We start from the raw sequence: 56531 nt of genomic DNA, 5'->3' as shown, positions 1-56531 counted from the left end.
GACGACGGCGCTGGCCGCGGCCACCTGGCCGCCGACGCCGAGGCTCAGAATCAGCAGCCGCTCCAGCGGCCCCAGCAGCCGGCCGCCCCTGAGCCGATCCGACGGCTGCGGCTCACCGGGTGGACGCACCGCCCCCACTGAGCCGAGCACCAGGCGCACCAACTGATTGGCGGTGGCGAACTGAACCAGCATCACGCCGACGAGCATCAGCAACCGGGCGGGCGTGACATGGCTGAGTGGCAGGTGAACCCAGGCCGACCACCGCGCGACGACGCCGCCGCCCGGCGAGGACCAGCCGGATAACAGGGCCAGCACCGCCAGCGCGCCGCCGAACACCGCCAGCGGAGCGATTTGGTGTTCGCCGCTGAGTTCGCTTCGCGCGCAAAGCCATTCCCACGCCACCACCGCCGCGGCGGCCAGCACGAGCAGCGCGATGTCGCCGGCACGCCACAGGGCGCCCAGTCCCGCGCACGCCAGCACCACCACCGGCCCGGCCAGCAGCGGTGGCCATAGCGCACCGACCGCACGCCGACTGAGGTCGGCGACGCCGAGGGCGATGAGAAAGACCGCGACGGCGCTCACGGCAGGCTCCGAAGGTATTGACTGGCAAGCACAATCAGGTCCAGGCCATCGCGGCTCGCGCGCTGGGACACCGCCGACGGGCTGATGCCCTCTTCGGCGGCGAGCTCCTTTTTGGTCCGGCCCGTCATCAAGCCCCTCACTATCCGCAATGACCGTTCATCGAGCGATCCAAGCAGATGGTCCCGACAGATCAGGGCGGCGTTGACGGCGGCGACGTCGCCGCGGGTGCCGGCCTCGGCCCGAAACGTCGTGCGTACCAGCGTCAAGCCGGGCTGCCGCTGCGCCTCCGCGGTGTGCTGAATGGCCTCACGGGCGGTCCACCAGCCCGGGCCGTCCTGGATTCCCGCGGCGGCATCGAGGATGGTGACCGAGCCCCACCCGATGCCGAACCGGACGTCGATGTCGGGGGCGACGGCCAGCCGCAGTGTCAGGGCGGCATCGATCGCGGAGCCGACGGTCGGGTAGCTACCCTGGAACTCGTCGCCGACTGTGAACGCGGGCGGACCGATCGCTTCGGTGGCGACGTGTCGCAGGGCGGCCGCCAGGCTCCCATGTAGCTTCGAGCGGTCGGTGGCGCGCCGGGAACCGACGACGTCTCCGATGAGCGTCGCCCGCGATGAAGGATTTAGCTTCATCCGAGCCATTTGAAGAGTATAGCTTAATTATGCATGGATTTAGCTAGGCGCTTTATCGAAGTGCTATGGCCCTTCGATGAGGGCGGACGCCGCCTGCAGGTGCCGGACCGCATCGCGCACGATCGACTCGATCAGTTCGGCGCACGACGGCAGGTCCTCGAGGATGCCGGCCACCTGGCCGGAGGCCAGCACGCCGGCCTCGGTGTTGCCGTCAACCAGTCCGGCCTTCAACAGCATCGGGGTATTGGCCGCCATCACCACCTGAGACCAGGTCAGCTCCTTGCCGTGCCGCATCGCCAGGCCGTCGCTGATCATCGACCTCCAGGTCATCTGCGACATGTGCTTGAACTTGGCGGCATTGCGCACGGCCGCGGTCAGGCCCCGCACCGGCGAACCGCGTTCCAGCTTCTCCACCAGACCGGTGCGCAGCACCCGGTGCGGCATCCCGTCCACGCGGGTGGTGACCACCGTGCCGTCCAGCGCCGATTCGAGGTAACGACGTTTGACCGCGTCGGGCACCGTCGAATCCGAGGTGAGCAGGAACCGGGTGCCCATCGCGACGCCGGCGGCGCCGTAGCTCAATGCGGCCGCCAGGCCGCGTCCGTCGAAGAATCCGCCCGCCGCGATCACCGGAATCCCGCTGCCCTGCACGGCGTCGAGCACCGAGGGCAACAGCAGCGTGGTGGCGACCGGGCCGGTGTGCCCACCGCCCTCGCCGCCCTGCACGATCATCGCATCGGCGCCCCACCCGGCGACCTTGCGGGCGTGCTTGGCCGCGCCGATAGACGGAATCACCACGGCCCCGGCCTCTTTCAGCCGCACGATGAGCTCCTGCTTGGGCGCCAGCGCGAAGGAGGCCACCTTGACGCCCTCGCGGATCATCAGGTCCACGCGGTCGCCGGCGTCGGCGGCGTCGGCGCGGATGTTCACGCCGAACGGCTTATCCGTGGCGGCCTTGACCTTGGCGATGGCCGTCGCTAATTCGTCCAGCGTCATGGTGGCCGAGGCCAGGATGCCCAGCCCGCCGGCGTTGGCCGTGGCGGACACCAGGCGCGCACCGGCCACCCAGCCCATCCCGGTCTGGACCACCGGGTGCTCGACACCGACCAGCTCGGTCAGCGGCGTGCGCAGCTTCGTAACCACCGTCAGCGGATCTCTCTGTCGCGCAGCGATTTCGGGTCGATGGCCTCGCGGATCAGGCGCAGCTCGTCGTCGCTGGGCAGCCGGGTCTGCTCGGCGCCGTCCAGGCCGTGCACCTCGAACGAGGTGTTCTCGGCGACCTCGTCGGCCGAAACGCCGGGGTGCAGCGAGACCGCCCGCATGCTGCGCCCGGGCCCGCCGAAGTCGAAGACACCGAGGTTGGACACCACCCGGTAGGTGTTGGCGAAGCGGAACGCCGGATTGTCGTCGTCCACGTTGTCCCAGCCGATCCCGCAGACGACGTCCACCTTCTCGCAGAACACCCGCTTGGAATGGTTGCCCACCCAGTAGCTGGTCGCGTGGTTGATGGCGTTGCCGGGCGCGCCGCGCACGCCGAACATCTGGCGCTTGGGCTGCTGCAGCGGGCCGAACGCCGAGATGTTCTGATTGCCAAAGCGGTCAACCTGATTGGCGCCCATCACCACGTGGCGCCGGCCCCAGGCCAGCGTTTCGAAGACGCGGCCGAACGGCATCCAGCCCTCAATCTTGTTTGGGGCTCCGGAGCCGCCTAGCGCCGGGGTCTCGGCCAGCAGCTGCGCCTCGCCGTCGGTCAGCAGGATGTCCGGCGAAAAGGTCAGCCGGGCCAGCCGGGCACCGACCGAGGCCATGTTCGTCATCGGGCTGACCATGATTTCGCCTGCGTCCCGGAATAATTCGGCACAGGCGACCGCGCAGATCTCGGGTCGGGTGATCGCGTCGCCGCTCATGACGAGGCCTCCTCTTTGAAAGCGCGCACCGCCGCCTGATAGTCCTCTTCGCTGCCCGACAGGAAGGTCTGCACGAACTGCTGCCAACCCTCGTCGGTCGAGGCCGCCTCGGCGTAATGCCGCTGGAACTTTTCGTCACGCCCGTAATCGGGTGCGGCGGTGGTGAAGTGGGCCCCGCCGGGTGCCTCGACCACGCCGTCGACCATCATCCGGTTGACCAGCAGCGCCTGCGGGGGGACCGCCTTGACCAGCTCCTGGGTGGAAACGACGCGCTCCACCGACAGGAAGCGCTTCTCGGCGGCCATCAGGAAGAGGTCGTCGAAATACGGGTCTATGCCGGTGTAGGCCGCATTGCCTTGCACGTCACCAAGGTTGAGATGGGCGAACGCGGCGTCCAGGCGCAGCGCCGGCATCGCGATCAGGGTTTCGTGTCCGCCGCCGGGTGCCGGATATGGGCTGGTCACGGTCGCCAGCTCACCCTCCCAGAAGTCCGGGACCGAACTGCCCAGCCCGGCCCGAATCGGCAGGAACGGCAGGCGTTGCGCGGCCGCCTGCAGGCCGCACCGCAGCATGCCTTCGTCCATCTCCCGTGCCTCGATCGTGCCGCCGGTTCGGGCCTTGGCGAACCAGGGGTCGTAAAAGGGTGGGGAGTCCAACGAGACGAATCCGTAGTAGACCCGCTTGACCTTGCCGGCCGAGCACAGCAAGCCCACGTCCGGCCCGCCGTAGGTCACCACGGTCAGGTCGGTGATGTCGGTGCGCAGCAGGGCGCGGACGAACGCCATGGGTTTGCGCCGTGATCCCCAGCCGCCGATGCCGATCGTCATGCCGCTGCGCAACTGCGCAACGACGTCGTCGAGGGTGGTTCTCTTGTCGCTCACTATGCGCCGCTCCTCATCACTTCGTTCTGCATCGTCGCCGGCGGCTACGACTTCTCACCCTTCGTCGTACCGGCGAACGCGTCACGGTGCTCGTCGGACACCCCGGCGAGATTGAGCTCGAACGTAAAGCCTTGCTCCATGCGATAACTCGAGTTGACCCGTTGCACGTCGATGAGGTTCAGCGCCTCCTTGGCGGCGCGGATGACGCGGGTGTCCTTGGCGGCGATGTCGCGGGCGACCCGCAAGGCCGCCTCGTCGAGCTCGTCGCGCGGCACCACCTCGTGCACCGAACCGAAGTGGTGCAGGGTGGCGGCGTCGACGGTGGCCGCGGTGAAGAACAGCCGCCGCATCATGTGCTGGGGCACCAGCCGGGACAGGTGGGTGGCCGCGCCGAGCGCGCCGCGTTCCACCTCGGGCAGGCCGAAGGTGGCGTCGTCGGAGGCGACGATGACGTCGGCATTGCCGACCAGCCCGATGCCGCCGCCGACGCAGAACCCGTTGACGGCCGCGACGACGGGCACCGCGCACTCGTACACCGCGCGGAATGCGGCGAAGCAGCCGCGGTTGGCGTCGATGAGCGCGGTGAATCCCTCGGTGCGCTGCATCTCCTTGATGTCGACCCCGGCGTTGAAGCCGCGGCCCTCGGCGCGCAGGATCACCACGTGGGTCTCGGGTTTCTGGCCGGCCGCGGTGATGGTGTCGGCCAGTTCGAACCAACCGCGCGACGGGATGGCGTTGACGGGCGGAAAGTCGACGGTAACCGCGACGATGCCCGGTTCGGTGGTGGTGGATGTGATGGGCAAGGTGCCACTTCCTTGTGGGGGGTAACTACCTAAGCAAGCACTTGCTTGGTACGCTAGCACAGTGACTCGCGCCGAAGCATGCCCCCCTTTTGACGCCATCAACTTGGGGCTGGCCGGGCGGGTGGTTCTCGTCACCGGCGGCGTGCGCGGGGTGGGGGCCGGGATCAGTTCGGTGTTCGCCGGGCAGGGTGCCACCGTCGTCACCTGCGCGCGCCGCGCGGTCGAGGGGCTGCCCTATGAGTTCCACCCCTGCGATATCCGCGACGACGACGCCGTCAAGAAGTTGATCGATGCCATCGTGGACCGGCACGGGCGGCTCGACGTGGTCGTCAACAACGCCGGGGGATCGCCCTTCGTGTTGACCGCGGAGTCCAGCGCCAAGTTCAACCGCAAGATCATCGAACTCAATCTCATTGGTGGGCTGTCGGTTTCGCAGCACGCGAACGCGCACATGCAGGGCCAGCGCCACGGCGGGTCGATCATCAACATCTGCAGTCTGTCCGGGCGCCGGCCGTCCCCGGGGACCGGGGCCTACGGCGCGGCCAAGGCGGGACTGGAGAGCCTCACGCAGACGCTGGCCGTGGAGTGGGGCCCGAAGGTCCGGGTGAATGCCTGTGTGGTCGGCATGGTGGAGACCGAGCAGTCCGAATTGTTCTACGGCGACGCCGAGTCCATCGCCGCGATCTCGAAGAATGTGCCGCTCGGCCGGCTGGCCCAGCCCGCCGACATCGGTTGGGCCGCGGCGTTTCTGGCCTCCGATGCGGCGTCCTACATCAGCGGTGCCTCGTTGGAGGTGCACGGCGGCGGCGAGCCGCCGCACTATCTGGCCAGCACGAATGCCAGCGCGATCAAGTAAAGGAGAGACGGAAATATGGGAGTGGTTGACGGCCGCGTCGTCATCGTCACTGGTGCGGGCGGCGGCATCGGTCGCGCGCATGCGCTGGCGTTCGCCGAGGAAGGCGCGCGCGTGGTGGTCAACGACATCGGGGTGGGCCTGGACGGTTCGCCGGCCGGCGGCGGCAGCGCCGCCCAGAGCGTCGTGGACGAGATCACCGCGGCCGGCGGTGAAGCCGTCGCCGACGGATCCAACATCGCCGATTGGGACCAGGCGGCCGGCCTGATCCAGACCGCGGTCGAAACCTTCGGCGGCCTGGACGTTTTGGTGAACAACGCCGGCATCGTTCGCGACCGGATGCTGGCGAACACCAGCGAAGAGGAGTTCGACGCCGTCATCGCCGTGCACCTCAAGGGGCACTTCGCCACCATGCGGCACGCCGGGGCGTACTGGCGCGGGCTGTCCAAAGAGGGCAAAACCGTTGACGCCCGGATCATCAACACCAGTTCGGGTGCCGGCCTGCAGGGCAGCGTCGGGCAGGCCAACTACAGCGCCGCCAAGGCGGGCATCGCGGCGTTGACGTTGGTCGGCGCCGCCGAGATGGGGCGTTACGGCGTCACGGTCAACGCCATCGCGCCGTCGGCGCGCACCCGGATGACCGAGACCGTGTTCGCCGAGATGATGGCAACGCAGGACCAGGATTTCGACGCGATGGCGCCGGAAAACATCGCACCGCTGGTGGTCTGGTTGGGCAGCGCCGAAGCCCGCGACGTCAGCGGCAAGGTCTTCGAGGTCGAGGGCGGCAAGATCCGCGTCGCCGAGGGTTGGGCCCACGGACCGGAGATCGACAAAGGCGCGCGGTGGGATCCCGCGGAGCTGGGCCGCGTCGTGGCCGACCTGCTCGCCAAGGCGCGCCGTCCCGTCCCCGTCTACGGCGCCTAGCGGGGTTCGCACACCACGAGCGGGATGACCCGGCCGCCGTCGCGCAGGTAGAGCGTCGCGGTGGTCCGCGGCTGGTCGGACTTGCGTCCGGTCGTGGTCAGCAGCGCCGCCGGAAACCGCAACAGTTTCGCGCAGATCTTGCCGTCGGTGCGGCGGTACACCCGGATGTGGGCGCGCGCGAAATACTTGAGCAGCAGCGCAATCGGGCGCGAGTTGCGAATCCAGTGGCGGTCGGACATGTCGCCCGGGATGATTCCCCCGCCCGGGCCCACGGGAAACGTCAGGGGTCGCAGATCACCACCGGGATGACCCGATCGGTCCACGCCCGGTAGTCGTCGAACGACGGGTACATGGCGTCCAGCTTGGGCCAGTACTCGGCGCGTTCCGCCTCGGTGGCATCGCGGGCCTGCAACTGCAGCACCTCGTCCTTGATCTGCACGGAGACTTTGGGATTGGCCTTGAGGTTCAGATACCACTGCGGGTGTTTGTCGCTGCCTCCCTTGGAGGCGACCAATATCACCCGGTCACCCTCCCGCAGGTAGAGCAGCGGGCTCACCCGGGGTTGGCCGCTCTTGCGGCCCGTGGTGGTGAGCAGCGCGACCGGAGCCTTGCCGAAGGTGTTGCCGTATTTTCCGTTGCTGCGCTTGTAGATCCACGCGTTGCTCTTGGCCATCCACTTGATGATGAAGCTGACCCACGGCGAGTTCAGGGCGCGTGGCTTCGGTTTCGGCATGACGGTCCTTAACGGCTTTGGATAAAGGGGTGGAAGCGAACCTTGATGTGGTGGATTTCGGCTTTCCCGCTTGCGCTTTCGGCCGGAATCACAAAGGTCTCGTCGACGCGTGCGGCCAGGCGCCGGCCACCGATGCCCGCCTTGGTCAGCACCTGGTAGGACGCGTGCACCCGGTCGCCGTCGACGCGGTAATCCGAGGGCGTCGTCTGCGTGAGCAACCGGTACTGCAGGCCGCGATTGAGGCTGCGCCGCAAATGATTTCCGGAGAAACCGTTCTTGATGCCCTGCTCGACGCGGGTGCACCCGGGCGCAAACGGAACGGCGTCACCGTCATGGTTGACCAGCGCGTCGATGTAGGACTGCGCCGCGGCGATGCGGCGCTCGTCGGAGATGCTCACCAGGTGCGGGAAACTCACCGAGCGCTAGATGCGCTCGATGATGGTGCCGGTCGACAGGGCGCCACCAGCGCACATGGTGATCAGCGCGGTGGTCTGGTCGGTGCGCTCCAGCTCGTGCAGCGCGGTGGTGATCAACCGGCTGCCGGTGCTGCCGACCGGGTGGCCCAGCGCGATGGCGCCGCCGTTGACGTTGACCTTCGCCATGTCCGGGTCGTGCACCCGCGCCCACGACAGCACCACCGACGCGAAAGCCTCGTTGATTTCCGTGATGTCGATGTCGCCCATCTTCATCCCGGCCTTCTCCAGCACCTTCGCCGTCGACTGCACCGGCCCGTCCAGGTGGTAGTACGGCTCGGCGCCGACCAGGGCCTGGCTGACGATGCGGGCCCGCGGCCGCAGGCCCAGCGCCTTGGCCTTGTCCTCGTCCATCCACAGCACGGCCGCCGCGCCGTCGGAGATCTGCGACGACGTTCCCGCCGTGTGGATTCCGCCCTCGAGCACCGGCTTCAGCGCACTCAGGCCCGACAGCGTGGTGTCGCGCAGGCCCTGATCGCGGCTGATGGTGACGCGCTCGGATGTCGGTTGCTTGTTCTCGTCGAGCGCCGGGGCCTCGATCGGGGAGATCTCGCGGTCGAATCGGCCTTCCTCCCAGGCTTGCTTGGCCTTGGTCTGGGAGGCCAACCCGAACTCGTCGATGTCCTCACGGGTGATGCCGCGCCGCTTGGCGATCCGCTCGGCGGCAGTGAACTGGTCGGGCAGATCGATATCCCACGACGACGGACGCAGGATGGTCCGGTCCGGACCCGCGTTCGCGCCGAGCCCGACGCGGCTCATGGCCTCGATCCCACACGCGATGCCGATGTCGATGGCGCCCGCCGCGATGAGGCCGGCGACCACGCCGTTGGCCTGCTGACCGCTGCCGCACTGACAGTCCACGGTCATCGCGCCGACGTGTTCGGGCAACCCGGCGACGAGCCAGCTGACCCGGGTGATGTTGTTGGACTGCTCGCCGTACTGTGTGACGCAGCCGCCGACGATCTGTTCGACGTCGCCGGCGTCGATGCCGGCCTTCTCGACGAGAGCCTTCTGCACCGCACCCAGCAACTCGGTGGCGTGCAAACCGGACAGCCAGCCGTTCCGCTTGCCGATGGGGCTACGAGTGGCTTCAACGATGACAGGGTTACCCATTCCGTCAGGCTAGAACACGTTTCATTACTCTGACAAGCGAGGATGGTGACCTGCCTTTTATCTGCGCAGGAGGCGTGTTTTACTGGCACTAGAACACGTTGCAATTAGTGTTGTAAAAGGAGCGCACTCTACATGGCACCCCCCAACATTCCCGCCGACTTCGACTTTCTCGACCCCGACGTCAACCTCGCCGGGCTGCCCGTCGAGGAACTCGCCCAGCTTCGCAAGGCCGAGCCGATCCACTGGGTCGACATCCCGAATGGCGCGGGCGGGTTCGAGGACCACGGCTACTGGCTCGTGACCAAGCACGCCGACGTCAAGGAGGTGTCGAAGCGCAGCGACGTCTTCTCTAGCTGGATGAACGGCGCCATCCCGACCTGGCCGCCGGAGATGAAGCGCGAGCAGGTCGAGCTGCAGCGCAGCGTCATGCTCAACATGGACGCGCCGCACCACACCCGGCTGCGCAAGATCATCTCCCGCGGGTTCACCCCGCGGGCCATCGGGCGGCTGGAAGCCGAACTGGCCGAGCGCGCCCAGAATATCGCCGCGACCGCCGCCAAAGAGGGCAGCGGCGACTTCGTCGAACAGGTCTCGTGCGAGCTGCCCCTGCAGGCGATCGCGGGCCTGCTCGGCGTTCCCCAGGAGGATCGCGACAAGCTGTTCCGCTGGTCCAACGAGATGACCGGTGGCACCGACCCCGAGTACGCCCACGTCGACCCCGCGCAGTCATCGATGGAGCTGATCACCTACGCGATGGCGATGGCCGCGGAGCGCAATCAGAACCCCACCGACGACATCGTCACCACGCTGATCCAGGCCGACATCGACGGCGAGAAGCTCTCCGACGACGAGTTCGGCTTCTTCGTGGTCATGCTGGCGGTTGCGGGCAACGAGACGACGCGTAACTCGATCACCCACGGCATGATCGCGATGGCGGACAACCCCGATCAGTGGGAGCTGTTCAAGAAGGACCGCCCGTCGACCACGGCCGACGAGATCATCCGGTGGGCGACCCCGGTGTCGGCGTTCCAGCGCACCGCCAACGAGGACACCGAGCTGGCCGGTGTGCAGATCAAGAAGGGTCAGCGGGTGGTGATGTCCTACCGGTCCGCCAATTTCGACGAAGAGGTCTTCGAAGACCCGCACACCTTCAACATCCTGCGTGACCCGAACCCGCACGTCGGCTTCGGTGGCACCGGCGCCCACTACTGCATCGGGGCGAACCTGGCCCGCATGACGATCAATCTGATCTTCAACGCGGTCGCCGATCACATGCCGGACCTCAAGCCGATCGGCGAGCCCGAGCGCCTGCGGTCGGGCTGGCTCAACGGCATCAAGCACTGGCAGGTCGACTACGCCGGCAAGCCCGCGGTGACGTCCTGATGGACTTCGACCTCACCGCGACGCAACAGGCCGTCGCCGATGTCGTCACGTCGGTGTTCGAGCGCGAATTGAGCTGGGACGCTTTGGTCAACGGCGGTGTGACGGCCCTCGCGGTGCCCGAGCGTCTCGGCGGCGACGGGGTGGGTCTGCCCGAGGTCGCCACCGTGCTGACCGAGATCGGTCGCCACGGCGCCATCACGCCGGCCCTGGCCACACTGGGTTTCGGCGTGCTGCCGCTGCTCGATCTGGCCTCCGACGAACAACAGGACCGGTTTCTGGCCGGAGTCGCCAAGGGTGGGGTGCTGACCGCCGCGCTCAACGAGCCGGGTACCGCGCTGCCGGACCGGCCGTCGGCCACGTTCGCGGGCGGCCGCCTGTCGGGCACCAAGGTCGCCGTCGGCTATGCGGGACAAGCGGATTGGATCATCGTGACCGCCGACAGTGCGGTGGTCGTGGTGTCGCCGAAGGCCAACGGCGTCGAGGTGGTCCAGACCCCCACCTCCAACGGCTCCGAGGAGTACACCGTCACGTTCGCCGACGTCGCGGTCGAAGACTCCGACGTGTTGGCCGGCGCGACGGCTTCCCGGGTCAACCAGTTGGTGCTGGCCGCCATCGGCGCCTATGCCGATGGGCTGGTGGCCGGGGCGCTGCGGCTGACCGCCGACTATGTGGCCAACCGCAAGCAGTTCGGCAAGCCGCTCTCGACGTTCCAGACCGTGGCCGCCCAGCTCGCCGAGGTCTACATCGCCTCGCGCACCATCGATCTGGTGGCGAAGTCGGTCGCCTGGCGGCTGTCCGAGGGCCGCGATGCCGACAACGACTTGGACGTCCTGGGCTACTGGATCACCTCGCAGGCGCCGCCGGTGATGCAGCTCTGCCATCACCTGCACGGCGGGATGGGAATGGACATCACTTATCCCATGCACCGGTACTACTCCACGATCAAGGACCTGTCCCGGCTGCTGGGCGGTTCTTCTCATCGTCTCGATCTGGTGGGAGCGCAATGTTCATAGACCTGACTCCGGAGCAGCGTCAGCTGCAAGCGGAACTGCGGGAATACTTTTCCAACCTGATCTCTTCCGACGAGATGAAGGCGATGGAGCAGGACCGGCACAACGAGGCTTATCGCGCGGTGATCCGGCGGATGGGCCGCGACGGCAAGCTCGGTGTCGGCTGGCCAAAGGAGTTCGGCGGCTTGGGCTTCGGCCCGATCGAGCAGTCGATCTTCGTCAACGAGGCGCACCGCGCCGACGTGCCGCTGCCCGCGGTGACGCTGCAGACGGTCGGCCCGGTGCTGCAGCAGTTCGGCAGCGAGGAGCAGAAGAAGAAGTTCCTGCCTGCCATCCTGGCCGGCGAGGTTCACTTCGCGATCGGCTACACCGAGCCCGAGGCCGGCACCGACCTGGCCTCGCTGCGCACCACTGCGGTTCGCCAGGGCGACGAGTACATCGTCAACGGGCAGAAGATCTTCACCACCGGCGCGCACGACGCCGACTACATCTGGTTGGCCTGCCGCACCGACCCGGAAGCCGTGAAGCACAAGGGGATTTCAATCCTGATCGTCGACACCAAGGATCCCGGCTACTCCTGGACGCCGATCATCCTGTCCGACGGCGCCCACCACACCAACGCCACCTACTACAACGACGTGCGGGTGCCCGCTGACATGCTGGTCGGCGAGGAGAACGGCGGATGGCGGCTGATCACCACCCAGCTCAACAACGAGCGCGTCATGCTGGGCCCGGCGGGCCGCACCGCCGGCATCTACGACCGGGTGCACGCCTGGGCGTCCAAACCGGGCAGCGACGGCGTCACGCCGATCGATCACCAGGACGTCAGGCGGGCGCTGGGTGAGATCCATGCGATGTGGCGGATCAACGAGCTGCTGAACTGGCAGGTGGCCGCCGCCGGTGAGGACATCAACGTGGCCGACGCCGCGTCGACGAAAGTCTTTGGGACCGAGAAGATTCAATACATCGGCCGGCTCGCCGAGGAGATCGTCGGCAAGTACGGCAACCCCGCCGATTCGGACACCGCCGACCTGCTGAAGTGGCTGGACTCCCAGACCAAGCGCAACCTCGTCATCACCTTCGGCGGCGGCGTGAACGAAGTGATGCGCGAGATGATCGCCGCGGCCGGACTCAAGGTGCCGAGGGTGCCTCGATGACCGACATCAAGGAAGCGGTCGCAAAGATCACCGCCACCGTCGTCGCTGCCCCGCGCGAGGCCCGGGATCCGGTGAACCAGCCGACGATCAACAACTGGGTCGAGGCGCTCGGGGACCGCAACCCGATCTACGTCGACGAGGCCGCCGCCAAGGCCGCCGGTCATCCCGGAATTGTCGCCCCGCCGGCCATGATTCAGGTGTGGACGATGTTCGGCCTGGGCGGGGAACGCCCGACCGACGACCCCATGGGCCCGATCATGCGGCTGTTCGATGAGGCCGGCTACATCGGGGTGGTGGCCACCAACTGTGAGCAGACCTACCACCGGTACCTGCGTCCCGGCGAGCAGGTCACCGTCGTCTCCGAGATGCGCGACGTGGTGGGCCCCAAGCAGACCGGGCTCGGCGAGGGCTGGTTCATCAACCAACACATCACCTGGCGGGTCGGTGACGAGGACGTCGCCGAGATGGCTTGGCGGATACTGAAATTCAGGCCCCGCGAGGATTCCGGCGCGACCGCGTCGGTGCCTGAGGACCTGGACGCCGAAGCGATGATGCGTCCGGCGGTGTCACGCGACACCGCCTTTTTCTGGGAGGGCGTCAGGGCGCACGAGCTGCGTATCCAGCGCCTCCCCGATGGCACCCTGCAGCACCCACCGGTGCCGGCGGTGTGGCAGGACAAGGCCGAGCCGATCGACTTCGCGGTCGCCAGCGGTCGCGGCACGGTGTTCAGTTACGTGGTGCACCACGCCCCGAAGGTGCCCGGTCGCACGCTGCCGTTCGTGATCGCCCTGGTCGAACTGGAGGAGGGCGTTCGGATGCTCGGCGAGCTGCGCAACGTCGATCATGCCGAGATCAAGATCGGAATGCCGGTCCGCGCAACCTATATCGACTTCCCGGCCGGTGAATCCGGCCCGGAGTGGAGCCTCTACGCTTGGGAGCCGGTGGGAGACGAAGCATGAGCGCACCGGTTGTTGAAGTGGGCACCACCCTACCCGAACTCAAGCTGCATGGAACGCCGACCTTCATCATCTCGACGGCCCTGGCCACCAGGGACTTTCAGGACGTGCACCACGACCGGGACCTGGCGCAGGCCAAGGGGTCCAAGGACATCTTCGTCAACATCCTCACCGACACCGGGCTGGTGCAGCGCTACGTCACCGACTGGGCGGGCCCGACGGCGGTGATCAAGTCGATCGGCCTGCGGCTCGGTGTGCCGTGGTACGCCTACGACACCGTCACCTTCTCCGGCGAGGTGACCGCCGTCGACGACGGCCTGATCACGCTGAAGGTGTTCGGCCGCAACAGCCTTGGCGATCACGTCATCGCGAACGTGACGCTGACGATCGGGGGCGTCTAAATGTCAGCGGGCTTGTTGAACGGCCGAGCCGCGATCGTCGGCATCGGCGCCACGGACTTCTCCAAGGACTCCGGCCGCAGTGAGCTGCGGCTGGCCGCCGAGGCGGTGCTGGATGCGTTGGACGACGCCGGGCTGAGTCCGTCCGACGTCGACGGGCTGACCACCTTCACGATGGACACCAACAACGAGACGGCCGTCGCGCGCGCGGTCGGCATCGGTGACCTGAAGTTCTTCTCGCAGATCGGATATGGCGGCGGTGCCGCGTGCGCGACCGTTCAACAGGCGGCTCTCGCGGTGGCCACCGGCGTGGCGGACGTCGTCGTCGCGTACCGGGCGTTCAACGAGCGTTCGGGCATGCGATTCGGTCAGGTGCAGACCCGGCTGGTGGGAAACGCCGGGGTGCAGGCTGATTCGACGGCCGCGGACAATTCGTTCTCCTACCCGCACGGGCTGTCGACGCCGGCCGCGCAGGTCGCCATGATCGCCCAGCGCTACATGCATCTGTCCGGTGCCAGCAGCCGGGACTTCGGTGCGATCTCGGTGGCCGACCGCAAGCATGCGGCCAAGAACCCGAAGGCGTACTTCTACGAGAAGCCGATAACCATTGAGGAACACCAGAATTCGCGGTGGATCGCCGAGCCGCTGCGGCTGCTGGACTGCTGCCAGGAGACCGACGGGGCGGTGGCGATCGTGGTGACGTCGCCGGAGCGCGCGAAGGATCTCAAGCAACGGCCGGCGGTCATCGAGGCGGCGGCGCAGGGATCTAGCCCCGACCAGTACACGATGGTCAGCTACTACCGGCCCGAGCTCGGCCTGCCCGAGATGGGGGTGGTGGGCCAGCAGCTCTGGCGGCAGTCGGGCCTGAAGCCGACCGATATCCAGACCGCCGTGCTCTACGACCACTTCACGCCGTTCACGCTGATTCAGTTGGAAGAGTTGGGATTCTGCGGCAAGGGCGAGGCTAAGGACTTCATCGCCGACGGTGCCATCGAGATCGGGGGGCGGCTTCCGATCAACACCCATGGCGGTCAACTGGGCGAGGCCTACATCCACGGCATGAACGGCATCGCCGAGGGTGTGCGCCAACTGCGGGGCACCTCGGTGAACCCGGTGCCCGACGTCGAGCACGTCCTCGTCACCGCCGGAACCGGCGTCCCCACGTCGGGCCTGATCCTGGGCTAGGGGCCACGTCCGGCGCGCACCGCGCCCCGTGCCGCCGAGCGCCCGGCGTCTTCTCGCCGACTGTGAAGTTAGTTTCACGCTCACTGCCGACCGTGAAACTAACTTCACAGTCGATTAGTGAAGTGACGCCGGCAATGACACGTGCCACGCTGCCGTCGTGGGTGAGCCGTTCCTGGGCAGTGAGGCCGTTGCTCGAGGTGTATTGACCAGAGGACAACTCTGCACTGGCTATCTCCGGCTGTTCCGAGACGTTTACGTCAATCGGGATGCGGATGTCACTGCCGCGCTACGAGCGAGGGCTGGCTGGTTGTGGTCCGGGCGCAGGGGCGTGGTCGCCGGGTTCGCCGCCGCGGCGCTACACGGGAGTAACTGGGTCGACAGGTTGACGGCGGTGGACCTCATCCACGACAACCGCCACTTCCAGGCTGGAATCAGAGCGCACGCAGACCGTATCGAGGACGACGAAATAATCGTCATTGGAGAGATCCCGCTGACCTCGGCGGCTAGGACAGCTCTCGATATCGGTTGCTGGTATTCGACGACGGCGGCGGTTGCGGGCATCGACGCATTGGCTCGCGCGACGGGGATCAAGGCGGCCGACGTCGAGCTGCTCGCGGAAAGGTACTCGCGCCGTCGAGGCATCGTGCAGGCGCGGAAGGCCATAGCGCTATTCGACAGCGGCGCGCAGTCGCCGAAGGAGTCGTGGCTTCGCCTGGTGCTGATCGAGGCCGGCCTGCCGCGGCCGCAAACCCAGATTCCCGTGCTCGACGAATTGGGGAGTGCGATCGCGTATTTGGACATGGGCTGGGAGCAGCTCAAAGTGGCGGTTGAGTACGACGGCGAGCAGCACCGCGTCAATCGCCGGCAGTACACCTGGGATGTCCGGCGATTGGAGACCATCGAGCGTCTCGGCTGGATCGTAGTGAGGGTGCTCGCGAGCGACAGGCCGGCCGACATCATCCGCCGGGTGCGTGCGGCTCGCGCCCGCCGAGCGTGAAACTACCTTCACGCTCGCGGCCGAACGTGAAACTAACTTCACGCTCGGCGCAAAGCGCGAATAACCCCTACGCAGGAACCAGTTCGACGCCCGACAGCACGACGGCGTTGTCGCGCGAGGGCGCGACAACGGTGGCCAGGAAGCGGCCTTCGGAAGACGTCGAGTCCTTCCAGATGCCGACCTTGAGCGTCTCGCCGGGGAAAGCCACCCCGGCGAAACGCGCGCCGTAGGCCGCGACCGCCCCGGCATCGCCGTCGAGCAGCGCATCGGTGATTGCCTTGCAGGTCATGCCGTAGGTGCACAACCCGTGCAGGATGGGCTGGGAAAAGCCTGCGGCAGCGGCGAATTCGGGGTCCGAGTGCAGCGGGTTGCGGTCGCCGCACAGCCGGTAGAGCAGCGCCTGCTGCGGCAGAATCGGCACGTCGACCTCGAGATCGGGGGCCCGGTCCGGCACGCCGTCCGACGACCCGCCGCCTGAAGGCCCGCGCTCGCCGCCGAATCCGCCCTCACCGCGGGCGAAGATCGACCGCCGCTGCGTCCACAACACCGTGCCGTCAGGGGCGGTCACCGTCGTCTCGCTCCAGATCACCGCGGCCTTGCCCTTGTCCCAGATGTCGGTGAACCGGGTGACGGCCTTCGCCGAGCCCGATGGCGGCAGCGGAGCCGGCGCCTCGACCCGTTCGCTGGCGTGCAGCACCTTGCTCAGCTCGATGTCGATGCCGGGGAACTTGACGGTCGGCGGCTTCGTGGCATGGAAGGTGGCGGCCACGTTGCCGAACGTCGGCAGCACCTGCGGGGTGTCGTCGACCAGGTAGCGCAGCTCACGCGGGTCCATCGGATCGGCGCCCGCGCCCAACCCGAGGTGATAAAGCTGCACATCGCTGCTGGCCCAGGAGAATTCGATGGGGTCCAGCTCGGCGTTCAGCGCGACGTCTACGTCGATGGGCATGTCAGTTCTCTCCCGCTATGTGCAATGCCGCCAGGTAGCCGAACGTCATGGCCGGACCGATGGTGCCGCCCGGACCGGGATACGTGTGGCCCATCACCGGGGCGCTGACATTACCTGCGGCGTAAAGGCCTTCGATGATACTGCCGTCGTCGCGCAGCGCCCGCCCGTGGACGTCGGTGCGGATACCGCCCTTGGTGCCCAGGTCGCCGGGCACCATCTTGGCCGCGTAGTACGGTGCGTGCGTGATCTCCCCGAGGTTGGGGTTGGGCTTATTGGTCGGGTCGCCGTAATACCGGTCGTAGGCGCTCTCGCCGCGCTGGTAGTCCTCGTCGACGCCGGAGCGCGCGAACCCGTTGAAACGTTCCACGGTCGCGGTGAATTCGTTCACCGGAAGACCGGCCTTCTGCGCCAGCTCCCCCAGCGTATCGGCCTGGATGATGACGCCGGACTCCAGCCACTTGCGCGGAATGCGTTGTCCGGGCTGCAATCCCGCAAAGATGTAGCGGTCCCGGTACTGCTGGTCGAACACCAGCCAAGCGGGAATGTTCTCGCCCGGTCCGGGCCCCTGACCGTATTCACCGCCGTACATGTGATGGCAGGCTTCGACGTAGGGCATCGATTCGTTCATGAACCGCTTGCCCGACATGTTGACGATGATCGAGCCCGGCGAATTGCGCTCGGACAACGCGAACCATGGCGCGCCCACCAGCGGAACGGTCGGTCCCCACCAGGCGTCCTCCATGAGATCCAGTGCGGCGCCGAGCTTTTCGCCGGCCAGGATGCCGTCACCGGTGTTGGCCACCGCACCGACGGTCCACTCGGTGGTGATCGGTGCACGCTGATATTTCACCCGCATCTGTTCGTTGTGCTCGAACCCGCCCGACGCCAGGATCACCCCGCGCCGGGCCCGGATCAGCCGGGGCTCACCCGATTCGGCCTCGCCGGCTTCGCGGACGTAGACGCCGCGCACCACGCCGTCCTCGACGTAGAGGTCGGTGAGCGCGGTGTTGAGCACGACCGGGACCCCGGCCCGCTGCAACCCGATCCGCAACGGCCCGATCAACGCCCGGCCCATGCCGACGAGGTTCTTGCCGGTCGCCTTGGCCCACATGGTGCGCGCCCCGACCTTCAGGCTGCGCAACACGCCGCGCGGGTGGCGCTTGAGCTGGTTCAGCCGCACGTAATCCTGTTGCATCACGACCACGTTCAGTGGGACCTTGCCGTACGCCGGCTCCAGGCCGGCTTCGTCGGCGCCGAGCTTGCGGGCGTCGAACGGCTTCGGCTCGATCGATCGGCCCTCGGCGCGGCCGCCGGGCGACTCGGGGTAGTAGTCGGAGTACTTCGGCACCCAGCACATTCTCAGCGGTGTGTGCTTGAGCACAAACGACAGCATTTCCGGGCCGCGCTCGAGGTAGGTGTCGATGCGTTCGGGCTCCACGACGTTGCCGACGATCCCGTGCAGATAGGTGCGGGCGGCCTCGGCGGTATCGCGGACCCCGTCACGCTTGAGGACTTCGTTATTTGGGATCCAAACACCGCCGCCCGAGCGTGCGGTCGAACCGCCGAAGTGCGGGGCCTTTTCGATGACTATGGTGGAAAGACCCCGGTGAGCGGCGGTAAGGGCGGCCACCATGCCGGCCCCGCCGCTCCCGACCACGACGACGTCGTACTCCTGCGCTGACATGTAGAACACGTTATAGAATTGCCCGGGGCGGCCGCTACTGGCCCGGTCGACCGTACGAGGAGACTTGGAAAAATGCTCAGTGTTGCCACGCGCGACGAGCTAGCTGCCGACTTGGCACAAGCCGAGCGGAGCGGCGAGCCGATCGCCCCGTTGACCGCCGCCTATCCGGAGATCGACGTCGTCGACGCCTACGAGATTCAGCTGATCAACATCCGCCAGCGGGTCGCCGAGGGGGCCCGGGTGCTCGGCCACAAGGTGGGGCTCTCGTCGAAGGCGATCCAGCAGATGATGGGCGTCGACGAGCCGGACTACGGGCACCTGCTCGACGAGATGCAGCTGTTCGAGGACACCCCGGTCAAGGCGAACCGCTACCTCTACCCCCGGGTCGAGGTCGAGGTCGGTTTCATCCTGAACGCCGACCTGCCGGGAGCCGGCTGCACCGAGGACGACGTGCTGGCCGCCACCGAAGCGTTGGTCCCGTCCATCGAGCTGATCGATACCCGGATCACCGACTGGAAGATCGAACTGTGCGACACCATCGCCGACAACGCCTCGTCGGCCGGCTTCGTGCTGGGCGAGGCGCGCGTTTCACCCCGCGACATCGACGTCAAGGGGATCGACGCCGTGTTGCGGTGCAACGGTGCGGTCGTCGCCGAAGGCCGCACCGACGCGGTGCTGGGTAATCCGGTCACCGCGGTGGCCTGGCTGGCCCGCAAGGTGGACGGCTTCGGCGTCCGCCTGCGCAACGGTGACGTGGTGTTGCCCGGATCGTGCACGAAGGCGATCGACGCGCACCCGGGCGACGACTTCGTCGCCGACTTCGCGGGCCTCGGCTCGGTCCGCCTATCGTTCGAATAGGCTCGATTTAAATCGTCTAACTTAAATTTCAAAGCTTCGAAAAGGGGCATCATGCCGACTAAGGCGACTGTGGCCATTGTCGGGTCGGGGAACATCAGCACTGACCTGCTCTACAAGCTGCTGCGATCGGACTGGCTGGAACCGCGCTGGATGGTCGGCATCGACCCGGAAAGCGAGGGCCTGGCACGCGCCCGCAAGCTGGGTCTGGAGACCACCCACGAGGGTGTGGACTGGCTCTTGGCGCAGCCGGAGAAGCCCGACCTGGTGTTCGAGGCGACCAGCGCCTACGTGCACCGCGACGCCGCCCCCAAGTACGAGGCCGCCGGCATCCGGGCCATCGACCTGACGCCGGCCGCGGTGGGCCCCGCGGTGATCCCGCCGGCCAACCTGCGCCAGCACCTGGACGCGCCGAACGTCAACATGATCACCTGCGGCGGGCAGGCCACCATCCCGATCGTCTACGCGGTCTCGCGTGCCGTCGCCGACCTCGGCGGCGTGCCGTATGCCGAGATCGTCGCCTCGGTCGCCTCGCTGTCGGCCGGCCCCGGCACCCGGGCCAACATCGACGAGTTCACCAAGACGACCAGCAGGGGCGTGGAGACGATCGGTGGCGCCAAGCGCGGCAAGGCGATCATCATCTTGAACCCGGCCGACCCGCCGATGATCATGCGCGACACCATCTTCTGCGCCATTCCCGAGGACGCCGACCGGGACGCGATCGCCAAGTCCATCCACGACGTGGTGGCCGAGGTGCAGACCTACGTGCCGGGATACCGGCTGCTCAACGAGCCCCAGTTCGACGATCCGTCGATCAACTCCGGCGGCCAGGCGCTGGTAACCACGTTCGTCGAAGTGGAGGGTGCGGGCGACTACCTGCCGCCTTACGCTGGGAATCTGGACATCATGACCGCCGCGGCCACGAAAGTCGGCGAAGAGATCGCCAAGGAGTCCTTGAGCGCGACGGCCGGAGGAGCGCAATCATGAGCGACATATTTTTCAACCCGGTCTGGGACGTCCGGATGACCGACACGTCGTTGCGGGACGGCTCACATCACAAGCGTCACCAGTTCACCAAGGACGAGGTCGGCGCCATCGTGGCCGCCCTGGACGCCGCGGGAGTGCCCGTCATCGAGGTCACGCACGGCGACGGGCTGGGCGGCTCGAGCTTCAACTACGGGTTTTCCAAGACGCCCGAGCAGGAGCTGATCAAGCTCGCGGCCGAGACCGCCAAAGAGGCCAAGATCGCCTTTTTGATGCTGCCCGGCGTCGGCACCAAGGAAGACATCAAAGAGGCCCAGAACAATGGCGGCTCGATCTGCCGGATCGCCACGCACTGCACCGAGGCCGACGTGTCGATCCAGCACTTCGGCCTGGCTCGCGAACTCGGCCTGGAAACCGTCGGGTTCCTGATGATGAGCCACACCATCTCGCCCGAGAAGCTCGCCGCACAGGCCCGCATCATGGCCGACGCGGGCTGCCAGTGCGTCTACGTGGTCGATTCGGCCGGGGCGCTGGTCCTCGAGGGCGTGCGTGACCGGGTCGCGGCGCTGGTCGCCGAGCTCGGCGACGACGCCCAGGTGGGCTTCCACGGCCACGAGAACCTCGGGCTCGGGGTGGCCAACAGCGTGGAGGCCGTCCGGGCGGGCGCCAAGCAGATCGACGGCTCGTGCCGCCGGTTCGGGGCCGGTGCCGGGAACGCGCCGGTCGAGGCGCTGATCGGGGTGTTCGACAAGATCGGCGTGAAGACCGGGATCGATTTCTTCGACATCGCCGACGCCGCCGAAGAGGTGGTCGCCCCGGCGATGCCCGCCGAGTGCCTGCTTGACCGCAACGCCCTGATCATGGGCTATTCCGGGGTGTACTCGAGCTTCCTCAAGCACGCCATCCGCCAGTCCGAGCGCTACGGTGTGCCAGCCCACCAGCTGCTGCACCGCGCGGGCCAGCGCAAGCTCATCGGTGGCCAGGAGGACCAGCTGATCGACATCGCGCTGGAGATCAAGCGCGAGCAGGAAAGCGGCGCCACGGCCCAGCGTTGACCTGCCGCTTCGGCGACGGCACACACAGGCGCCGCATAGCTATCGCGAGTAGCCTGGCGCTATGAGCACATCCAACACAGTCGGCGCCCGTCGCCGCGGGCTGTACGGCCTGCTCGCCGGGGGGCTGATGACCGCTACCGCCGCAACGGTTATCGCGCTGCCCGTGGCGGGCATCGCCAACGCGGCTCCGCAATGCAATCAGGACGTGGGCGCGTCGATCGACTCGTACCTGCAAAAGCATCCGGACCTGCACCAGCAGCTGCAGGCCAGGTCGCAGGCGGAGGGCGGTAACGGCAACGTCATCGACTACCTCAACCGGCATCCCGACGTCCGCCAGCACCTGATCGACCTGTCGCACTCCTGCCCTCCGTAGTGAGTCGGCGTCGTCTTTGAACGCTGCGGCCGACGCGCGGGAACGTTCGCCATTGACGAAAAAGTAGAACACGTTCTAGCGTCTAGGCGTGTTCTCTGATTCCCTCACAGCTGCGATCGCAGAGGCCGAGCAGTTGGTGGCCGACGCACCGTTCATCGAGACCGAAGCCGACCTGCTCGAAGGGTTGCAGTACCTGGCCGGATGTATCTCGGGCTGCATCCATCTGGCCGTGGACTACGACCGCGACCATCCCTTCCTGCAGTCGGGTACCGGGCCCTTCACCAAGATGGGCCTGGACAATCCCGACACCCTCTACTTCGGTACCCGGGTGCACGCCAACCACGACTACGTGGTCACCGGCAGGCGCGGAACCACCACCGACCTGAGTTTCCAGCTCCTCGGCGGCGAGTACACCGACGACTTCGTGCCCGTCAGCCAGGCCGCGTTCGACGACCGCGAGCTCGAGATCGCGCCCGACGGCAGCTTCGAGTGGCGGGTGCGACCGACCAGCGCCGGACAATTGGTGATCCGCGAGGTGTACGGGGACTGGTCGGCCCAGCGCGGCACGCTGGCGATCTCCCGCCTTGACACGGCGGGCACCGCGCCGCCGCCGTTGACCCGCGAGCTGATCGAAAAGCGTTATGCCACAGCAGGAAAGCAGCTTGTGCAGCGGGTGAAGACCTGGCTGCAATTCCCGCAGTGGTTTTATCTCGACCTGCCGGTCAACACCATGGTGCCGCCGCGGCTGACTCCGGGCGGACTGGCGACGCAGTACTCGTCGGTCGGGCACTTCGACCTGCGGCCGGACCAGGCGATGGTCATCACCATCCCGGTCTCCGACGCGCCCTACCTCGGCTTCCAGCTGGGCAGCCTGTGGTACATCTCGCTGGACTACATCAACCACCAGACCTCGCTGAACAACACTCAGGCGCAGGCGGATCCGGACGGCAAGGTCCGCATCGTGGTTGCCGAACAGAATCCGGGAGTGACCAACTGGGCCGAGACGGTCGGGCACCGGCGTGGCTTCCTGCAGTTCCGCTGGCAGCGGGTGTCACGTCAGCTCACTGACGCCGACGGTCCGACCGTCGAGGTGGTCGACATCGACAAGGTGCCCGCCGCGTTGCCGTACTACGACCACAACAAGATCTCAGAGGACGACTGGCGCGCGCGAATTGCGCTGCGCCACCAACAGATTCAGGCGAGGATGCTGGGATGACGAAGTTGCTCGACGGCAAGGTGGTGGTGATCAGCGGCGTCGGCCCGGGTCTGGGCACGACGCTGGCGCACCGATGCACGAGAGAAGGCGCCGACCTGGTGCTGGCGGCCCGTACGCCGGAACGCCTGGACGACGTCGCCAAGCAGATCGCCGACCTCGGCGGCCGTGCGACGACGGTGCGCACCGACATCACCGAGGACGACCAGGTCAGCAACCTGGTCGAGGCCACCCTGGAGGCCTACGGCAAGGTCGACGTGCTGATCAACAACGCGTTCCGGGTGCCGTCGCTGAAACCGTTCTCCGGAACCAGTTTTCAGCATATCCGCGACGCAATCGAACTCAGCGCGCTCGGCGCGCTGCGACTCATCCAGGGGTTCACGCCGGCGCTGGCCGAGTCGAAGGGCTCGATCGTCAACGTCAACTCCATGGTGCTGCGGCACTCGCAGGCGAAGTACGGCGCGTACAAGATGGCGAAATCCGCGCTGCTGTCCATGTCGCATTCGCTGGCCACCGAGCTGGGCGAGCAGGGAATCAGAGTCAATTCCGTTGCGCCCGGGTATATCTGGGGTGAGACGCTGCAGGGCTATTTCAACCACCAGGCCGGCAAGTACGGCACCACCGCCGAGCAGATCTACCAGGCCACCGCCGCAGGCTCCGACCTGAAGCGGTTACCGACCGAGGACGAGGTTGCCTCGGCGATCCTGTTCATGGCCAGCGACCTGTCCAGCGGCATCACCGGGCAGACACTGGATGTCAATTGCGGGGAGTACCACACCTAATGCCGCCATCGACGATGCAAAGCGAAGCGATGAGGAGGAGATGGCGATGACGGTTGCACGTACCGATGTCGGCACCGTTGACGACCTGAAGGCGTCGGCCAGCAAGATGATCGGGCTGGACGATTTCGGCAGCAACGACGACAACTACCTCGAAGCGCTGGAAGTGCTGCTGGACTCCTATCGCCGCGACGCCGACCTGACGCCCCTGGGCAGCAAGATGAATCGGTTCTTCCTGCGCGGTGCGCTGGTGGCCAGGCTGCTGTCCGAAGCCGCCTGGAAGCAGTACCCGCAGCACGCCGACGTGGCCATCGAGCGGCCGATCTTCGTAACCGGCCTGGTGCGCACCGGCACCACGGCCCTGCATCGGCTGCTTGGTGCCGACCCCGCGCACCAGGGCCTGCATCTGTGGTTGGCCGAATTTCCACAGCCGCGTCCGCCTCGTGAAACCTGGGATTCCAACCCGTTTTACAGCCAACTGAACGAGCAGTTCAACAAGCACCATGCCGAAAACCCGGACTACACGGGTCTGCATTTCATGGCGGCCTACGAGCTGGAGGAGTGCTGGCAGCTGCTGCGGCAGTCGCTGCATTCGGCGTCCTACGAGACCTTGGCGCACCTGCCCACCTACTCGCAGTGGCTCTCGGAGCAGGACTGGACGCCGTCGTATCAGCGGCACCGCCGCAACCTGCAGCTGATCGGACTCAACGACGCCGACAAGCGGTGGGTGCTCAAGAACCCCAGCCACCTGTTCGCGTTGGACGCGTTGATGGCGACCTATCCCGACGCGTTGGTGATCCAGACCCATCGTCCGGTCGAAACGATCATGGCCTCGATGTGCTCGCTGGCGCAGCACACCGCCGAGGGATGGTCGACGTCATTCACCGGCGCCCAAATCGGTGCCGACGCAATGGAAACCTGGTCGCGAGGGCTGGAGCGGTTCAACACCGCGCGGGCCAAATACAGCCCGTCGCAGTTTTACGATGTCGACTACAAGGAACTGATCGCCGACCCGCTGGGCACCGTGGCCGACATCTACCGCCACTTCGGTATGACGCTGACCGACGAGGCCAGGGCCGCGATGGAAAAGACCCACGCCGACAGCCAGTCCGGCCCGCGGGCGCCCAAGCACACCTACTCGCTGGCCGACTACGGCCTCACCACCGAGGTCGTCAAGGAGCGCTTCGCGGGCCTGTAAAAACCTGGGCCCACAACGGCTTCCGCGCCCGGCGGGCACGCCTTGTGCCCCGCCTAGTCTTCGTCCGCTTCGTCGTCGAGGTAGCCCTCGGCGACCGCATGCTCGATGCTGTCGGCGAGTTTGGGGCACGACCGGGTGCGCGCGGTGTCGCCCCCGGACTCGCGCACCTCGGTGAAGTGCGCGCAGCGTTGCCACGCTTCGGTGTTCCACTGCACGGCGGTGTGTCCCGGCCCGAGCCGGCGGACGGTGACCCGCACGTGGCAGAACCGGCAGTCGACCGGCAGCAGCCCGGAGTTGAGGTAGCGCTCGCGGTCGGCGCGACTGGCTTCGGCGACGGCCGCGGCGCGCTGCGGGTCGTTGGTGAAATCCCTTGACTTCGACCAGGATCGGGAGCCGCCGTTGCCCGCTGGCTTCTCGTCGTGGTCGTGATGATCGCCGTGCAGCAACAACATCGATCGCGCGAGCTGATCGACGTCAGGTACCGCCGACTGATCGTCGCCCATGATTCCTAGTGTTGCTTGGCCGGGACGTCGTCGGTGACCGCCTCGTCCGCCTCGGAGTCCTTGGCCTTGAGGTTCTGCTCGACCTCGGCATTCCAGTACTCGTTCGCCCGAGTGGTGTCCACCTCGATCTCGAATCGCTCCACCATCTCCGGCTCGATGTCGGCGACGTCGACGTAGAACTGCTGATACCAACGGCGCAACTGGTACACAGCACCGTCCTCCTCGACCAGCAGCGGATTGTCGATGCGGGTCTTGTGCTTCCAGATCTCGACGTCCTGCAGGAAGCCCTTGCTGACGCCCTCGGTGAACACCTTCGACAACTTGTCGGTCATCTTCTCGTCCATGCCCTTGGGCTTTTCGACGATGACGCCCCACTGCAGCACGAACGAGTTCTGGGTCACCGGGTAGTGGCAGTTGATCAGGATCGACTCGGCCTTGTAACCGCCGTAGCTGTTGTGCAGCCAGTTGATCATGAACGACGGCCCGAAGTAGGAGGCCTCGGAGTCAAGATGCGCCTCCCCGTAAGTGGTGCCGAGGTCGTTGACGTCGGGCCGGCCCACGTTGTGCAGGTACTGCGAGGCGATGTGACCCTCGAACACATTCTTGAAGTAGGTCGGCAACCCGAAATGGATATAGAAGAAGTGCGCCATGTCGGTGACGTTGTCGATGATGTCGCGGCAGTTCGATCCCTCGATGAGGATGCTGTTCCACCGCCAGTCGGTCCATTCGTCGCTGGCCGCTTCGGGGATGTCCGGGATGCGCACCGCGGGGTCCGGCGGATTCTGCTCGTGGTCGTGCCAGACGAACAGCAGGCCGCCGCGCACGTCGGTGGACCACGACCGGGTGCGCGCCGTCTTGGGCGTGCGCTTGGCGTAGGGCACCAGCTTGCAGCGGCCGTCGCCGCCCCAGCGCCAGTCGTGGAACGGGCAGGCGACCTCGTCGCCCTTGATGGTGCCCTCAGACAGGTCCCCGCCCATGTGGCGGCAGTAGCCGTCCAGAACCTTGATGTCGCCCTGCGAGTCGGCGAACACGACCAGCTTGGTGCCGAACGCCTCGATCGAGTGCGGCTTGCCGTCCTGGAAGTCCTTGGCAACGCCCAGGCAGTGCCAACCGCGGGCGTATCTGGTCGGCAAGGCGCCGGGATCGATCTCCCGGATGCCGACCGCCTTGGTGTCGGTAGTCACCTGTCACCTCCAACTCACTGGGCTTCTAACTAGAACACGTTACAGTTTTGCAGCGGGGGCGCGCAACGACGGCGAGCCTGGCCACGGCATATGCGCACTGCGGTATATCTAAACCATGCCGCTGTTTGCGTTCGAGGGCCGCGCGCCACGGGTCGATCCCACCGCATTCGTGGCCCCGACGGCCACCCTGATCGGCGACGTCGTGGTCGAGGCGGGGGCCTCGGTCTGGTTCAACGCCGTGCTGCGGGGCGACTACGGGCCCATCGTGGTGCGCGAGGGCGCCAACGTCCAAGACGGCTCGGTGCTGCACGCGCCGCCGGGAATCCCGGTCGACATCGGTCCCGGCGCGACGGTCGCGCACATGTGCGTCATTCACGGGGTTCACGTCGGGCAGGAAGCGTTGATCGCGAACCACGCCACGGTGCTGGACGGCGCGGTGATCGGTGCGCGCAGCCTCGTTGCCGCGCATTCGTTGGTGACGGCGGGCAGCCAGATCCCGGCCGGGATGCTGGCGGTCGGGGCGCCGGCGCAGATCAAGGGCCCGGTCGCCGGGACCGGCGCCGAGATGTGGGTCAAGGTGAACCCGCAGGCCTACCGCGAACTTGCCCAGCGGCATCTCGCCGGGCTGGAACCGATCTAGATTTTGCGGGTGTTGGCCGCCGCGCGCTCCATCTCCCAGTAGGCGCGCAGGGCCACCATCTGGCCCTCGGCGTTGACCCGGTAGGTGAAGACGCCTTCGGCGGTCGTCTGGTATTCGCCGGTCGTGATGAGGATGTGCCCGACGTTGGCTTCCTCGTTGCCGCACTGGTAGGTGTCGCGGAAGAAGAACTCGATCTTTGTGGTGGGGGCGATCGCCTTGTCCCAGAAGGCCGAGATCGCGTCCCGGCCACGGTGGCCGAGGCCCTCGGGGTCGAACACCGACGGCCCGATCGGGTCCTCGACGATGGCGTCGTCGGCGAACACCGCCAGCCAGGCATCCTTGTCCCGGGCCGCCACCGCCTCGCGGGAACGGCGGCCGGCCTCGTGCGCGGGATGCTCAGTCACGAGACCTTCTGGGCCGCGGGCTTGTCGGCTCCCACCACCCACATCGAGTAATACTGCGAGCCACCACCGTAGGCGTGCCCCAAGGCCTTTCGCGCGTTGGGCACCTGGTGGTCGCCACCCTTGCCCATCACCTGGATCGCCGCTTCGGCGAAGCGAATCAGGCCCGAGGCGCCGATCGGGTTCGACGACAGCACGCCGCCCGACGGGTTGACCGGCAACCGGCCGCCGATCTTGGTCTCGCCGGCTTCGGTGAGTTTCCAGCCTTCACCCTCGGCGGCAAAACCGAGGTTTTCCAACCACATCGGTTCGAACCAGGAGAACGGGACGTAGATTTCCGCGGCGTCGATCTCGTCGATGGGGCTCTCGATGCCGGCGGCCGTCCACAGCGCCGCGGCCGCGTCGCGCCCGGCCTGCGGGCTGACCTGGTCGCGCCCGGAGAACTGCAGCGGTTCGGTGCGCAACGCGGTGGCGTGGATCCAGGCCACCGGATGTCCTTGCGCCAGGCGGGCTTCAGCGGCCTCCTCGTTGCCGATCACCACGGCGGCCGCCCCGTCGGACGACGGGCAGGTCTCGTCGTAGCGGATCGGGTCCCACAGCATGGGCGAGGACATCACCTTCTCCAGCGTGATGTCGGGCTGGTGCAGGTGCGCCAGCGGGTTCTTGGCGCCGTTGAGCCGGTCCTTGACCGCGACCATGGCTCCGATGTTCGTCGGCGCGCCGGATCGACGAATGTAGGAGCGCACGTGCGGGGCGAAGTACCCACCCGCCCCGGCGCCGACCGGCTTGATGAACGGAATGGGAATCGACAACGCCCACATGGCGTTTGACTCCGACTGCTTCTCCCAGGCCATCGCCAGCACGCGGCGGTACTTGCCGGACTGCACCAAGCTGGCGGCCACCACACCGGTGGACCCACCGACCGAACCCGCGGTGTGCACCCGGATCAGCGGCTTGCCCGTGGCGCCCGTGGCGTCGGCCATGAACAGCTCGGGCATCATCACGCCCTCGAAGAAGTCCGGCGCCTTGCCGACCACGACGGCGTCGATGTCATCGAAGGTGCTGCCGGAGTCGGCCAGCGCCCGGTCGATCGCCTCGCGCACCAGGCCGTTCATCGAAACGTCTTGGCGTTTGGCGACGTACTTCGTCTGTCCGGTACCTAGTACCGCAGCGACGTTTGGCCCTGCACCGGCCATCAGTTCTTTCCTTCCATGACCGCGACCAGGTTTTGCTGAAGCGCAGGGCCGCTGGTGGCGTGCGCCAGCACCCGCTCGGCCGAACCGTTCCAGATGTGTTGTGCTGCAAAGCCGATGCGTTCGAGGCCGGCGACGAACATGGGGTTGGCCGCCAACGCGCCGCCGGACGGGTTCACCTTGGTGGGGCCCGGGATCCGGATGGCTTCGGCGATGATCAGGTGCTGGTGGGTGAACGGCGCGCAGATCTCGGCCACGTCGAGGTTGTCGGTCCGGCCGCCGGTGGCCACGTGGGCCGCTGCCTTGGTCGACGGCGACTCGGTGAGATCGCGCGCGCCCAGCACCGGCGTGTCGATGCGGTGCTCGATTCCCGTTATCCAGGCCGGGTTTTCGCGCAGCTCACGCGCCCGGTCGCCGGCCGCGAGCACGATCGCTGCGGCGCCGTCGGTGATCGGTGCGATGTCGTGGCGACGCAGCGGGTCGGCGAAGAACGGCCGTTCGAGCAGTTCCGCCACGCTGATCGACCCCTCGACGTTGTCCACGCGGCGCGCGTTGGCAAAGGAGTCGAAGGCCACCCGCGCCATCTGCTCCTGGGTCCACTTACCGGTGTCGAGCCCGATGCGTGCCTGCAGCCCGGCCAGCGAGATCGAATCGGGCCACAAGGGCGCGACGGTGTAGGGGTCGGTCTGCCGCGTCAGGATTTGGCGCAGGATGCCGGCCGAGGACTTGCCGAAGCCGTACACCAGCGCGGTGTCGACCTCACCGGTGAGGATTTTGATGTAGGCCTCGTAAAGCGCCCAGGCGGCGTCCATTTCGACGTGCGACTCGTTGATCGGCGGAACGGCACCGATCGAGTCGATCGCCGAGATGAACGAAAACGCCCGTCCGGCAAGGTAATCAGATGATCCGGAACACCAGAAGCCGATGTCGGTCCGTTCGATGCCCAGCTCCTCGTACAGCTGGGCGAAGCACGGGATCAACATCTCGACACCGTTGGTGGTGCCGTCGGTGCGGCGGACGTGTGGTGCGTGGGCAAAGCCCACTACCGCAACGTTGCGAGCGCTCATGTGCAGGTAAGCCCTTTACAGGTGGTGCTTGTAGGTGTCGTAGTCGGCGTCGGGTTCCCCGGTCGGCCGGAAGTACTCGATGTTGTCGATGCCGAATCCCCACTCCTCGCGGGGTTTCCACACCGCCTCGACGCGCATACCCATCCGCACTTCGTGGGCGTCGATGTCGGCGACCAGATGCAAAAACGGGATGTCGGCTCCGTCGAGCAGCACGTAAGCCGCCACATACGGCGGCTTGATGCGCTGACCCTGGAACGGGATGTTGATGATCGCGAACGTCGTCACAGTGCCCTTGTCGGGCAGCTCGACGAACTCGGTCGTCGGCTGGCCGGTAGCCGGGTCGGCGCCGTGCGGCGGGAAGTAGACCTTGCCGTTCTCGCCCGTCTTCGCGCCGAGCAGCTTGCCCTGCGCGATGGCCCGCAGGTAGGCGCTCTCTTCGTGCGAGGCGCTGTGCTGGATGGTCAGCGACACCGGCGTGACGATCATGGTCACCGGGTCCTTGTCGCCGTCGGACTGCTCGGCCACGGCCTCGGGTTCCTCGCCGAGCGCGAAATACGCGATGTCGGTGATGGCGCCCACCGGCTCGTCGACCCAGTGCGCGTGCACCCGGGACCCGGTCTTGATGGCCTTGGGCTCACCCGCGTCAACGGCGTGGATCAACGGCGTGTCTGCCCCGTCGAGCTTGATCAGCGCCCAGGCGAACGGCCGGTCCAGCGGCTGTCCCTCGATGGGGTCGGGCTGCCAGGTCCAGGAGACCACGGTGCCGACGCTGGACACCGGTACCATCTCGCCCAGCGGCTCATAGGTGACCGGGTCATATTCGGCCGGCGGCACGTGCACCCGGCCATCCGATCCGCGCACGCCCAGGATGTGGCGGTCGCGCAGGGCGGTGAAGAACTTGCTCAGCGTGGGGCCGACTGAACGGGTGTAGTCGAAGGACAACGTCAGTGGCGCGGCGAGCGGTGGCTCAGGGTGATCCATCAGGGGCGGGCTACTCGAGCTGGCTGTCACGCCATCGAGTAGAACAGGTTCTAAGAACGGATTCAACATCGGGTCGGCGACTGAAGGGTGACGACGATGAAGCTGGGATTGCAGCTGGGATATTGGGGCGCTCAGCCGCCGCACAACCACGGCGAGCTCGTCGCCGCGGCCGAGGAGGCCGGCTACGACGCCGTCTTCACCGCCGAGGCCTGGGGGTCCGACGCCTACACGCCGCTGGCCTGGCTGGGTTCGTCGACGTCGCGGGTGCGGCTGGGCACGTCGGTGGTTCAGCTGTCCGCACGAACCCCGACGGCCTGCGCGATGGCGGCATTGACGCTCGACCACCTGTCCGGCGGCCGGCACGTCCTCGGCCTGGGTGTCTCCGGCCCGCAGGTGGTCGAGGGCTGGTACGGCCAGTCCTTCCCCAAGCCGCTGGCCCGCACCCGGGAGTACATCGACATCATCCGGCAGGTGTGGGCCCGCGAGGCGCCGGTGACCAGCGCCGGGCCGCATTACCCGCTGCCGCTGACCGGTGAGCGCGCAACGGGTCTGGGCAAACCGCTCAAGCCCATCACCCATCCGCTGCGGGCCGACATCCCGATCATGCTGGGCGCCGAGGGGCCGAAGAACGTCGCGCTGGCCGCCGAGATCTGCGACGGCTGGCTGCCGATCTTCTACACGCCGCGCATGGCCGACACCTACAACGAGTGGCTGGACGAGGGGTTCGCCCGCCCGGGCGCCCGCCGCAGCCGCGAGAACTTCGAGATCTGCGCGACGGCCAACATCGTGATCACCGAGGACCGCAGCGCGGCGTTCGCGGCGATGAAGCCCTACATCGCGCTCTACATGGGCGGGATGGGCGCCGAGGACACCAACTTTCACGCCGACGTCTACCGGCGGATGGGCTACGCGCAAGTGGTCGACGACGTGACGAAGCTGTTCCGCAGCAACCAGAAGGACAAGGCGGCCGAGATCATCCCTGACGAGGTGATCGACGACGCCGCGATCGTCGGCGACATCGACTACGTGCGTAAGCAGATCAAGGCCTGGGAGGCCGCCGGCGTCACCATGATGGTGGTGTCCGGGCGCAGTACGGAGCAGGTCCGCGAGCTGGCGACCCTGATCTGACTGCCGCGCGCGCCAAACTAGAACGCGTTCTAATTTTCTTGCCAGGGGCTTAGAACGCGTTCTAGATTGTCCGGATGGCACGCCCGACGACGACGCAGCGCGCGCCCGGCCGGTCAGCCGAGCGGGTGGGCGTCGCCGAACGTCATCTCGACGTGGCCGACAGATCCAGAGATCATCGCCCGCTTCGGCAGGCCCAGCGACGCCAACTCCTTGGCGTAGGCGTGATCGCCCAGGCGCAGCGTCGCCCCGCCGGGCTGCCCGCGCAGGCCGCGCACCCGCATCTCCCAGGGCACCTCCCGGGTGGTGCCCTCGGCGAAGGTGTAGGTCTTGAGCACCTGCGGGCGCGAGGTGAACATCGAGGGCACCGGCACTCCCCGGGCGAAGTCGATGCCGGCGATGTGCGCGCCGTCGGCGCTGACGTCGAATCCAAACCGGCCCTGCTCGCGAACGGTGAACTCCGCCATGATCTTTGGGAATCCCCAGATCGAGCGGCCCGCTTCCAGGGTGAAGCTCTGGTCGACGGGCAGGTGGTGGATGAACGCGGCCGCATCGCCCAGTGCCCGCCAGCCGCGCGCCGTCGAGCCGGGCGGGTTGACCATGACCGCGGTGCCGAATTCGTGGTACTGCCCCAGATCGCCGTCGATATAGCGGGCCAGCATCAGGTTCACCACCGCCCGGCCGCGGCGGTGCTGGCAGACTTTCAGGCCGCTGTAGTCGATAAGGCGTTGCGCCGCTTGCGCATCCACCGAAAACATCGCGGTATGCACATCCGCTTTTCGTATCCGCACCGGCATGGTGAGGACCGTCCCCGCAACTACGTGTTGTGACTCAGGCATGCCGGTTACTGTAATCCGCTCGTCAACACATTTGGAGGCTGTAGATGACTTCGACCATCCCGGAAGCAATCTCGAACATCGATCTGGCAGACGGCAATTTCTACGCGGACCGTCACACCTCGCGCGAGGCCTACCGCTGGATGCGCGCCAACCAGCCGGTGTTCCGGGATCGCAACGGCCTGGCCGGTGCCACCACCTATCAAGCCATCCTGGACGCCGAACGCAATCCGGAACTGTTCTCCAGCACCGGCGGCATCCGTCCAGACCAGCCCGGCATGCCCTACATGATCGACATGGACGATCCCGCGCATCTGTTGCGGCGCAAGCTGGTCAACGCCGGCTTCACCCGCAAGCGGGTGAAGGAGAAGGAGCCGTCCATCGCCAAGCTGTGCGACACGCTGATCGACGCGGTGTGTGAGCGCGGCGAGTGTGACTTCGTCCGCGACATCGCCGCGCCGCTGCCGATGGCGGTGATCGGCGACATGCTGGGCGTATTGCCCTCCGAACGCAGCATGCTGTTGAAGTGGTCCGACGACCTGGTGTGCGGGCTGAGCTCCCACATCGACCCGGCGTCGGCCGAATTCCAAACCGTCATGGAGGCTTTCGCCGCCTACACCGCGTTCACCATGGACATCATCGCCAAGCGGCGCGCCGAGCCCACCGACGACCTGTTCTCCATCCTGGTCAACGCCGAGGTGGAGGGGCAGCGGATGTCCGACGACGAGATCGTCATGGAGACGCTGCTCATCCTGATCGGCGGTGACGAGACCACCAGGCACACCCTGAGCGGCGGAACCGAGCAGGTGGTGCGCCACCGCGACCAGTGGGAGGCCCTGGTGCGCGACCCGTCGTTGCTTCCCGGTGCGATCGAGGAGATGCTGCGCTGGACGTCGCCGGTGAAGAACATGTGCAGAACTTTGACCGCTGATACGGACTTTCACGGCACCTCGCTGCGTGAGGGCGAGAAGATCATGCTGCTCTTCGAGTCGGGCAACTTCGACGAGTCGGTGTTCGAAGACCCGGACAATTTCGACATTCGCCGAAACCCGAACAGCCACATGGCCTTCGGCTTCGGCACGCACTTCTGCCTGGGCAACCAGCTGGCCCGGCTCGAGCTGTCGATGATGACCGAGCGGGTGCTCAAGCGGCTACCGGATCTACGGCTGGCCGACGACGACTCGACGCTGCCGCTGCGGCCGGCGAACTTCGTCAGCGGCCTGGAAGCGATGCCGGTGGTGTTCACCCCGAGCGCGCCGCTGCTGAGCTGACCCTCCACGCCGAGCGTGCACCCACGGCGGGATTTCGGCCGATTTCGCGCCCTGAGTTCACGTTCGGCCCGTCCATGCCGCCGCGACGCGGGCGATCACGCCCCCTGGCGTGTCTTCGGCCGTGACGCGAACGACAGTCCACCCCAGTTCTGCGAGGGACTCGGCACGCCGAATGTCCTTAGCGAACTGTCTCCGGTCGGTGCGGTGGTGATCTCCGTCGTACTCGACGGCTAATTTGAGATCCTGCCATCCCATATCGAGACAGGCGATCAGCTCGCCGTAGCCGCCGTAGACGGGAATCTGCGTTCTCGGGGCGCGGGTAGCCGGCATCGATGAGTAGCAGGCGCAACCACGTTTCCCGCGGTGACTCCGCTTCCGCGTCGACCAGCGCCAGCGCGCGCCGGGCGCGGCGGACATTGCGATGACCCTGGTAGCGCTCGGCGAGCGACTCGACCTCGGCGATGTCGAGTTTCGTTGCCCGAGCAAGCGCGTCGAGAGCCGCGACCGCCGCGCCCGTCGGATTGCGGCAAGCGATATCGAATGCCGTGCGCGACGCTGAGGTAGTGGGTACACCGCCGATCACCCGGACTTCGTTGTGGGCCAACGAATCCGACCACGTGGTGATGCCAGCCGGTGGACGGCGGTGTTGGTAGAATAACTGCGCCGGTGCCCGGTGGTCAACCCATTTGGCCCCGTGCAGCGCCGAGGCGGAGCGCCCGCCGACGATGCCACGGCGCCGCGACCACAGCCATGCGGCGCATGCGCGGGTCGTGGCGGTCAGTTCCGTCCCAGGGGCGATGTAGACGTCGGGGTGCAGCGCGACGAATCGGCTCCGCAGCCGATGGCGGGTCAGGGAGCCGGTCGCCAGCGCCTCGCTACCGATGAAGGGTTCGCGCACGCAAGGAGTGTGGCGCCAAGGACCGACACCGGCGCCGAGCGTGACGTGAGGGCGAAAAATCGGCCGAAAAACCGCCCTGAGTTCACGCTCGGCGAAGTGGGGGCGCTCGGCGAGGTGGGGGCGCTCGGCGGAAATGCCTAGCGGTTTTTGAAGTTGGGCTTGCGCTTCTCGGCGAACGCGCGCGGGCCCTCCTTGGAGTCCTCGGAGAGGAACACCGGTATCCCGTTGGCGGTGTCGGGCTTGAAGGCCTCTTCCTCGTGCATGCCCTCGGTCTCGCGGATCGTCTTGAGGATTGCCTGCACGGCCAGCGGCCCGTTGTTCTCGATCACCTCGGCGATCTCGAGAGCCTTGGTCAGCGCCTGCCCGTCGGGAACGACGTGGCCGATCAGGCCCATGTCCTTGGCTTCGGCGGCGGTGATGTGCCGGCCGGTCAGCAGCAGGTCGCAGGCCACGGTGTAGGGGATCTGGCGCACCAGCCGCACTGCCGAGCCACCCATCGGGTACAGGCTCCACTTGGCCTCGGAGATGCCGAACTTGGCGCTCTCACCGGCCACCCGGATGTCGGTGCCCTGCAGGATCTCGGTGCCCCCGGCGATGGCCGGGCCCTCGACGGCGGCGATGAGCGGCTTCTTGAGCCTGCGGCCCTTGAGCAGGGCATCGATTCGCGACGGGTCGTAGCTGCCGTCCTTGAACGACTCACCCGGCGGCTTCTGCGTTGCTGCCTTGAGGTCCATGCCCGCGCAGAAGTAGCCACCGGCCCCGGTCAGGATGCAGACGCGGATGTCGTCGTCGTTGTCCACGCGGTCCCAGGCCTGGACCATGATTTCCATCATTTCCGTGCTCAAGGCGTTGCGGCGGTGCGGCCGGTTCATGGTCACGATGAGGGTGTGACCACGCTGTTCGACCAGCGCGTCCGGCCCGGTCTCCCCGTTTTCGATGTTTGCTGGGGTTCCGGCATTCTCCACGGTCACGGCTACCGCCTTTCCCTCGACAATGGGCACGAGCTTGCCTCGAAATGTAACACGTTCTAATTTGGTGGCCGTGGCCTTGAATATTGCCGATCTCGCAGAGCACGCCATCGACGCTGTGCCCGACCGTGTCGCCCTGATCTGCGGCGACGAGAAGTTGACCTACGCCCAGCTGGAGGAGAAGGCCAACCGCCTGGCTCACTACCTGCTCGAGCAGGGGGTGAAAAAGGACGACAAGGTCGGTCTGTACTGCCGCAACCGCATCGAAATCGTCATCGCGATGCTCGGCATCGTCAAAGCGGGCGCCATCCTGGTGAACATCAACTATCGCTACGTCGAGGGCGAGCTGCGCTACCTGTTCGAGAACTCCGACATGGTCGCGCTGGTGCACGAGCGCCAGTACTCCGACCGGGTGGCCAACGTGCTGCCCGACACCCCCGAGGTCAAGACGATCCTGGTCGTGGAGGACGGCAGCGACAACGACTTCAGCCGTTATGGCGGCGTCGAGTTCTACTCGGCGATCGCGGGCAGCTCGCCCGAGCGCGACTTCGGCCCGCGCAGCGCCGACGACATCTACCTGCTCTACACCGGCGGCACCACGGGTTTCCCGAAGGGCGTGATGTGGCGCCACGAGGACATCTACCGGGTGCTGTTCGGCGGGACCGACTTCGCCACAGGCGAATTCGTCAAGGACGAGTACGACCTGGCCAAGGCCGCCGCGGCGAACCCGCCGATGGTCCGCCACCCGATTCCGCCGATGATCCACGGCGCCACCCAGTCGGCCACCTGGATGTCAATCTTCTCGGGCCAAACCACCGTGCTGGCACCGGAATTCAACGCCGACGAGGTCTGGCGCACGATCCACAAGCACAAGGTAAACCTGCTGTTCTTCACCGGCGACGCGATGGCGCGCCCGCTGCTGGATGCGCTACTTGCGCACCAGGACAAGGGAAACGAGTACGACCTGTCGTCGCTGTTCCTGCTCGCCTCCACCGCGGCGCTGTTCTCGCCGAGCATCAAGGAGAAGTTCCTCGAGCTGCTGCCCAACCGCGTCATCACCGACTCGATCGGTTCGTCAGAGACCGGATTCGGCGGCACCAGCATCGTCGCCAAGGACGCGCCGCACGCCGGCGGCCCGCGCGTGACGATCGACCACCGCACTGTCGTCCTGGACGAACAGGGCAACGAGGTCAAGCCCGGCTCCGGTGTGCGCGGCTTCATCGCCAAGAAGGGCAACATCCCGGTCGGTTACTACAAGGACGAGAAGAAGACCGCCGAGACGTTCAAGACCTTCAACGGTGTGCGTTACGCCATCCCCGGCGACTTCGCGACCGTCGAGGAGGACGGGACCGTCACGATGCTGGGCCGCGGCTCGGTGTCGATCAACAGCGGCGGCGAGAAGATCTACCCCGAGGAGGTCGAGGCCGCGCTCAAGGGCCACCCCGACGTCTTCGACGCCCTGGTGGTCGGCGTGCCGGACGCGCGGTACGGCCAGCACGTCGCCGCCGTCGTGCAGCCGCGGCCGGGATCGCGACCGACGCTGTCGGAGCTGGACAGCTTCGTGCGCTCCGAGATCGCCGGTTACAAGGTGCCGCGCAGCCTGTGGCTGGTCGACGAGGTCAAGCGGTCGCCCGCGGGCAAGCCCGACTACCGCTGGGCCAAGGAGCAGACCGAGGCCCGCCCGGCCGACGACGTGCACGCCGCTCACGCCACTGCGTGACCGACTTCGTCAAACGAAATCCGGCCGCACCGACCGGCTTCTTCGCTTGGGAAGCCGCAGGGCTGCAATGGCTTTCCGATGTCGACGGCGGTGTGCCGTGCGCGCAGGTCGTCGCCGTCGATGACACGAGCCTGACCCTGCGGCGCCTCGACTCCGCGCGCCCCACCCCCGAGGCGGCGCGCGCATTCGGTAACCGGCTGGCGGTCACGCACGACGCGGGCGCCGCGGCGTTCGGCACCGGGCCGGACGGCTGGGACGGGCCGGGCTTTTTCGGGCCGCTGTCGCAGCCACTGCCGTTCTCGCTGCGCTCGCACCGGCGCTGGGGCGAGTTCTATGCCGAGGAGCGGCTGGCCCCGATGGCCGAACTCGCCGCCCCGGGCCTGGACGCCGCCACCCGCGACGCGGTGAGTGCCGTCGCGGCGCGTTGCCGCGCGGGCGATTTCGACGACGACGACGCCCCGGCTCGGCTGCACGGCGATCTGTGGAACGGCAACGTGATGTGGACGCCCGACGGTGTGGTGCTCATCGACCCGGCCGCACACGCCGGTCACCGCGAGACCGACCTGGCGATGCTCGCGCTGTTCGGCTGCCCCCACTTCGACGCGGTCATCGACGGCTATCAGCGGGTGCGAGCGTTGCGGCCCGGTTGGCGCGACCGGGCCGGCCTGCACCAGCTCTTCCCGCTACTAGCGCATGTGGCGTTGTTCGGCGGCGGGTACGCGCAGCAGACGCACGCCTGCGCCCGCGCCGCGCTGACCCTCTGAGGTCGGAGGGCGGCCGGCCCCGGTCCGGTGTTGATCGCCCGTCTCCTCCTGCCGCCGCTCCGCGGCGCGCATCGTCGGCGGGCTAAAGTCCAATCGCATGACGATCGATGTCTGGATGCAGCATCCGACTGCGCGGTTCCTGCGCAGCGACATGCTGGCATCCCTGCGGCGGTGGACGGGCGGGTCGATCCCCGACACCGATCTCCCGATCGAGGCGACCCTGGCGTCGATGGACGCCGCCGACGTCGAAGTGGGTGTGCTCAGCGCCTGGCGGGGGCCCGGTGGAGCCGACCTGGTCTCCAACGACGAGGTGGCGCAATGGATTGCCGCGCACCCGAACCGGCTCGCCGGGCTGGCCACCGTCGACCTGGACCGCCCGATGGAAGCCGTCCGGGAGCTGCGGCGCCGGATAGCCGACGGAGGGTTCGTCGGCCTGCGGGTGGTGCCGTGGTTGTGGGACGCCCCGCCCACCGATCGCCGCTACTATCCGCTGTTCGCCCAGTGCGTGGAATCCGGGGTGCCGTTCTGCACCCAGGTCGGTCACACCGGCCCGTTGCGCCCGTCGGAGACCGGCCGGCCGATTCCCTACATCGACCAGGTGGCGCTCGATTTCCCGGAGCTGGTGATCGTCTGCGGTCACGTCGGCTACCCGTGGACCGAGGAGATGGTCGCGGTGGCCCGCAAGCACGAAAACGTCTACATCGACACCTCGGCATACACCATCAAGCGGTTGCCGGACGAACTTGTCAGATTCATGAAGACCGGTACTGGGCAACGAAAGGTGTTGTTCGGCACCAACTATCCGATGATCACCCACGAGCACGCGCTGGCGGGACTGGACGCCCTCGGGCTTTCCGACGAGGCCCGCCGAGATTTCCTGCGCGGCAACGCCGAACGAGTTTTCCGACTGGAGGCAGTCAAGTGAACGGTGCCCAGGCCCTGATCAACACCCTGGTGGACGGCGGCGTCGAGGTGTGTTTCGCCAACCCGGGCACCTCCGAGATGCATTTCGTCGCGGCGCTGGACGCCGTGCCGCGGATGCGAGGCGTGCTGGCGCTGTTCGAGGGGGTCGCCACCGGAGCGGCCGACGGTTACGCGCGCATCGCGGATAGACCGGCCGCGGTGCTGCTGCACTTGGGACCCGGACTGGGCAACGGCCTGGCCAACCTGCACAACGCGCGCCGCGCGCGGGTGCCGATGGTGGTGGTCGTCGGTGACCACGCGACCTATCACAAAAAGTACGACGCCCCACTGGAATCCGACATCGACGCGTTGGCCGGCACCGTCTCGGGCTGGGTGCGCCGGACCGCTGACGCCTCCCAGGTTTCGGCCGACGCCGTCGAGGGCATCGCGGCCAGCCGGTGGGGTTCACAGATTTCCACGCTGATCCTGCCCGCCGACGTGTCCTGGTCCGACGGCGCCCAGCTGTTCTCCAACCTGGATGCGCGGCCGGGGAGCGCCGATCCGCTGCTGGCGCCCGAGGTGCTCGAGGTGGTCGGCTCCGGCGAGCCCACGGTGATCATGGTGGGCGGCGACGCCACCCGCCGAGCCGGGCTGGCGGCGGCCGCCCGCATTGCGGCGGCGACGGGTGCGCGCGTGTTGTGCGAAACCTTCCCCGCCCGGCTGGAGCGCGGCGCCGGCGTCCCCGCGGTCGACCGGCTCGCCTATTTCGCCGAGGCCGCCACCGCCCAGCTGGACGGAGCCAAGCATCTGGTGCTGGCCGGCGCCAAGTCGCCGGTGTCGTTCTTCGCCTACCCCGGCATGCCCAGCGATCTGGTGCCGGCCGGCTGCGAGGTGCACGTGCTTGCCGAATACAGCGGCGCGGCAGAGGCTTTGATCGCCCTAGCCGACCAGGTGGCGCCCGGCACCGAGGCGCCAGTGGCCCCCGCATCGCGTCCCTCGCTGCCGACGGGTCCGCTGACCTCCGCGTCGGCCGCCGATGTGATCGGGGCGCTGCTGCCCGAAGGGGCCATAGTGGTCGACGAGTCGAACACCTCGGGCGTGCTGCTCGCCCAGGCGACCGCCGGGGCGCCGGCGCACGACTGGCTGACCCTGACCGGTGGGGCGATCGGCTACGGCATTCCGGCCGCGGTGGGCGCCGCGGTGGCCGCCCCCAATCGCCCGGTGTTGTGTCTGGAATCCGATGGCTCGGCCATGTACACGATCTCGGGATTGTGGACCCAGGCGCGGGAGAACCTCAACGTCACCACCGTGCTGTACAACAACAGCGCCTACGACATCCTGCGCATCGAGCTGCAACGCGTCGGCGCCGGGTCGGCGCCCGGCCCCGAAGCGCTGTCGCTGCTCGACTTATCCGACCCGACAATGGATTTCGTGAAGATGAGCGAGGGCATGGGAGTGCCCGCCCGGCGCGTCACCACGGCCGACGAATTGGCCGATGCGCTACGCGCCGCCTTCGCCGAACCGGGGCCGCATCTGATCGACGCCGTGGTGCCGTCAATAACGGGCTAGGGTCGGCAGCCGGCTCAGCAGCCAGTCCGTCATCGTGTTGACCACGTCGATGCCCGTCTCGAACGCGCCGTCGTGCGCATCGGCCGCCAGCGCCACGCCCCAGTGACCGGCCGGGGTGGGGACGATGCCGAATTGCCGGACCAGGTACTCGCCGTGCACACCCGGGCCCCAACCGCCCTTGGCGGCAATGCCTTTGGCGGCCAGGCCCCACTGGTCGCCGGTGACCAGGCGCTGCATCAGGTCGATCACTTCGACGGCGTCGGGGATGGTCGACAGCTCCGCGGCGAACCGCGCTTGGCGCTGCAGGCTCCACTGCGTCTGGCCGAATGCGGTGAACCCGCGGCGAAGTCGACGCGATTCGACCACCGTCGCGGTGTCGCCGCCCTCGGCCACCACGACCTGGACCCGGCGCGCCGCCTGGGCGGGCTCGCCCAACTGCGACCACAACTGTTCGGAGGCGCGGTTGTCGGATTCTGTGATGGCCTTGACGACCAAATCGCGCGCGCCCAGCCAATCGTTGCGCAGCGCCGCTATCGCCAACGGCACCTTGATGGTCGACCATGCCACGCCCGACCACCAGCTGCCCAGCGAAAAGGTTCTGTCCGGCCGGGCGATCGCGACGCCGACGTTCGCCGGCACCGCGGCGGCAAGCTGGTCGAAGCTGGCTTCCAGCGCGAGCTCGAGCGGGCGTGCCGTCATGCGCGGGTTCCGATTTCGGCGCGCGTCACCGCGACGCCGAGGTGGGGGACCGGCGCATCAACCATCGCGTCTCCTTAACGGCGTTGACATCAGGCCGCCGGCGGGAGTGGTGGCAGCGGCGGCCCCTGCTCCGGCGGGGGCGGGGCTTCCCACGGTTCGCGGTCCGGCGTCGGCGGCGACCACACCAGCGGCGGCGGTGGCGGAGGCAGGGGAGGCGGCGGAGGCGGATCCGCCGCGGCGAAACCGGAGCCCAGCCCGAGCGCGGCGCCACCCACCGACCCGACCAGGATCGAGCGGGCGATCGTTTCGCGGATTTTCATCAAGCGCTGAGTTTACTGTGTGGACCGCGCATCCGGCGGCAACGCACGACCCGGGTCCCTAGGGGTGGATCCGCCACACCGGGTCGTCGCAGTCCACACCCTGGGCGGCCAACTGGCGCTTCAACACCTTGAAGGTCACCGTCCGCGGCAGTTTGGTGCTGATCCGCACGTACGACGGCCATTGCTTGGGGCCCAAGTCCGGCTGCTCGGCCAGAAACGCGCGGAACTTCTCGTCCTCGAACTCGGTGCCCGGCGCCATCACCAACGCCGCCATCACCTGGTCGCCGACCCTCGGGTCGGGGACCGGGTACACCGCGACCTCGGTGACGTCGGGGTGGCGCAGCAGCACCCGCTCGATCGGGGCGGCGCCCAGGTTTTCGCCGTCGACCCGCATCCAATCTCCCAGCCGCCCAGCGAAATACGCATAGCCGGCGTCGTCGCGGTAGGCGAGATCACCGCTGTGATACACCCCGCCGGCCATCCGCTCGGCTTCGGCCGCCTTGTCGTTGTAGTAACCCTCGAAACGCCCCGGCCCCGCGGTGTTGACCAATTCGCCGACGACGCCAGGCGGGCAGGACGCCCCGGTGTCGGGATCGATGATGTCGATGCCCTCCGGTAGCGGGCCCAGTGAACCCGCCGGCGTATCGGGGGTGCGCGCGATGGCCACGCCGCCCTCGGTGGAACCGAACCCGTCCTGCACGACGCACCCGAACCTGCGGCCGAAGCGCTCGATGTCCTCGGGCACGCCCTCGTTGCCGTATACCGCCTGCAGCGGATTGTCGGCATCGTCGGGTCGCTCGGGCGTGGCGAGCACATACGACAGTGGCTTGCCCACGTAGTTGGCGTAGGTGGCGCCGTAACGACGGACATCGACGATGAAATTCGAAGCAGAGAACTTGCGCCGCAAGGCCATCGAGCCCTCGCAGGCCGCCGCCACCGCCCAGCCGACCAACACCGCATTGGAATGAAACAGCGGCATCGACACGTAGCAGACGTCATCGCGGCCCAGGCCGAAGCGCTGTGACATCGTCACGCCCGCGATAGCCACCTTGCCGTGGCTGCACTTGACCGCCTTGGGCTCGCCGCTGGTGCCCGAGGTGAAGATCAACATGAACAGCTCCGCCGGCGACGCGGCCTGGAAGGAGATCGGGGCGTCGCGGTGCGCGGCGACCTCGTCGGCCCACTCGGCCGAGTCGGCGTTCAGGTGCTCGATATCACCAAGCGTCTCAGACGATTTCGAATCCGCCAGCACCAATTGGCAGTCGGCCTTGGCGACGTCGCGCCGCAGGGCCTCGCCGCGGCGCACCGGGTTGAGTCCCACCGGCACGATCCCCGACATGCCCGCTGCTACCAGCATCGCCGAGAAGAACGGGGTGTTCTCCAACAGCACGCCGACATGCGGCGGCCGGGCGGGGTCGAGGCGCGCCCGCAGCGTCGCGGCGATCGCGGCACCGTGCTGCAGGTGGTCGCGCCAGCTGGTGAACGAGTCCTCGAAGTAGACGCCCCGATCGTCGATCTCGGTCAGCGGCTCCAGCAGCTTGGTGACCGTCAGGTCCTCGGTGAGATCCATTGCGCCTAAGCGGGCGTCTCCGCCAGCTCCCGGCCGATCCGCCGCAGCTGACCGGTGGCGCCGCCGAGGGCGAACTCGGTCTCCTTGGCCGCCAGGAAGTAGCGGTGCGCCGGGTGATCGGTGTCCACGCCGACGCCGCCGTGCACGTGCACGATGGTGTGCGCCACCCGGTGGCCGGCCTCGGCGGCCCAGAACGCCGCACTGGCGACGTCGATTTCGGCGGCGATGTCTTCCGAGACCCGCCAGGCCGCCTGGGTGAGCGTGAGCCGCAACCCCTTCACGTCGATGTAGCCGTCGGCGAGCCGCTGTGACACCGCCTGGAAGCTGCCGATCGGGCGGTCGAACTGCTCACGCTCGCGGGCGTATTCGGCCGTCATCTGCAGGCCCCGCTCGAGCACCCCGAGTTGGAAAGCGCTGCGGCCCAAGGTGCCCAGCGTGCTAAGCCAGGTCACGACCTCGACGCCCCCGACCTTGCGGCTCTCGTCCACCTCGGTTCCCTCCAGGGCGAGATGACCGACGCTGCCCAGGCCGGTGGTTTCCAGCGCGGTCACCGTGACGCCCGGGTCGTCGGCGGCCACCAGGAAAACGGCCGTGCCGGAATCGGTTTCGGCGGGAACCAGGAACGCGTCGGCCACCGGGCCGAATCCGACCTGGGTGCGCGTCCCGGTCAGCCGGTAGCCTGCGCCGGCGCCGGCCGCCCGCACCGGCCCCTCGCCCATCTCGCCGTCGAGGGCCACAGCCAGCGTCTTCTCGCCGTTGACGGCCGGCGCGCCCCAATTCTGTTGCAGCTCTTCGGACCCGAAGCGGGCCAGGGCTCCAGCACCCAGCACCACCGACTCCAGGTAGGGCACGGCGGCCAGCTGGTGCCCCAGCGCGACCAGGATCGCGATCTGCTCGAGCGCCCCGAAGCCGTCACCGCCCAGCGAGGTGGCCGACGCGCTGGACAGGATGCCGGCGTCGATCAGCTTTGCCCACAGGTCGCGGTCGAAGCGCTGATCGAGCCCGTCGAGCTCGCGCTGGTGTTCGGGGGTGCATACCGACTCCACGATGGTGTCGACCAGGTTGCCGAGGTCGTGCGCCGCTTCGGTGGTGGTGAAATCCATGACGTCCGTCCTTCTATTACGTTGCGGCTCAGCGGTGCTTAACGGTTTCTAGGCAGACCGAGGGCGACCATGCCGATGATGTCGCGCTGCACCTCATTGGTGCCGCCGCCGAAGGTCAGGATCAGGCAGGCCCGGTGCATTCGCTCGACCCGGCCGCGCAGCAATGCGCCCGGCGAATTCTGGCGTACCGTCGCCGCGGTACCCAGCACCTCCATCAGCAACCGGTACGCCTCGGTGGCCAGCTCGGTGCCATACACCTTGGCCGCCGACGCATCGGCGGGCGACAGGGCTTCACTGGTGGCCGAGGCCAGCTCCCAGTTGATCAGCTTGAGAACCTCGGCCTTGGCGTGCACCCGGGCCAGGTTGATCTGCACCCACTCGGAATCGATCAACCGCGCCCCGCCGGCGTCCTTGGTGTTCTGGGCCCATTCACGAACCTCGCGCAGCGCCAGGAAGATCGGTTGCGGCGAGACCAGCGCCACCCGCTCGTGGTTGAGCTGGTTGGTCACCAGTTTCCAACCGCCGTTCTCCTCGCCGATCAGGTTGGTCACCGGCACACGCACGTCGGAGTAATAGGTGGCGCTGGTGTCCACCCCGGCCATGGTGTGCACCGGCGTCCAGGAGAAACCTTCGGCGGTCGTCGGCACGGTCAGCATCGAGATGCCGCGGTGCTTCTTGGCGTCCGGGTTGGTGCGGACCGCCAGCCACACCCAGTCCGCGTAGGCGATCAGGCTGGTCCACATCTTCTGGCCGTTGATGACGTAGTCGTCGCCGTCGCGGACGGCCGTGGTGCGCAGGTTGGCCAGGTCGGTGCCGGCTCCGGGCTCGGAGTAGCCGATCGAGAAGTGCAGCTCGCCGGCGGCGATCTTGGGCAGGAAGAACTTCTTCTGTTCCTCCGTGCCGAACGCCATGATCGTCGGCGCCACGCTGTTGATCGTCAGGAACGGCACCGGCACGCCGGCGATCGCTGCCTCGTCGGTGAAGATGAGCGAGTCCATCGGGGAACGGTCCTGGCCGCCGTACTCCTTGGGCCAGTTCAAGGTGAGCCACCCGTCCTTGCCCATCTGCGCGACGGTGTCGCGATACGCGGTGCCCGTCCCGACCTCGCCGCCCCCCGTCGAGGTCAGCGCCTCGCGGCGCTCCGGGGTCATCAGCGCGGTGAAGTACGACCGCAGCTCGCGACGCAGGTCCTCTTGTTCCGGGGTGTAACTGATGCGCATTTCAGCCGTCCTTCAGATTTACGACGTTCTTCAGTGACAAGCCTCGTCACAGGCCGCTGCTCGACCAACGGCTACCCGTCCGCCTTCCCGGTTGTAACACGTTCTAGTCTGGGAATCCAGCGACCGTTTCCCCAGCGGTGTCGGGGCCCTATGGTGGACCTACATGCTGATGAGGCGAGTCCTACGGTGAAGGCCAGGTTCAAGGAGGGTGCTGTGCGGGTGATCGTGGACCGTGACCGGTGCGAAGGTAACGCAGTGTGCTTGGGAATCGCCCCGGATATCTTCGACCTGGACGACGAGGATTACGCCGTGGTGAAGCTCGACCCGATTCCCGCCGATCAGGAGCAGCTGGCCGAGCAGGCGATCGCCGAATGCCCGCGCGCGGCACTTCAGCGCGGCGACTAATCCGAGCCCCGAGCGCGTAACCCGAAAACTAGAGGTATTCATAAATTGACTAGCAGCACGAACGCGACCGATCTCTCCGGAAAGGTCGCGGTGGTGACCGGTGCGGCCGCGGGCCTGGGCCGCGCCGAGGCGCTCGGCCTGGCCCGCCAGGGCGCGACCGTCGTCGTCAACGACATCGCCGCGGCGCTGGACGCCTCCGACGTCATCGACGAGATCAACTCCGCCGGGTCCAAGGCCGTCGCCGTGGCCGGCGACATCAGCGAACGCGCCACCGCCGACGAACTGGTTGCTCAGGCCGACTCGCTGGGCGGCCTCGACATCGTGGTGAACAACGCCGGCATCACCCGCGACCGGATGCTGTTCAACATGTCCGACGAGGAGTGGGATCTCGTCATCGCCGTGCACCTGCGCGGTCACTTCCTGCTGACCCGCAACGCGGCGACCTACTGGCGGTCCAAGGCCAAGGAGGCGGGCGGCCAGATCTTCGGGCGGATCGTCAACACCGCGTCGGAGGCCGGGCTGGTCGGTCCGGTCGGGCAGGCGAACTACGGCGCCGCCAAGGCCGGCATCATCTCGCTCACCCTGACGGCCGCACGAGCGCTGGGCCGCTACGGTGTCTGCGCCAACGCCATCTGCCCCCGCGCCCGCACCGCGATGACGGCCGACGTCTTCGGCGACGCACCCGAGGTGGAGGCGGGCGGCATCGACCCCTTGTCACCCGAGCACGTCGTCAATCTGGTGAAGTTCCTGTCGTCCCCGGCGGCCGCCGAGGTGAACGGACAGGTCTTCATCGTCTACGGTCCACAGGTGACGTTGGTCGCCGCGCCGACCGTGGAGCGGAAATTCAGCGCCGACGGCGCCGCGTGGGACCCGGCGCAGCTGAGTTCGACGCTGCAGGATTACTTTGCTGGCCGTGATCCTGAGCACAATTTTTCCGCCAGCGCGCTGATGGAACAATAGCCGCCGACGGCTGGCCGATTGGGGGAATCGCCAGGTAGAACGTGTGTCAGTTTGACACGCGACAAGTGCTTCTGACCAGCTGAATTAACGGTTCGGATAAGAAGTGCTGTTCATTGACATGGTGAACTTGTTCTGGGTTAATATGATCCGGCTCACACCGAGCCACGAGCGACCGTAGACGATGCAAAGGCCACACATAGACTTCGCCGAGACCAAACCGAGGGGGGGACCGCGTTGAGGGAACAACTCGCGGTCCCCGCCCGCGCCGTCGGCGGATTTTTCGAGATGATGATGGATACCGGCCGGGCGGCTTTCCGCCGGCCGTTTCAATTCGGTGAGTTTCTCGATCAGACGTGGATGATCGCGCGCGTGTCGCTGGTGCCCACGCTGTTGGTGTCCATCCCGTTCACCGTCCTGGTGGCCTTCACCCTCAACATCCTGCTGCGCGAGATCGGCGCCGCCGACCTGTCCGGCGCCGGGACGGCTTTCGGCACCATCACCCAGCTGGGCCCGGTGGTGACCGTGCTCGTCGTGGCCGGTGCCGGCGCCACCGCGATCTGTGCCGACCTCGGGGCCCGCACCATCCGCGAGGAGATCGACGCGATGCGGGTGCTGGGCATCGACCCGATCCAGCGGCTGGTCGTGCCGCGCGTGTTGGCCTCCACGGTGGTGGCACTGCTGCTCAACGGGTTGGTGTGCGCCATCGGCCTCTCCGGCGGCTACGTGTTCTCCGTCTTCCTGCAGGGCGTCAACCCCGGCGCCTTCATCAACGGGTTGACCGTGCTGACCGGGCTGCGCGAGCTGGTGCTGGCCGAAGTCAAGGCGCTGCTGTTCGGCGTGATGGCCGGCATGGTGGGCTGCTATCGCGGCCTGACCGTCAAGGGTGGGCCCAAGGGCGTCGGCAACGCGGTCAACGAAACGGTGGTCTACGCCTTCATCTGTCTGTTCGTGATCAACGTGGTGATGACCGCCATCGGCGTGCGGATCTCGGCGAAGTGACGGGACGGGTGCGCACGCGATGAGTTACGACGCCACACTGCGGTTCCGCCGCATCTTCACCCGCCTGCAGGAGCCGGTCGACGACTTCGGCGAGCAGGCGCTGTTTTACGGGCAGACCATGCGGTATGTCCCCAACGCGCTCACCCGCTACCGCAAGGAGACCGTCCGGCTGATCGCCGAGATGACGATGGGCGCCGGGGCCCTGGTCATGATCGGCGGCACGGTCGGTGTGGCGGCCTTCTTGACGCTGGCCTCCGGTGGTGTCATTGCCGTGCAGGGCTATTCGTCGCTGGGCAACATCGGCATCGAGGCGTTGACAGGATTCCTCTCGGCATTCCTGAACGTCCGGGTCGTCGCCCCCGTGATCGCCGGCATCGCGCTGGCCGCCACCATCGGTGCCGGTGCCACAGCGCAATTGGGAGCCATGCGGGTTTCCGAGGAGATCGACGCCGTCGAATGCATGGCTGTGCACTCGGTGTCCTACCTGGTATCAACCCGCCTGATCGCCGGGCTCATCGCGATCATCCCGCTGTACTCGCTGTCGGTGCTGGCCGCGTTCTTCGCGGCCCGCTTCACCACGGTCTACATCAACGGGCAGTCAAAGGGCCTCTACGACCACTACTTCAATACGTTCCTGATCCCATCGGACCTGCTGTGGTCTTTCCTGCAGGCCATCGTGATGTCCATCGCGGTCATGCTCGTCCATACCTATTACGGCTACAACGCTCACGGCGGTCCGGTCGGCGTGGGCATCGCGGTCGGCCAAGCCGTGCGGACGTCGCTGATCGTCGTGGTCGTCATCACATTGTTCATCTCGCTCGCTGTCTACGGAGCGTCCGGTAACTTCAACCTCTCCGGATAAGAGGACCGCTTAAAAGGACATGGCGAACACAGACGCGCGACGCACAACCGTCCGGCTGGCAGCAGCAGTGCTGGCCGGCCTGATGGTGGCTTTCGCTGTGCTGACCTACCTTTCCTATACAGCGGCGTTCGCGTCGATCGACACCGTCACGGTGTCGGCGCCCCGGGCCGGGCTCGTCATGGAGAAGGGCGCCAAGGTCAAGTACCGGGGCATCCAGATCGGCAAGGTCGAAACCATCGACTATTCCGGGGACCAGGCGCGGCTCACGCTCGCAATCAACAGCGACGATCTGCATTTCATTCCGTCCAACGCGGCGGTGCACATCGCGGGTAACACCATCTTCGGCGCCAAGGCGGTGGAATTCATTCCGCCCCAGACGCCTTCGCCCACGTCGTTGCACCCGGATGCGCACGTCGCGGCCTCTTCGGTGCAGCTGGAAGTCAACACGCTGTTCCAGTCGTTGATGGACCTGCTGCACAAGATCGACCCCGTCGAACTCAATGGGACGCTCAGCGCGTTCGCGGAAGGCCTGCGCGGTCACGGCGACGACCTGGGTGGCATCCTGTCGGGCTTGAATACCCTGACGCGCCAGGCCAACCCAAAGCTGCCCGCCCTGCAGGAGGACTTCCGCAAGGCCGCGGTCGTGGCCAACGTGTACGCCGACGCGGCCCCGGACCTGACCACCGTGGTCGACAACCTGCCGACGATCAACAGAACGGTCGTCGACCAACAGAAGAACCTCAACGACACGCTGTTGGCCACCATCGGCCTGTCGAACAACGCGTATGACACCCTGGCCCCGGCCGAACAGGACTTCATCGACGCGATCAACCGGCTGCGGGCGCCGCTCAAGGTGGCCGCCGAGTACTCGCCGGAATTCGGCTGCCTGTTCGCCGGAATCGACCGAGGCCTCAAGGAGTTCGGACCGATCCTTGGTGTGAAGAAAGCCGGCCTGTTCACGTCGTCGAGCTTCGTGCTGGGTGCGCCGTCTTATACGTATCCGGAATCGCTGCCGGTCGTGAACGCCTCCGGCGGTCCGAACTGCCGCGGCTTGCCCGACATCCCGAACAAGCAACACGGCGGGTCGTGGTACCGGGCGCCGTTCCTGGTGACCGACAACGCCAACATCCCGTACGAGCCGTTCACCGAACTGCAGTTCGACGCGCCCTCGACGTTGCAGTTCCTGTTCCACGGCGCCTTCGCGGAACGGGATGACTTCTGATGCCGGAAAGTTCGGGCATGCCGTCGCACCGCGAGATGATGATCAAGGTCAGCATCTTCGCGGTGGCCATGCTGTTGGTGTCGGCGGGTCTGGTGGTGGTGTTCGGTGACTTTCGGTTCGGTCCCGAAAGCACTTATCACGCAACGTTTACCGACGTGTCGCGACTGAAGTCCGGCCAGAAGGTCCGCATCGCCGGCGTACCGGTCGGGGCGGTGTCGGGCATCAAGCTCAACCCCGACAACACCATCGACGTCAAGTTCGGCGTCGACAAGCGCTACACGCTCTACTCGTCCACCCGCGCGGTGATCCGCTACGAAAACCTGGTCGGCGACCGGTTTTTGGAGATCACGTCGGGCCCCGGTGAGCTGCGCAAACTTCCGGCCGGTGCGACGATCAACAGCCAGCACACCCAGCCCGCACTGGACCTCGACGCGCTGCTCGGCGGTCTGCGGCCGGTACTCAAAGGCCTTGACGCGGACAAGGTCAACACGATCAGCAGCGCTGTGATCCAGCTGCTGCAGGGCCAGGGCGGGGCGTTGTCGAACGTGCTCGCCGACACCAGCGCGTTCTCCTCGGCGCTGGGCCAGCGCGACCAGCTCATCGGCGACGTAATCAACAACCTCAACACGGTGCTGACGACCGTCGATCAACGCAGCGCGCAGTTCTCGGCCAGCGTCGACCAGTTGCAGCAGCTGATCACCGGGCTGGCCCAGCACAAGGACGACATCGCGGGCGCCATCCCGCCGCTGGCCTCCACGACGACGGATCTGACGGACCTGCTGAAGAATTCGCGCCGGCCGCTGCAGGGCATCCTGGAGAACACCCGGCCGCTGGCCACCGAGATAGACAACCGCAAGGCCGAGGTGAACAACGACGTCGAACAGCTCGGCGAGGACTACCTGCGGCTGTCCGCGCTGGGCGCCTACGGGTCGTTCTTCAACATCTACTTCTGCTCCGTGACGATCAAGATCAACGGCCCGGCCGGCAGCGACATCCTCCTGCCGCTCGGTGGCCAGGTGGATCCCAGCAAGGGGAGGTGTGCTTTTGCCAAGTAACGCAAGGCAGGAGCGCGATCCACTGCGCACCGGCATCTTCGGTGTGGTGCTGGTGGTTTGCGTGGTGCTCATCGCGTTCGGCTACTCCGGATTGCCGTTTTGGCCGCAGGGCAAGATCTACGACGCCTACTTCACCGACGCGGGCGGCATCAATCCCGGCAACGCCGTGTATGTTTCGGGTTTCAAGGTCGGCAAGGTGACCTCGGTGGGTCTGGCCGGCGACAGCGCCAAGATCAGCTTCAGCGTCGACCGACACGTCGCCGTCGGCGACCAGTCGCTGGCCGCGATCCGCACCGACACCATCCTCGGCGAGCGCTCCATCTCGGTGACCCCGGCCGGTGGCGGCAAGGCGACCACCATCCCGCTCAGCCGCACGACGACGCCGTACACGCTCGCCGGTGCGCTCGAGGACCTGGGGCAGAACGCCAACAATCTGGACAAGCCGCAGTTCGAGAAGGCGCTGAACGTGCTGACCGACACGCTGCACGACGCCAACCCGCAGCTGCGCGGCGCGCTGGACGGCGTGACGTCGCTGTCGCGCACCCTGGACCGCCGCGACGAGGCGCTGCAAAGCCTTCTGGCGCATGCGAAGTCGGTCACCGGCGTGTTGTCCCAGCGCGCCGAGCAGGTCAACAAGCTGGTCGACGACGGCAACGAGTTGTTCGCCGCCCTCGACGAACGCCGTGACGCCCTGGCCCAGCTGATCTCGGGGATCCAGGATCTCTCGACGCAGATCTCCGGGTTCGTCGCCGACAACCGCAAGGAGTTCGGTCCCGCGCTGGGCAAGCTCAACGACGTGCTGTCCAACCTCAACGAGCGCCGCGACTACATCACCGAGGCGCTCAAGCGGTTGCCGACTTACGCCACCGAGCTGGGTGAGGTCGTCGGTTCGGGTCCCGGATTCAACGTAAACGTCTACGGCGTGATCCCAGCGCCGCTGCTCGCCACCATGTTCGACTTCTTCTACCAGCCCGGCAAGATGCCCGCCAGCCTCGCCGACTACCTGCGCGGCTTGATTCAGGAACGCTGGACGATCAGGCCGAAGTCGCCGTGATGCAGCGGATCATCCGTAGCCGGGGGCTGCGCTACGCCACCATCATCGCGCTGGTCGCGGTGCTGGTGGGTGGCGTGTATGTGCTGTCGTCGCAGGAGAAGAACCGCAAGATCGTCGGCTACTTCACCTCTGCGGTCGGCCTGTATCCCGGTGATCAGGTGCGCATCCTCGGTGTCCCGGTCGGGACCATTGACACGATCGAGCCGCGGCCCTCCGACGTCAAGATCACTATGGCCGTCTCGAAGGACGTGAAAGTCCCCAAAGACGCCAAGGCGATCATCATGTCGCCAAACCTGGTGGCTGCGAGGTTCATTCAGTTGACGCCGGCGTACACCGGCGGCGCCGAGATGGCCGACGGCGCCAGCATCGGTTTGGGCCGCACCGCCGTCCCGGTGGAATGGGACGAGGTCAAGGAGTCGCTGACCCAGCTGGCCGTCCAGCTCGGTCCGACGGCCGGATCCCTGCAGGGGCCGTTGGGCTCGGCGATCAACCAGGCCGCGGACACCTTCGACGGCAAGGGCCAGTCGTTCCACAACGCCCTGCGCGAGCTCTCGCAAGCCGCTGGGCGCCTTGGGGATTCGCGCGGCGACATCTTCGGCACGGTGAAAAACCTGCAGGTGCTCGTCAACGCGCTCTCGTCCAGTAACGAGCAGATCGTCCAGTTCGCCGGCAACGTCGCCTCGGTGTCTCAGGTGCTCGCCGACAGCTCGCGCCACCTCGACACCACCCTGGGCACCCTGAACAAGGCGCTGTCGGACATCCGGGGCTTCCTGCACGAGAACAACTCGACGATCGTCGATACGGTCAACAACCTCAACGATTTCGCGAAGACGTTGAGCGACCAGAGCGACAACATCGAGCAGGTGTTGCACGTGGCGGGCCCGGGTATCGCCAACTTCTACAACATCTACGACCCCGCGCAGGGCACCCTCAACGGTCTGCTCTCGATACCGGAATTCGCCAACCCCGTGCAGTTCATCTGCGGTGGCTCCTTCGAAACCGCCGCCGGGCCCAGGGCGCCCGACTACTTCAAGCGCGCCGAGCTCTGCCGTGAGCGGCTCGGTCCGGTGCTGCGCCGGCTCACCGTGAACTACCCGCCGCTGATGTTCCACCCGCTCAACACGATTACGGCGTACAAGGGCCAGATCATCTACGACACCCCCGAAACCCAGGCCAAGTCGGCGACGCCGGTGCCGCAGCTGACCTGGATTCCGGCCAAGGGCACCCAGACGCCGCCGGACGCCCAGAACCCGGCGGATCTGCAGGCCCTGCTGGTCCCGACGGCCCCACAAGCCGCTCCCGCACCGGGCCAACCGGCGCAGCCCGGTGCCGCTCCAGCTCCCGGCCCCGCCGCCGGAAGCGCCTTCGGTCCGCTGCCGGGCCCGCCTCCGGGCCAGGCGCCCAACGGGCCGGCGGCCGGTTTGGGCGGTGGCGGATGAACCGAATGTGGTTGCGGGCAGGCGGATTGGCGACGGGCAGCGTGCTGCTGGCCGGCTGCCAGTTCAGCGGGCTGAACTCGCTGGTGATGCCGGGCACCGCCGGCCACGGCAGCGGCGCGTATTCGATCACCGTCGAGTTGCCCGACGTGGCGACCCTGCCGCAGAACTCTCCGGTCATGGTGGACGACGTCACCGTCGGCAGCGTCGCCGGCATCGCGGCCGAACAGCGGACCGACGGATCGTTCTATGCCGCAGTCAAATTGGCGCTGGACAAAAACGTGGTGCTGCCCGCCAACTCGACCGCGACGGTCGCCCAGACATCGCTGCTCGGTTCGATGCACATCGACTTGGCGCGTCCCAAGGACAAGCCGGCCGTCGGCAAGCTCAAGGACGGGTCGAAGATCGCAGAGGCCAACACCGGCCGCTATCCCACCACCGAAGAGGTGCTCTCGGCGCTGGGCGTGGTGGTGAACAAGGGCAACGTCGGTGCGCTGGAAGAGATCACCGACGAGACCTACCGGGCCGTCGCCGGCCGGCAGGACCAGTTCGTCGACCTGGTCCCCAGGCTCGCGGAACTGACCTCGGGGCTCAACCGCCAGGTCAACGACATCATCGAAGCGGTCGACGGGTTGAACCGATTCTCGGCCAACCTGGCACAGGACAAGGACAACCTGGGCCGGGCGCTCGACACGCTGCCCGAAGCCATTCGCGTGCTCAACAAGAACCGCGATCACATCGTCGAGGCGTTTAGCGCGCTGCACAAACTGGCGAACGTCACCTCCCACATCCTGGCTAAGACCAAGGTGGACTTCGCCGCCGACATGAAGGACCTGTACTCGGTCGTCAAGGCGCTCAATGACAACCGGAAGAATCTCGTCACCTCGCTGCAGATCCTGCTGACGTTCCCGTTCCCCAACTATGGCATCAAGCAGGCCGTGCGCGGTGACTACCTCAACGTGTTCACCACCTTCGACCTCACCCTGCGCCGGCTGGGCGAAACGTTCTTCACCACGGCGTATTTCGACCCGAACATGGCCCACATGAACGAGATCCTCAACCCGCCCGACTTCTTGACCGGTGAACTGGCGAACCTGTCCGGACAGGCCGCGGACCCGTTCAAGATTCCGCCCGGCACGGCTTCGGGACACTAGGGGGCGGGCGCAGATGCACGACAGACTGACCAAGATCCAGCTGGTGATCTTCGCGGTGATCACCGTCATCACCTTGACCGTGATGGCGATCTTCTACCTGCGGTTGCCCGCGACGTTCGGCATCGGAACCTACGGCGTGAGCGCTGATTTCGTTGCCGGGGGCGGCCTGTACAAGAACGCCAACGTCACCTACCGCGGCGTGGCCGTCGGTCGGGTCGAGTCGGTGGGGCTGAGCCCCAACGGCGTCATCGCCGACATGCGGCTGAACAGCGGGACCGCCATCCCGTCGAACGTCACCGCGACCGTCAAAAGCGTGTCGGCCGTGGGCGAGCAGTACATCGACCTGGTGCCGCCCGGCTCGCCGGCAACGAGCAAGCTGGTCAACGGGTCTCGCATCGAGCGCAAGAACACCCGGATCGGCCAGGACGTCGCCGACCTACTGAAGCGCTCCGAGACCTTGGTCAACAGCCTGGGCGATACCCGGTTGCGTGAGCTGCTGCACGAGACCTTCATCGCGGCCAACGGATCGGGACCCGAGATGGCCCGGCTCTTCGAGTCCGCCCGGCTGCTGGTGGACGAGGCCAACGCAAACTACCCGCAAGTCTCGCAGTTGATCGATCAGGCCGGCCCGTTCCTGCAGGCGCAGATCCGCGCCGGTGCCGACATCAAGTCGCTGTCCGACGGGCTGGCGCGGTTCACCTCCGAGGTGCGTCAGGCCGACCCGCAGTTGCGCGACACCCTGGCGACCGCCCCCGGCGCCACCGACGAGGCGAGCACCGCGTTCTCCGGCATCCGTCCCTCTTTCCCCGCGCTGGCCGCCAGCCTGGCCAATCTGGGCCGGGTGGGGGTGATCTACCACAAGTCGATCGAGCAGCTGCTGGTCGTTTTGCCGGCGCTGTTCGCCGCGATCATCACGATGGCGGGCGGTCCCCCCCTCGACGAGGGTGGAAAGCTGGACTTCAAGCTCGACCTCAACGACCCGCCGCCCTGCGCCGTCGGCTTCCTGCCGCCGCCGTTGATGCGCACCCCTGCCGACGAGACGGTGCGCGAGCTGCCAAAGGACATGTACTGCAAGACCGCCCAGAACGATCCCAGCACCGTGCGCGGCGCCCGCAACTATCCGTGCCAGGAATTCCCCGGCAAACGCGCACCGACCATCCAGCTCTGTCGCGACCCGAAGGGCTACGTGCCGATCGGCCGCAACCCGTGGCGCGGTCCGCCGGTGCCCTACGACACCCCGGTGACGAACGGGCTGAACGTGTTGCCGCCCAACAAGTTCCCGTACATCCCGCCGGGCGCTGAGCCCGATCCGGGAACACCCATCGCCGGGCCGCCGCCGCCGGGTGTGGTGCCCGGCCCTGGTCCGTTG

Annotated in this window: 57 protein-coding genes and 2 pseudogenes (1 of these 59 running past the window's edge); 33 read left to right on the top strand and 26 right to left on the bottom strand. The window is 67.1% G+C overall.

What is annotated here, in order from left to right:
• The 6 genes in view from DQP58_RS06650 to echA20 are tightly spaced (at most 54 nt apart) and all read right to left on the bottom strand, a layout consistent with a single transcriptional unit that may run on beyond the window.
• On the bottom strand, positions 1–582 hold the 5' portion of the coding sequence (locus tag DQP58_RS06650; protein WP_112707678.1) for a hypothetical protein. It extends 159 nt beyond the left edge of the window; 582 of the gene's 741 nt are visible here — the first part of the coding sequence; the start codon lies at positions 580–582; its stop codon lies beyond the left edge, outside the window.
• Positions 579–1226 (bottom strand): SatD family protein, encoded by a 648-nt coding sequence (locus DQP58_RS06645; RefSeq protein ID WP_112707677.1) that lies wholly within the window; start codon positions 1224–1226, stop codon positions 579–581. The genes DQP58_RS06650 and DQP58_RS06645 overlap by 4 nt, the downstream gene beginning before the upstream one ends.
• Positions 1227–1280: 54 nt before the next feature.
• Positions 1281–2360 (bottom strand): (3aS,4S,5R,7aS)-5-hydroxy-7a-methyl-1-oxo-octahydro-1H-indene-4-carboxyl-CoA dehydrogenase, encoded by a 1080-nt coding sequence (gene ipdC / locus DQP58_RS06640; RefSeq protein ID WP_112707676.1) that lies wholly within the window; start codon positions 2358–2360, stop codon positions 1281–1283.
• Positions 2361–2362: 2 nt separating this feature from the next.
• Positions 2363–3124 carry a cholesterol ring-cleaving hydrolase subunit IpdB gene (gene ipdB / locus DQP58_RS06635; protein ID WP_112707675.1) on the bottom strand — a complete coding sequence of 254 codons (762 nt, stop codon included), beginning with the start codon at positions 3122–3124 and terminating at the stop codon, positions 2363–2365.
• The gene (gene ipdA / locus DQP58_RS06630) at positions 3121–4005 is read right to left on the bottom strand and encodes a cholesterol ring-cleaving hydrolase subunit IpdA (RefSeq protein ID WP_112707674.1); all 885 of its coding nucleotides are present in this window, start codon (positions 4003–4005) and stop codon (positions 3121–3123) included. The genes ipdB and ipdA overlap by 4 nt, the downstream gene beginning before the upstream one ends.
• A gap of 44 nt (positions 4006–4049) precedes the next feature.
• Complete coding sequence (gene echA20, locus DQP58_RS06625) at positions 4050–4808, bottom strand: (7aS)-7a-methyl-1,5-dioxo-2,3,5,6,7,7a-hexahydro-1H-indene-carboxyl-CoA hydrolase (RefSeq protein WP_112707673.1); 759 nt, start codon at positions 4806–4808, stop codon at positions 4050–4052.
• Positions 4809–4869: 61 nt separating this feature from the next.
• Here echA20 and DQP58_RS06620 point away from each other — a divergent pair, with 61 nt between their 5' ends.
• Complete coding sequence (locus DQP58_RS06620; protein WP_112707672.1) at positions 4870–5664, top strand: SDR family oxidoreductase; 795 nt, start codon at positions 4870–4872, stop codon at positions 5662–5664.
• A gap of 15 nt (positions 5665–5679) precedes the next feature.
• The gene (locus DQP58_RS06615) at positions 5680–6585 is read left to right on the top strand and encodes an SDR family oxidoreductase (protein ID WP_066870674.1); all 906 of its coding nucleotides are present in this window, start codon (positions 5680–5682) and stop codon (positions 6583–6585) included.
• Positions 6586–6608: 23 nt separating this feature from the next.
• On the opposite strand, the pseudogene DQP58_RS06610 reads toward DQP58_RS06615, so the two are convergent.
• The 4 genes and pseudogenes from DQP58_RS06610 to DQP58_RS06595 form a co-directional block, all read right to left on the bottom strand.
• Positions 6609–6824: pseudogene (locus tag DQP58_RS06610) on the bottom strand (nitroreductase/quinone reductase family protein); the annotation flags it as partial.
• A gap of 41 nt (positions 6825–6865) precedes the next feature.
• Positions 6866–7318: a nitroreductase family deazaflavin-dependent oxidoreductase gene (locus DQP58_RS06605; protein WP_112707671.1), complete on the bottom strand. Its 453-nt coding sequence runs from the start codon at positions 7316–7318 to the stop codon at positions 6866–6868.
• 8 nt (positions 7319–7326) lie between these two features.
• A complete protein-coding gene (locus tag DQP58_RS06600; RefSeq protein ID WP_205869358.1) occupies positions 7327–7719 on the bottom strand; it encodes a hypothetical protein in 393 nt (130 codons plus the stop codon).
• A 21-nt stretch (positions 7720–7740) separates the two neighbouring features.
• On the bottom strand, positions 7741–8904 hold the full coding sequence (locus DQP58_RS06595; protein WP_112707670.1) for a steroid 3-ketoacyl-CoA thiolase: 1164 nt from the start codon (positions 8902–8904) through the stop codon (positions 7741–7743).
• Between the two features lie 132 nt (positions 8905–9036).
• On the opposite strand from DQP58_RS06595, the gene DQP58_RS06590 reads away from it, so the two are divergent.
• From DQP58_RS06590 to DQP58_RS06560, 7 genes are all read left to right on the top strand, one after another.
• Positions 9037–10287 (top strand): cytochrome P450, encoded by a 1251-nt coding sequence (locus DQP58_RS06590; RefSeq protein WP_112707669.1) that lies wholly within the window; start codon positions 9037–9039, stop codon positions 10285–10287.
• The gene (locus DQP58_RS06585) at positions 10287–11300 is read left to right on the top strand and encodes an acyl-CoA dehydrogenase family protein (RefSeq protein ID WP_112707668.1); all 1014 of its coding nucleotides are present in this window, start codon (positions 10287–10289) and stop codon (positions 11298–11300) included. Before DQP58_RS06590 ends, DQP58_RS06585 begins: the two co-directional genes overlap by 1 nt.
• Positions 11291–12454, top strand: a complete 1164-nt coding sequence (gene fadE29 / locus DQP58_RS06580) for an acyl-CoA dehydrogenase FadE29 (RefSeq protein ID WP_112707667.1) — start codon at positions 11291–11293, stop codon at positions 12452–12454. Before DQP58_RS06585 ends, fadE29 begins: the two co-directional genes overlap by 10 nt.
• Positions 12451–13413 carry a bifunctional MaoC family dehydratase N-terminal/OB-fold nucleic acid binding domain-containing protein gene (locus tag DQP58_RS06575; RefSeq protein WP_112707666.1) on the top strand — a complete coding sequence of 321 codons (963 nt, stop codon included), beginning with the start codon at positions 12451–12453 and terminating at the stop codon, positions 13411–13413. The genes fadE29 and DQP58_RS06575 overlap by 4 nt, the downstream gene beginning before the upstream one ends.
• Complete coding sequence (locus DQP58_RS06570; RefSeq protein WP_112707665.1) at positions 13410–13811, top strand: MaoC family dehydratase; 402 nt, start codon at positions 13410–13412, stop codon at positions 13809–13811. The genes DQP58_RS06575 and DQP58_RS06570 overlap by 4 nt, the downstream gene beginning before the upstream one ends.
• Positions 13812–13823: 12 nt before the next feature.
• The gene (locus tag DQP58_RS06565; protein ID WP_112707706.1) at positions 13824–14993 is read left to right on the top strand and encodes a lipid-transfer protein; all 1170 of its coding nucleotides are present in this window, start codon (positions 13824–13826) and stop codon (positions 14991–14993) included.
• Positions 14994–15150: 157 nt separating this feature from the next.
• The gene (locus DQP58_RS06560; protein ID WP_112707664.1) at positions 15151–15990 is read left to right on the top strand and encodes a hypothetical protein; all 840 of its coding nucleotides are present in this window, start codon (positions 15151–15153) and stop codon (positions 15988–15990) included.
• Positions 15991–16057: 67 nt separating this feature from the next.
• On the opposite strand, the gene DQP58_RS06555 is transcribed toward DQP58_RS06560, so the two are convergent.
• Complete coding sequence (locus DQP58_RS06555) at positions 16058–16939, bottom strand: MaoC family dehydratase (RefSeq protein WP_112707663.1); 882 nt, start codon at positions 16937–16939, stop codon at positions 16058–16060.
• Between the two features lies 1 nt (position 16940).
• Positions 16941–18623, bottom strand: a complete 1683-nt coding sequence (gene kstD / locus DQP58_RS06550) for a 3-oxosteroid 1-dehydrogenase (protein WP_112707705.1) — start codon at positions 18621–18623, stop codon at positions 16941–16943.
• Between the two features lie 72 nt (positions 18624–18695).
• Here kstD and DQP58_RS06545 point away from each other — a divergent pair, with 72 nt between their 5' ends.
• From DQP58_RS06545 to DQP58_RS06515, 7 genes are all read left to right on the top strand, one after another.
• Positions 18696–19481 carry a 2-keto-4-pentenoate hydratase gene (locus tag DQP58_RS06545; RefSeq protein WP_112707662.1) on the top strand — a complete coding sequence of 262 codons (786 nt, stop codon included), beginning with the start codon at positions 18696–18698 and terminating at the stop codon, positions 19479–19481.
• Between the two features lie 51 nt (positions 19482–19532).
• On the top strand, positions 19533–20465 hold the full coding sequence (locus DQP58_RS06540) for an acetaldehyde dehydrogenase (acetylating) (RefSeq protein WP_066870638.1): 933 nt from the start codon (positions 19533–19535) through the stop codon (positions 20463–20465).
• Positions 20462–21517 (top strand): 4-hydroxy-2-oxovalerate aldolase, encoded by a 1056-nt coding sequence (gene dmpG / locus DQP58_RS06535; RefSeq protein ID WP_112707661.1) that lies wholly within the window; start codon positions 20462–20464, stop codon positions 21515–21517. The genes DQP58_RS06540 and dmpG overlap by 4 nt, the downstream gene beginning before the upstream one ends.
• A gap of 61 nt (positions 21518–21578) precedes the next feature.
• Positions 21579–21890, top strand: coding sequence for a hypothetical protein (locus DQP58_RS06530; protein WP_112707660.1), 312 nt, complete (start codon positions 21579–21581; stop codon positions 21888–21890).
• Between the two features lie 88 nt (positions 21891–21978).
• Positions 21979–23106 (top strand): hypothetical protein, encoded by a 1128-nt coding sequence (locus DQP58_RS06525; protein WP_112707659.1) that lies wholly within the window; start codon positions 21979–21981, stop codon positions 23104–23106.
• Positions 23103–23885, top strand: a complete 783-nt coding sequence (locus DQP58_RS06520; protein ID WP_112707658.1) for an SDR family oxidoreductase — start codon at positions 23103–23105, stop codon at positions 23883–23885. Before DQP58_RS06525 ends, DQP58_RS06520 begins: the two co-directional genes overlap by 4 nt.
• Positions 23886–23931: 46 nt before the next feature.
• Positions 23932–25080: a sulfotransferase family protein gene (locus DQP58_RS06515; RefSeq protein ID WP_240629585.1), complete on the top strand. Its 1149-nt coding sequence runs from the start codon at positions 23932–23934 to the stop codon at positions 25078–25080.
• A gap of 53 nt (positions 25081–25133) precedes the next feature.
• On the opposite strand, the gene DQP58_RS06510 is transcribed toward DQP58_RS06515, so the two are convergent.
• Both DQP58_RS06510 and DQP58_RS06505 read right to left on the bottom strand, forming a co-directional pair.
• On the bottom strand, positions 25134–25583 hold the full coding sequence (locus DQP58_RS06510; RefSeq protein ID WP_112707656.1) for a hypothetical protein: 450 nt from the start codon (positions 25581–25583) through the stop codon (positions 25134–25136).
• 5 nt (positions 25584–25588) lie between these two features.
• The gene (locus DQP58_RS06505; RefSeq protein ID WP_112707655.1) at positions 25589–26767 is read right to left on the bottom strand and encodes a Rieske 2Fe-2S domain-containing protein; all 1179 of its coding nucleotides are present in this window, start codon (positions 26765–26767) and stop codon (positions 25589–25591) included.
• 115 nt (positions 26768–26882) lie between these two features.
• Between DQP58_RS06505 and DQP58_RS06500 the strand changes: the two genes are divergently transcribed.
• Positions 26883–27407 (top strand): gamma carbonic anhydrase family protein, encoded by a 525-nt coding sequence (locus DQP58_RS06500; protein ID WP_112707654.1) that lies wholly within the window; start codon positions 26883–26885, stop codon positions 27405–27407.
• Here the strand turns inward: DQP58_RS06500 and DQP58_RS06495 are convergent.
• Genes DQP58_RS06495 through DQP58_RS06480 form a run of 4 tightly spaced genes read right to left on the bottom strand, consistent with a single transcriptional unit; the run spans position 27404 to position 31079 of the window.
• Complete coding sequence (locus DQP58_RS06495) at positions 27404–27811, bottom strand: nuclear transport factor 2 family protein (RefSeq protein WP_112707653.1); 408 nt, start codon at positions 27809–27811, stop codon at positions 27404–27406. The genes DQP58_RS06500 and DQP58_RS06495 overlap by 4 nt on opposite strands.
• A complete protein-coding gene (locus tag DQP58_RS06490; protein ID WP_112707652.1) occupies positions 27808–29004 on the bottom strand; it encodes a thiolase domain-containing protein in 1197 nt (398 codons plus the stop codon). Before DQP58_RS06490 ends, DQP58_RS06495 begins: the two co-directional genes overlap by 4 nt.
• On the bottom strand, positions 29004–30068 hold the full coding sequence (locus DQP58_RS06485; RefSeq protein ID WP_112707651.1) for a thiolase domain-containing protein: 1065 nt from the start codon (positions 30066–30068) through the stop codon (positions 29004–29006). Before DQP58_RS06485 ends, DQP58_RS06490 begins: the two co-directional genes overlap by 1 nt.
• A 15-nt stretch (positions 30069–30083) precedes the next feature.
• Positions 30084–31079 (bottom strand): Zn-ribbon domain-containing OB-fold protein, encoded by a 996-nt coding sequence (locus DQP58_RS06480; protein WP_197497910.1) that lies wholly within the window; start codon positions 31077–31079, stop codon positions 30084–30086.
• Between the two features lie 66 nt (positions 31080–31145).
• On the opposite strand from DQP58_RS06480, the gene DQP58_RS06475 reads away from it, so the two are divergent.
• The gene (locus DQP58_RS06475; RefSeq protein WP_112707650.1) at positions 31146–32177 is read left to right on the top strand and encodes an LLM class F420-dependent oxidoreductase; all 1032 of its coding nucleotides are present in this window, start codon (positions 31146–31148) and stop codon (positions 32175–32177) included.
• Between the two features lie 113 nt (positions 32178–32290).
• On the opposite strand, the gene DQP58_RS06470 is transcribed toward DQP58_RS06475, so the two are convergent.
• A complete protein-coding gene (locus DQP58_RS06470; RefSeq protein WP_067137751.1) occupies positions 32291–33013 on the bottom strand; it encodes an acetoacetate decarboxylase family protein in 723 nt (240 codons plus the stop codon).
• Between the two features lie 44 nt (positions 33014–33057).
• Between DQP58_RS06470 and DQP58_RS06465 the strand changes: the two genes are divergently transcribed.
• Positions 33058–34281, top strand: a complete 1224-nt coding sequence (locus DQP58_RS06465; RefSeq protein WP_112707649.1) for a cytochrome P450 — start codon at positions 33058–33060, stop codon at positions 34279–34281.
• 57 nt (positions 34282–34338) lie between these two features.
• On the opposite strand, the pseudogene DQP58_RS06460 reads toward DQP58_RS06465, so the two are convergent.
• Positions 34339–35179 (bottom strand): annotated as a pseudogene (locus DQP58_RS06460) (endonuclease domain-containing protein).
• 137 nt (positions 35180–35316) lie between these two features.
• Positions 35317–36117, bottom strand: coding sequence for a crotonase/enoyl-CoA hydratase family protein (locus DQP58_RS06455; RefSeq protein WP_205869356.1), 801 nt, complete (start codon positions 36115–36117; stop codon positions 35317–35319).
• 97 nt (positions 36118–36214) lie between these two features.
• Here DQP58_RS06455 and DQP58_RS06450 point away from each other — a divergent pair, with 97 nt between their 5' ends.
• The 4 genes from DQP58_RS06450 to DQP58_RS06435 all read left to right on the top strand — a co-directional run bounded on the left by DQP58_RS06450 (position 36215) and on the right by DQP58_RS06435 (position 41103).
• Positions 36215–37867, top strand: a complete 1653-nt coding sequence (locus DQP58_RS06450; protein ID WP_112707647.1) for an acyl-CoA synthetase — start codon at positions 36215–36217, stop codon at positions 37865–37867.
• On the top strand, positions 37864–38631 hold the full coding sequence (locus DQP58_RS06445) for a fructosamine kinase family protein (protein WP_112707646.1): 768 nt from the start codon (positions 37864–37866) through the stop codon (positions 38629–38631). Before DQP58_RS06450 ends, DQP58_RS06445 begins: the two co-directional genes overlap by 4 nt.
• 97 nt (positions 38632–38728) lie before the next feature.
• A complete protein-coding gene (locus tag DQP58_RS06440) occupies positions 38729–39556 on the top strand; it encodes an amidohydrolase family protein (RefSeq protein ID WP_112707645.1) in 828 nt (275 codons plus the stop codon).
• A complete protein-coding gene (locus DQP58_RS06435) occupies positions 39553–41103 on the top strand; it encodes an acetolactate synthase large subunit (protein ID WP_112707644.1) in 1551 nt (516 codons plus the stop codon). The genes DQP58_RS06440 and DQP58_RS06435 overlap by 4 nt, the downstream gene beginning before the upstream one ends.
• Here DQP58_RS06435 and DQP58_RS06430 read toward each other — a convergent pair.
• The 5 genes from DQP58_RS06430 to DQP58_RS06410 form a co-directional block, all read right to left on the bottom strand.
• Entirely contained in the window at positions 41089–41802 is a 714-nt protein-coding gene (locus DQP58_RS06430) for a hypothetical protein (RefSeq protein ID WP_112707643.1), read from the bottom strand. The two genes, DQP58_RS06435 and DQP58_RS06430, sit on opposite strands and share 15 nt — an antisense overlap.
• Before the next feature lie 89 nt (positions 41803–41891).
• A complete protein-coding gene (locus DQP58_RS06425) occupies positions 41892–42122 on the bottom strand; it encodes a hypothetical protein (protein ID WP_112707642.1) in 231 nt (76 codons plus the stop codon).
• 58 nt (positions 42123–42180) lie between these two features.
• Positions 42181–43692, bottom strand: a complete 1512-nt coding sequence (gene fadD17 / locus DQP58_RS06420) for a long-chain-fatty-acid--CoA ligase FadD17 (RefSeq protein WP_112707641.1) — start codon at positions 43690–43692, stop codon at positions 42181–42183.
• A 5-nt stretch (positions 43693–43697) separates the two neighbouring features.
• On the bottom strand, positions 43698–44795 hold the full coding sequence (locus DQP58_RS06415) for an acyl-CoA dehydrogenase family protein (protein ID WP_112707640.1): 1098 nt from the start codon (positions 44793–44795) through the stop codon (positions 43698–43700).
• A 38-nt stretch (positions 44796–44833) separates the two neighbouring features.
• On the bottom strand, positions 44834–46015 hold the full coding sequence (locus tag DQP58_RS06410; protein ID WP_066870564.1) for an acyl-CoA dehydrogenase: 1182 nt from the start codon (positions 46013–46015) through the stop codon (positions 44834–44836).
• 213 nt (positions 46016–46228) lie between these two features.
• On the opposite strand from DQP58_RS06410, the gene DQP58_RS06405 reads away from it, so the two are divergent.
• From DQP58_RS06405 to DQP58_RS06360, 10 genes are all read left to right on the top strand, one after another.
• Entirely contained in the window at positions 46229–46420 is a 192-nt protein-coding gene (locus tag DQP58_RS06405; RefSeq protein ID WP_007772497.1) for a ferredoxin, read from the top strand.
• 45 nt (positions 46421–46465) lie between these two features.
• On the top strand, positions 46466–47380 hold the full coding sequence (locus DQP58_RS06400) for a 3-oxoacyl-ACP reductase (RefSeq protein ID WP_112707639.1): 915 nt from the start codon (positions 46466–46468) through the stop codon (positions 47378–47380).
• A gap of 234 nt (positions 47381–47614) precedes the next feature.
• Complete coding sequence (locus DQP58_RS06395) at positions 47615–48379, top strand: MlaE family ABC transporter permease (RefSeq protein ID WP_014379050.1); 765 nt, start codon at positions 47615–47617, stop codon at positions 48377–48379.
• 19 nt (positions 48380–48398) lie between these two features.
• The gene (locus tag DQP58_RS06390) at positions 48399–49241 is read left to right on the top strand and encodes an MlaE family ABC transporter permease (protein ID WP_007772500.1); all 843 of its coding nucleotides are present in this window, start codon (positions 48399–48401) and stop codon (positions 49239–49241) included.
• Positions 49242–49260: 19 nt separating this feature from the next.
• The gene (locus DQP58_RS06385; protein ID WP_112707638.1) at positions 49261–50463 is read left to right on the top strand and encodes an MCE family protein; all 1203 of its coding nucleotides are present in this window, start codon (positions 49261–49263) and stop codon (positions 50461–50463) included.
• The gene (locus DQP58_RS06380; RefSeq protein WP_112707637.1) at positions 50463–51518 is read left to right on the top strand and encodes a virulence factor Mce family protein; all 1056 of its coding nucleotides are present in this window, start codon (positions 50463–50465) and stop codon (positions 51516–51518) included. The genes DQP58_RS06385 and DQP58_RS06380 overlap by 1 nt, the downstream gene beginning before the upstream one ends.
• Positions 51508–52572, top strand: a complete 1065-nt coding sequence (locus DQP58_RS06375) for a virulence factor Mce family protein (protein ID WP_112707704.1) — start codon at positions 51508–51510, stop codon at positions 52570–52572. The genes DQP58_RS06380 and DQP58_RS06375 overlap by 11 nt, the downstream gene beginning before the upstream one ends.
• Positions 52572–54011: a virulence factor Mce family protein gene (locus DQP58_RS06370; RefSeq protein ID WP_112707636.1), complete on the top strand. Its 1440-nt coding sequence runs from the start codon at positions 52572–52574 to the stop codon at positions 54009–54011. Before DQP58_RS06375 ends, DQP58_RS06370 begins: the two co-directional genes overlap by 1 nt.
• Positions 54008–55162 carry a virulence factor Mce family protein gene (locus DQP58_RS06365; protein WP_112707635.1) on the top strand — a complete coding sequence of 385 codons (1155 nt, stop codon included), beginning with the start codon at positions 54008–54010 and terminating at the stop codon, positions 55160–55162. Before DQP58_RS06370 ends, DQP58_RS06365 begins: the two co-directional genes overlap by 4 nt.
• Positions 55163–55175: 13 nt before the next feature.
• On the top strand, positions 55176–56531 hold a 1356-nt coding region (locus DQP58_RS06360), incomplete at its 3' end, for a virulence factor Mce family protein (RefSeq protein ID WP_133259346.1).

It is taken from the genome of Mycobacterium colombiense (genome assembly GCF_003284975.1).
Classification (GTDB): Bacteria; Actinomycetota; Actinomycetes; order Mycobacteriales; family Mycobacteriaceae; genus Mycobacterium; species Mycobacterium europaeum_A.
The sequence above is the reverse complement of the archived record's forward strand: the minus strand, read 5'-3'. Positions and strand labels throughout refer to the sequence as shown.

Bases quoted from the DNA above. Each gene is read 5' to 3' on its own strand.
- DQP58_RS06645 (WP_112707677.1), bottom strand. From the start codon at position 1,226: ATGGCTCGGATGAAGCTAAATCCTTCATCGCGGGCGACGCTCATCGGA.
- ipdB (WP_112707675.1), bottom strand. From the start codon at position 3,124: ATGAGCGGCGACGCGATCACCCGACCCGAGATCTGCGCGGTCGCCTGT.
- DQP58_RS06615 (WP_066870674.1), top strand. From the start codon at position 5,680: ATGGGAGTGGTTGACGGCCGCGTCGTCATCGTCACTGGTGCGGGCGGC.
- DQP58_RS06605 (WP_112707671.1), bottom strand. From the start codon at position 7,318: ATGCCGAAACCGAAGCCACGCGCCCTGAACTCGCCGTGGGTCAGCTTC.
- DQP58_RS06595 (WP_112707670.1), bottom strand. From the start codon at position 8,904: ATGGGTAACCCTGTCATCGTTGAAGCCACTCGTAGCCCCATCGGCAAG.
- DQP58_RS06590 (WP_112707669.1), top strand. From the start codon at position 9,037: ATGGCACCCCCCAACATTCCCGCCGACTTCGACTTTCTCGACCCCGAC.
- DQP58_RS06585 (WP_112707668.1), top strand. From the start codon at position 10,287: ATGGACTTCGACCTCACCGCGACGCAACAGGCCGTCGCCGATGTCGTC.
- fadE29 (WP_112707667.1), top strand. From the start codon at position 11,291: ATGTTCATAGACCTGACTCCGGAGCAGCGTCAGCTGCAAGCGGAACTG.
- DQP58_RS06575 (WP_112707666.1), top strand. From the start codon at position 12,451: ATGACCGACATCAAGGAAGCGGTCGCAAAGATCACCGCCACCGTCGTC.
- DQP58_RS06570 (WP_112707665.1), top strand. From the start codon at position 13,410: ATGAGCGCACCGGTTGTTGAAGTGGGCACCACCCTACCCGAACTCAAG.
- DQP58_RS06555 (WP_112707663.1), bottom strand. From the start codon at position 16,939: ATGCCCATCGACGTAGACGTCGCGCTGAACGCCGAGCTGGACCCCATC.
- kstD (WP_112707705.1), bottom strand. From the start codon at position 18,623: ATGTCAGCGCAGGAGTACGACGTCGTCGTGGTCGGGAGCGGCGGGGCC.
- DQP58_RS06545 (WP_112707662.1), top strand. From the start codon at position 18,696: ATGCTCAGTGTTGCCACGCGCGACGAGCTAGCTGCCGACTTGGCACAA.
- DQP58_RS06540 (WP_066870638.1), top strand. From the start codon at position 19,533: ATGCCGACTAAGGCGACTGTGGCCATTGTCGGGTCGGGGAACATCAGC.
- dmpG (WP_112707661.1), top strand. From the start codon at position 20,462: ATGAGCGACATATTTTTCAACCCGGTCTGGGACGTCCGGATGACCGAC.
- DQP58_RS06530 (WP_112707660.1), top strand. From the start codon at position 21,579: ATGAGCACATCCAACACAGTCGGCGCCCGTCGCCGCGGGCTGTACGGC.
- DQP58_RS06520 (WP_112707658.1), top strand. From the start codon at position 23,103: ATGACGAAGTTGCTCGACGGCAAGGTGGTGGTGATCAGCGGCGTCGGC.
- DQP58_RS06515 (WP_240629585.1), top strand. From the start codon at position 23,932: ATGACGGTTGCACGTACCGATGTCGGCACCGTTGACGACCTGAAGGCG.
- DQP58_RS06510 (WP_112707656.1), bottom strand. From the start codon at position 25,583: ATGGGCGACGATCAGTCGGCGGTACCTGACGTCGATCAGCTCGCGCGA.
- DQP58_RS06500 (WP_112707654.1), top strand. From the start codon at position 26,883: ATGCCGCTGTTTGCGTTCGAGGGCCGCGCGCCACGGGTCGATCCCACC.
- DQP58_RS06490 (WP_112707652.1), bottom strand. From the start codon at position 29,004: ATGGCCGGTGCAGGGCCAAACGTCGCTGCGGTACTAGGTACCGGACAG.
- DQP58_RS06485 (WP_112707651.1), bottom strand. From the start codon at position 30,068: ATGAGCGCTCGCAACGTTGCGGTAGTGGGCTTTGCCCACGCACCACAC.
- DQP58_RS06475 (WP_112707650.1), top strand. From the start codon at position 31,146: ATGAAGCTGGGATTGCAGCTGGGATATTGGGGCGCTCAGCCGCCGCAC.
- DQP58_RS06470 (WP_067137751.1), bottom strand. From the start codon at position 33,013: ATGCCTGAGTCACAACACGTAGTTGCGGGGACGGTCCTCACCATGCCG.
- DQP58_RS06465 (WP_112707649.1), top strand. From the start codon at position 33,058: ATGACTTCGACCATCCCGGAAGCAATCTCGAACATCGATCTGGCAGAC.
- DQP58_RS06440 (WP_112707645.1), top strand. From the start codon at position 38,729: ATGACGATCGATGTCTGGATGCAGCATCCGACTGCGCGGTTCCTGCGC.
- DQP58_RS06430 (WP_112707643.1), bottom strand. From the start codon at position 41,802: ATGACGGCACGCCCGCTCGAGCTCGCGCTGGAAGCCAGCTTCGACCAG.
- DQP58_RS06425 (WP_112707642.1), bottom strand. From the start codon at position 42,122: ATGAAAATCCGCGAAACGATCGCCCGCTCGATCCTGGTCGGGTCGGTG.
- fadD17 (WP_112707641.1), bottom strand. From the start codon at position 43,692: ATGGATCTCACCGAGGACCTGACGGTCACCAAGCTGCTGGAGCCGCTG.
- DQP58_RS06415 (WP_112707640.1), bottom strand. From the start codon at position 44,795: ATGGATTTCACCACCACCGAAGCGGCGCACGACCTCGGCAACCTGGTC.
- DQP58_RS06410 (WP_066870564.1), bottom strand. From the start codon at position 46,015: ATGCGCATCAGTTACACCCCGGAACAAGAGGACCTGCGTCGCGAGCTG.
- DQP58_RS06390 (WP_007772500.1), top strand. From the start codon at position 48,399: ATGAGTTACGACGCCACACTGCGGTTCCGCCGCATCTTCACCCGCCTG.
- DQP58_RS06385 (WP_112707638.1), top strand. From the start codon at position 49,261: ATGGCGAACACAGACGCGCGACGCACAACCGTCCGGCTGGCAGCAGCA.
- DQP58_RS06380 (WP_112707637.1), top strand. From the start codon at position 50,463: ATGCCGGAAAGTTCGGGCATGCCGTCGCACCGCGAGATGATGATCAAG.
- DQP58_RS06370 (WP_112707636.1), top strand. From the start codon at position 52,572: ATGCAGCGGATCATCCGTAGCCGGGGGCTGCGCTACGCCACCATCATC.
- DQP58_RS06365 (WP_112707635.1), top strand. From the start codon at position 54,008: ATGAACCGAATGTGGTTGCGGGCAGGCGGATTGGCGACGGGCAGCGTG.